This is a genomic window from Sulfitobacter sp. 1A13421 (genome assembly GCF_043557285.1).
In the GTDB taxonomy this organism is placed as follows: Bacteria; Pseudomonadota; Alphaproteobacteria; order Rhodobacterales; family Rhodobacteraceae; genus Sulfitobacter; species Sulfitobacter faviae.
The window spans coordinates 1-57,671 of sequence record NZ_JBIFFQ010000008.1; the positions used below are offsets into that span (position 1 = coordinate 1).

Consider the following 57,671-nt stretch of genomic DNA (forward strand, 5'->3'; position numbering starts at 1 on the left):
TGAGCTCATTCTGAGCACTCACGAAAGCGAAAACCCGACCGCAAGTAGATTCACAATGGGCCGCGGACGGCGCATACGTTCTTTCCCCTAGAGACCACGATGGCGGATGACCAGTCCTTTTCAGGTGATCTCAATACTTGGAACCTCGGTATCGTCGGTCTGTCGCAGATGCGTTGCGATGGCATTCTCTACAAAAGGCACAAGCGGCACTTTCTGGACGAAGTTGAAAGCAGTCTGCTGATTACCATTCCAAGATTGGGGACGGTCGGCTTTGACCAGAATGCCCGCCAGGCGAAATGTTCACCGGGCGAGTTTCTGGTAGAACGGGGCGATTTGCCCTACGAGTTCTGGCATGAACAGACGAACGAGCTGTTGGTGCTGAAGGTGTCTTCCGAAAGCGTGCGGGCCCGCATCGGCCCAACAGACCGTTTGGGCGCGCTGAGTTTTGATGGCACAGCCGGCGTGGCCAGTTATTTTCTGGATACCGTCAAGACAACGGCGCTGCACGTCGATTTGCTTGATGAGCAGGCGCGCGCGGCCGCTGGCAAGCACATCCTTGATCTGCTGTGCCTCTCAATCCGCAAAGATGACCGTGTGCTGGACAGCGAAACCTCGACAATCCGCGCAGCACATCTGCACCGCGCAGAACAGTTTATCCGCAACAACCTCTTCAATGAGAATCTCTCCTCAAGTCTTGTGGCAGAGGCCTGCAATGTGTCGCAGCGCTATCTGCAACAACTGTTCTCGGAGTCGGGCAGGTCGGTTTCCGGGTTCATCCGCGAAAAGCGTCTGGTGCGCGCGCGCGAGGACCTGAGCGTCGTAGGGCCCATCACAATTGCCGAGATAGCCCATCGGTGGGGGTTTTCGGATCAATCCCAGTTTAACAAAGCCTATCGTGCGCAGTTCGGCTGCACACCGACCGAAACGCGCAAAGCCGCGCAGCAAGGCCAGAAGACGGCCCCTCCGTAACCCTTAGCTAAAACCGAAAACCCCCAAGTAGGGTCGGCTTTCGCCGGCGCCTTCCTGATGCCCTGTTGTCTTTTGAAGGATGTAGACATGAAGAACACAAGAGTTGCCGTAGATGTGGGTGGGACGTTTACCGACGTCGTCATTATGGACGAAACAACGGGTGCGATCCGCATCGAAAAGACGTCATCGACACCGGATGACCCGATGGTTGCCATTCTCAACGGGATTGATCAGGGCGGCATCGACCTCAGCGAGGTGTCGATGTTTTCGCACGGGACAACCGTGGCAACAAACGCGCTGATCACACGTAATTTGGCGCGCTCTGCGATGATCTGCACCGAAGGGTTCCGCGACGTGGTCGAAATCCGCCGGGCCAACAAGGAGGATCTGTGGGACACCTACAAAGATGTGGCCAAGCCCTACATCCCGCGTCGGGACCGTCTGACCGTCCGTGAATGCGTCGACGCGAACGGCACGGTTCTGGAAAAGCTGGACGAAAAAGAAGCGCTGCGCATCGCGCATGTTTTGAAGAAGCGCAAAGTCGCCTCTGTTGCTGTCTGCTTTATGAACTCTTACACCAATGGGGCCAATGAAGAGCGGATGCGAGACATTCTGCTGAGTGTGATGCCGGATGTGCCGGTGTCGATCTCTTCACAGGTCCTGCCGGAGATTTTTGAGCACGAGCGTTTCTCGACAACGATGGCAAACGCGGTCGTGTCGCCTTCGGTCGTTGATTATGTAGCGCGCCTTGAGGGTAAGCTGGCTGACGGCGGCTACGAACGCGATCTGCTGTTGCTGCACACGGGCGGCGGCGTGATGACCCCGGCCAGCGTTAAAGACTTTGCCGCGCGTCTGGCAGGGTCGGGCATTGCCGCGGGCGCGATTGCCAGCCGCTTTATTGGCAACCTTTGCGGGTTTGACAATTCTATCGGTTTTGACATGGGCGGGACCAGCACGGACGTATCCTTGGTGTATGAAGGCAAGTCGCGTGTCACCAAAGACTGGTATATCGAATATGGCTATCCGATCCGGTTCCCGTCGATCGAAGTGCTGACCATTGGTGCGGGCGGCGGATCTCTGGCGTGGAAAGACGAAGGCGGGTCACTGCGCAACGGACCGCAATCTGCGGGCGCCTTCCCTGGGCCTGCCTGCTACAAGAACGGCAATGAAGTGGCCACAAACACGGACGCCAATGTTGTGCTGGGCCGCCTTGGCACATCGCTCGCGGGGGGCAAGATTACCCTTGATCCCGCCCTGGCCGAAGCGTCGGTCAGAGAGACTGTGGCCGAGCCTTTCGGAATGGAGCTGCACGAAGCCGCCGAAGCCGTGGTTGCGGTTGCAAACGCAAATATGGCCAATGCGGTGCGTTTGCTGTCGATTAGCCGAGGTTATGACCCACGGGACTTCGCGCTTGTGGCGTTTGGCGGAGCCGGGGCGTTGCATGGTGCGGCAATTGCCAAGGAGTTGTCGATCCCGACTGTCATTATCCCGCCCAATCCGGGTGTGACATCGGCTCTGGGTTGCCTGCTGGTCGATATCCAGCACGACTTCTCAGACAGCTTCATGGCTGCTGCGGCTGATACCAAGCCGGAGGATTTGGAGGCCGCCTTCGAGCGGCTGGAGGCCATGGCCGCTGATCGTTTGAAGCACGAAGGCGTAGCGCCCAAGGACATTGTCATGCAGCGCACGGTCGAGATGATGTATCAGGGCCAATGGCGTGCCTTGGCAGTATCTGCGCCGTCCAAGGTCACCGATATTGAGGCCTTGATCGACGGGTTCCACAGCGAACACCAGCGCGAATTCAACTTCCGCCGGGATGACGCACCGGTGTCGATCTTCCGTGTGGGGCTGACGGCGACGGGTATGGTTCCCAAGGCCGAGCTGCAAAAGCACGAGGTGAGGAAGAACAAGCCCAAGACCGACAAGACACGCGATGTCTGGTTTGACGGCAAGGCCCACACGGCGATGATTTTCGAGCGTGAAAACCTGACCGCCGGTGCGACCTTTGATGGCCCCGCCATTGTCGAGCAGTTCGATTCAACCACCGTAATTCCGCCGAACACGACTGCTGAAGTCGATCAATACATGAACATTCTCATCCGAGTGCAGGAGTAATACTATGAGTGATTCAAAAGCCCTAGATCCCGTCACGTTTGAAGTTCTCAAGAACTCCTTCATCACATCCGTTGACCAGATGGCCGAGCAGATGCTGCGCACCTGTTACTCCTTTGTGATCTACAACCGAGACTTTTCTAACGCGCTGCATGATGCCGAAGGCAATTCGGTTGCGCAGGGCAACGATGACATCGCGGTGCACGTCGGCACGCTGCACTTTACCTGCAAAGACGTTATTCGCGTCTTCAAGGGCGACATGATGCCCGGCGATGTCTACGCGATCAACGATCCTTACGCAGGTGGCACGCACTTCAGCGATGTCCGTCTGGTGCGGCCGATCTTTGATGAAGACGAGCTGATCGGGTTTTCGCAGTCAAACGGGCACTGGTCTGATCTGGGTGGCTCTGTGCCCGGTTCGTTTGATGTGACGGCGAAAGACATGTTCCGCGAGGCGGTTCGGATCACACCTGTCCGGCTATTCCGTGCCGGCGATTTTTGTTCCGACGTTGCCAACCTGATCGCAAACAACACACGCGACCCCGCGTCGATTATCGGTGACATCCACAGCCAGGCACAGGCCACGCAGGTGGCCGAACGTGAAATCCTGCGGCTGGTGCGAAAGTACGGGCGCGAGCAGGTCAAGCAGGGCATGAACGAGGTGCAGGACTACGTTGAACGCGCCGTGCGCCAGCGTATTGCGGCGCTGCCCGACGGCACATGGAAATCCGTCGACTACATCGACCGGGACCCGTCAGGTGGCGAGGGGATGATCCCGATCCACATCAAGATGACAATCAAGGGTGATCAGATTCACTACGATTTCGAAGGCAGCCACCCGACGATTGGTTCGATGTACAATTCCGCGCCGGGAGCCACATTCTCGGCTGTCGTCGCGGGGATGAAGACCTTCTTTCCTGACCTGCCGTTGAACTCCGGCTTCTATCGGATGCTCTCTGTCGCTGCGCCGGAAAATTCGGTGGTCAGTGCCCAGTGGCCCACGGCGGTCACCGGCTTCCTGATGCCGTTTGAAAAGATCATGAACTCGGTTTTCGAGATGTGGTCGGAGATCATGCCGGAGCGCGCCATCGCCTGTGCATTCAACCTTGAATACCTGTTGGCGGGGGGCACGGACAAGCGGCGCGAGGAGGACTCTACATTCTTGTTCTACGAATGGCTCCCCGGCGGTTGGGGCGGACGGCGCGGTAAGGATGGCAGCGACGTCACCACAGCCTGCTTCGGAACCGGGCTCATGTCTCAGCCCAACGAAGGCAACGAGCGGGTCAACCCGACCCGGACGCTTGAATTTCAGATCAAAAAAGACAGCGCAGGCCCGGGCAAATGGCGCGGAGGGACAGGGGTGCAGAAAACCTCCCTGCTTCTGGAAAGTGAAAAATCCGTCATGTCCTATGTCTGCGACCGCGAACGCGCCGTCGTCTGGGGTGTTGATGGCGGTTTGCCCTCCATGCCGCATGGTCTGACCATCAAACGCGCCGGCTCGGACACGCACGAATGGCTTGGGTCTGTCTTCTCTGACTTCCCGATGTATTCGGGAGATGAGTTTGCGCGCCCGACCGCGGGGGGCGGCGGCTTTGGCGACCCACTTGAACGCAAGACAGAGGCTGTTCTGACGGATGTGGTGGATGACTATGTCTCTATCAAACGAGCCGCGTTGGACTATGGCGTTGTGATCAAAGAGATTGATGCGGACTTGTGTGAATATGAGGTCGATGAGGCCGAGACCGAGAAACTGCGGGCGCATATTCGTGAAAACCGCGTGGCTTGGGCCCGCATTGATCCTGAAAAGGTTGCCGAGATGTATCGCAAAGGCGAGATCGACGCGATGGACGCCGTGAGACGCTATGCGGTGATCCTGGATTGGGAAACCGGCGAGCCGCTGCCCAAGACGATCGAACAGTTCCGCGAGAGTTTCGAGCGGCGCAGCGTGGCGCACTGGACCTAGTGAGCATCACCAGGACCCACAGCCGCCATCGGTTGGCGGCTGTGGCGCACAACGGTCGGAACAGGAACGCGAAGGATAAGATTTTGTCATTGGAACTGGAATCAATCAGCGTTGCGTTTGGTGGCTTCAAGGCTCTGGATGACGTGACGATTTCGCTAAAGAAGGCGGAAATTGTCGGGTTGATCGGCCCCAACGGAGCAGGCAAAACCACCTGCGTCAACATCATCACAGGCTTTCAGGACCCCACGTCAGGCACGGTCATGCTGGATGGGCAGGACATCAACGCCAAAGCGCCCTATGACATTCGCCGCCGGGGTCTTGCGCGCACGTTCCAGGCCGGGCGCTTGTTTTCCGGGCTGGATGTACTGGACAATCTTGCAGTGACCGGGGTGGGCCTTGGCCATTCGCGGCGCGCCTCCGAAGACGAAGCGCTGCGCGTGTTGTCCTGGATGGGGGCCGGGCATCTTGCCGAACTGCCCGCAGCCGGGCTGCCCTATACGGACGAGCGCAGGGTCGGCATTGCGCGTGCGCTGATGTTTGCCCCCGATTACCTGCTGCTGGACGAACCCGCCGCAGGCATGTCCGAAACCGAAGCGGATGATCTGGCACAAATCATCAGGCGGATCGCGGATGAGCTGAACTGCGGTGTCCTGTTGATCGAGCATAACGTCGGGCTTGTCCTGTCATTGTCAAACCACGTCTATGTTCTGGACGCGGGCAAGATCATCGAAGAGGGCGACAAGACCGAGATCCTGGCCAGCCAGGCGGTACGCGAAGCCTATCTGGGCGCAGAGCATGCGCCAGAAAACATGGAGCACGCGTGATGTCAAAGCTGGGTGTTTTCGATGTCGCGGTTCGGTATGGCAAAGTGCCTGCACTGTCGGATGTTTCCTTTACTGTTCAAGAGGGTGAGAGGCTGTTCATCTCCGGGCCGAATGGGGCGGGCAAGTCCTCTCTGCTCAAGGCGATTTGCGGAGCCGTTGCCACGACCCATGGCCGCATTGAGGTGGACGGCGATGTGCTGAATGGCCGCTCGCCCGAAGCGATAGCGCGTTTGGGTCTGACTATGGTTCCGGAAGGCCGCGAGGTTTTCGGAACGCTGACAGTCGAGGAAAACCTGCGTGTGGGCACGGGCATCCGGAAGGACAAGGCGGCGATTGAAACGGATATCGACGGGATCTACCAGAGCTTTCCTATCCTGGGTGAGCGGCGGCATGCCAATGCCGGAGCACTGTCCGGCGGACAGCAACAGATGTTGGCGATCGGGCGCGGTTTGATGACCAATCCCAAACTGATGATGGTGGATGAACCTTCGCTTGGGTTGGCTCCGAATATTGTCGATCAGGTCTATGAAACGCTCGTCAATCTGCAGGCCGAACGCGGCTTGACCCTGATCATCGTTGAACAGAGCTCGGCCCGCGCGGCCCGGGTTGGCGGGCGCATGGTGTTGCTGCGCGGGGGTCATGTTGCCGGCGATGGCGATGCGGCAGGCTTTGCGGAAAGCGATCTGCTTAAGGAAGCCTACTTTGGGCAAAACCAGTCGGAGGATGCGACATGAACGCCGTTCCACAGCTGCTCTTTGATGCGCTGAGCCTTGGGGGCATCTATGCCATGGCCGCACTTGGGATTGCTCTGATCTTCGGGGTGATGAAACTGGTGAATTTCGCCCACGGCGAATACATCGCCTTTTGCGTTTTTGCATTGATTGTGCCCTCGACGGACGCAGTTGCCGTCATGTTCTTGGGCAAAGCGCCGGCGATTTTGCTGATCCCGCTGCTGCTGCTGATCGGCGCTGCAATCGCCGTCGCCTCCGAGTTCTTTGTCTTCAGGCACATGCGCAATGCCACGCCTGTGGCGATGATGATTTCATCTTTTGCCTTGGGGTTCGTGATCCAGAATACACTGCTGTTGGTCTACGGGAAGGCAACCAGATCGGTGACGCCAACCGGGTAGTCGAGGCGGATGTTCAGAAGCGTTTCGTCGCTGTTGCGGCGCTTGTTTTCCCTTTATGCAGGGTTCTCAGAAACCTCTTCGCGTCTTCATCCATGCGGGATTGGATGTCCGCGATCAGGCGGTCGCGCGTTGAGATCAATTCCGCAAGGTCGACGGATTCCTTCGTCATGCCCTCGAATTCCCTGACATAGGGCTGATCCAGATCGATCAGGTTTGGGTTCAGCAATTCGTGCGGCGGGCGTGGTGAACTCGCGACGTAGATCAGAAAAGTGCGGAACAACTCGTCCGTGAAGCCTTCATTCTCGTAGAGCAGCTTGACGTCGTAAAGGTCTCGCGGATGCTGGCGATCAAGGGCCGCATGGAGCTTGCCGCCGAACAAATCCTCGAAGGAAACGATGTTCATCGTCGCATATCCGAACGCCTCCTCGACGGCTTCGGAGACTTCGCGTTGTTCCGGATCATGCACGACGCCCCGGGTAACGGGGGAGGTTTCGATTTTGATTTCGGCTGTGCCGAGGCGGGCGAGCGCACGCGTGGCGCCGCCGCCACCCCCGGAAATGCGCTGCGCTTTGGCGCCGGTGATTCCGCTTTCGATGGCGGCGGCAATCCGGTCCATCGCGTCGTTGATCTCGACGAGGCTTTCGGCGCGGTCCTTGACAGGCAGATAGGTCAGATCGATGTCGACCGAGAGGCGCGGAAGATCGCGATAGAAGAGGTTGATGGCCGTCCCACCCTTGAGCGCAAATATTTTCTCCTTTGCGACATACGGCAGTATCCGCACGAGCAGCGCCACTTGGGCGACATAGTCCTCATGCGCCATGACCACGTTCCTTTCCTACAAACTCTTCGGGCACCATGATCCTGTAGCGCGGATGTATCTTGCCGCCTTTGACCAATGCGCGATCCCCGCTGCCGAGGTCGAACTCTTCCGGATCGAGTCGCTTGCGCCAGGCATGGTCGTGGCGGTCGGCGAACACGAAGAACAGGCGTTTGACCTTGATCTTCTTGCAACTGCTGAGCAGTGCCGAGAGGGTTCTCGGGCGCAACGTCGTCAGGCTTTCGAACGCCATGTCGAGGTTGTGAAAACTCTCTTGATCCGGCAACTCGTCCAGCGCCTCAAACACCGCGCGTTCCGGCGAAGACATCACCAGTTTCCAGTCCCAGGGCAGGGACGATGCTGTCTCGTCGGGATTCCTTCGTGCGCCATCGACACCCAATTCAAGATCGGAGAACAGTGATACGCTGCGTGTGCGGAGTTCGGCGTTGAGCGGCAGTTTTTCGAGCCAGTTGGGGATTTTTGAGCCGTAGAGCCAGACTGTGCTCTTGTCGCCGAGGGAGAGATAGTGCGCATAGCCTTGCAGGCCCAATGCCGTCACCCCGCCGATATGGACAGGGTAGTGCATGATGTGCTGGAGCGAGAGCAGGCAGGTCTTCCAGTCGAGCGTGTTCGTGGTGGCGTTGCCTGGTGCCGGGCGGCGGAAGACGCCGCGGCCAAGGCGTTCTAGCCAGCCGCGTTGGACATAGGCGTAGGACGAACGCCGGCCTATCCCGTGGTGCTCAAGCCAGGCGGAGTCCACGAGGAACCCCGTGGGAACAGCCTCAAGAAGGCTCTTTAGTTTTTCGTGTTCTTGTCCACTCATGCGCGACACAATGATATATTTTTAAAGAGGAGGCCACATGTTTCTGTGAAAACCTGTGAGATAGTCCGTCAAGGATCGACAAATTCTGGAATTTTCAAAGAGACTGGTGGTTGTCAACTCTGAAGCTCACCAGCAAAGCAGGGCGTGGATGCCCTCGGAGGGCTGAGAAGACATCCGGCCATTCGGATCGAACAGTCGAAGCTATGTGCCCCTGTCGAAGCCGCTGCGCCAAACCAGAGTCAGGTTTCACTTTCGATTGTGGCGTTCTTTTGCCCATACAAACATCGCACCGACGGCAGCATTGGCTTGCTGCACGCTGAACACTTCCGGTTCGAACGCGCCCGCCCATTGCTTTGTATCGCGATGTTCCGGGTGGTGTTTGTCGGTCAGCGCGTCGAGAAATTCTTCGTAAGAATAGGGCCCGCCACTATCCTCTGGCGGGCACGCTCGCTCTCCGGCAACACAGGCGGGGAAGTCCAGATCTGGTCTTCCGGTTGGTTTGCTAATCTTCTCAACGGTGACGAGATGCCGCCAACCATCGCCGAAATCATAAGTATATGTGAACTGACTGCCTTTCTTGACCAGCTCTCCAAGAGCAAACTTCTTTTCGTCCTTCCGGCCATCGTTTGGGTCCCAGCTGTCGTCACTTTCGTCGCGGGCCTCGAACCTGTCTTCGCCAATCTCGAACTCATGCAGATGATAGTCTTGCCAAGGCATAGCGCCCTGGAGAACGGAATGCAGGATGTCCAAGCTGATGTCATTCGGCACGAGGATCCGGCGCCAGATCGGTGGTTTGATGCCAATAAGTTCGATTTTCAGCTCAATCAAAGTGTGTTCCGCCTGTCTCAATGGCCCTGCCGTTCAAGTAATTTTTGATTCTTAAGCTGAAGCATTCAAGGGGAACATTGGCCCCTCCTGCCCTTTGGTCAGGACCGCGCCCTACTCGGTCGGCTGCACGCAGCCGCCCTCCCCGAGCTGAAACGCCGCCTCTCCCTGCGACGTGCCGCTGGCAGTGCAGTCTCCTCCGGAGCCGGCCCAACCAGCCGTCGCATGGTCGTGGCAAGGCTCGATCTCGGCCGTTCCGGTTACGGTCACTGGGGCGGGGGTGTGCCCTTAACGGTGCGAACAGATGTATGTGGCCATCGGCCCAATCAAGCATAAAGCATGGGAAATGCTTCAACCATGACGTTAGTCGTTGCAAAGATGGCTGTGCAAAATAGTGTGGTTCGAAGAGGGTTCCGATAATGTCTTCAATAATCAAGTTTTTCCGAATTACATTCTTTCTCGTCCTATATTTTTTCTTATGCATGGTCGTGGTGACCACAATGCTTCAGGCTTGGCCGATTGGCGGCCAGATGTTGTTTGCATTTGGTGTTCCCGTCATTCTGGTCTGGTGGCAAGAAAAACGGAGATCGCGGAAAGTCGCTGCAAAGGCGCAAGCTGAGGGGAGTTCCGCAAACCTACCCTCCCGACCTGAGCCGGTGCCGCGCCCAAGTGCCTACGACAAGCGTATCGAGCGTGAGCGCGAACGAACCCGCGAAGCCAACGCGTCCAAACAGCCGGCTGCCGTGCAGGCTTACTCCCCACCAAAGCAGGACTACGCTGAAATCGTTCGGGCTGGAAAGTCTGCGGCGCCGGCACTTGCCGCGGCCGCAGAACGAAACCAGCCCTCGCGAGTGGCATCGAGCGCATCGGCCCGATCATCGAAAAGCGAGTGGGTCCCGTCTAATGAAACAGCTAGCGTGGCCGGCCGCGCCATCGGAGGGATGGTCTATGTTGGCACGCCTCCCTTGCTGAACACCTACGGGTATCGTGACAAGTGCCGAGCCTATATCGATCCATCCCTGTCTGTCGCGCGCTCTGGAGCCGACAAAGCTGGTGAAGGTATGCCCTACTGGCCCGGATACTCGGATATCTCACCTCAGTGCCGGGCGACCTACCTCGATTGGTTGGCCAGCGGGCGCAACGACGCCTCCTACAACCCCGGCTACATGTTCCTGTACTTCTACGGGCTGGAGCGTCGCTTCTTCGTCGATCAGTCCAACGAAGATGCCAAGGATATCGTCCAGGAAGTCCGGCGGCTGCAGTCACTTTACCCTGACAACCACTCCGTCAGGCGCTATTTGGGCGAGTTCCTCGACATTGCGATGCTTGCCGAAACCGACCTCGACGCTATCGAGCCGATTTTCGAGAGGCAGAGCTGGGAACTTCCGTTCTCACTCAAATACGCAATCGGAGCTCGGATCGACAAAGGCGAGAACCTGACAGCTGACTGGTTGCTGAGTTGGTTCATCTGCCATCCGGAAACAAACCTGAGAACTCCCGCGACGCGGTGTCGTGACGAGTTCGTCGCTCTTTTCCGTATGCGGTTTGATCGGCGTTTTCCTGATGGGCTCAAAGTTACAAAGCCCCGGAAATCTCTCACGGCATCCTATCGGGCCGCCTCCAGCGAGTTTCAGGGGTCCGCCAACCCAACCGTCGACGGCAAGCCGGTTCCCGATATTTCCGGCCTGCGCAAGCCGGTTGAGATTGCCCAGGAGTTGGCTGACGAGGTGATGACCGACCTCGACAAGCTCAGTCGCTTCCTGGGCCGAAACCCTGATGGCCGCGGAAGCGTTGAAGCTCATGCATTGCTGCCTTCTGAACTGTGGGATGCCTTCCCATCCGAGGAAATGGACCGCTTGAAATCTTGGGCAAGCACTATCGTCGATCGGGGGGGATTGGTGCCGCTTGAGGAGGTGATCGGACGTCTGGAGGGAGAAACGAGCGAGAAAATCGGGAAACGGCAGATGACAGGAGCGGCCGATGCGCTCGCCCGCCTCGGTTTCGGTCTGGCGCCCGACCCTCGGTTTGCGCTCCGGTCGCCCAAGGCGGAGGAGCCTGTTGTCCTGTTCAGCCTGGGCGAACCCATCGAAAGACTGGAGGAAGTTTCCGACAGCTATCGAAGCGCTCTGATTGAATTGGCACTTGGGTCGTTCGTTGCTCATGCGGATGGTCGCATCGCGGATCCTGAACGCAGGGCACTGGAGGATCAGGTTTCTGCCGCGTCCCTCAGCGATCAGGAACGCCGCAGGCTGCGTGCAAACCTTGAATGGTTCCTGGCCGTGCCACCGGACATGGCACTTCTGCGGCGGAAACTGAAGGAGGTGGGCCAAGACAGCCAGGCCGCTATGCGGGCAGCGCTGGTTGGTGCAGCACATGCTGATGGCATTATTCACTCCGACGAAGTTGCAAGCATCGAGAAAATCTACAAGGCTTTGGGTCTAGATCCTGCGCTTGCCTACTCAGACCTGCATGCTGGCGAAGTTGCGGATGGTCCTCGCACTGTTCGTGCCTCGAAACCGGGTCGTCCGGGCGAAGCGATACCCGATCTTGAGAAAGCCAGCGGACCCAAGCTCGACGCTACGCGGATCGCAGCAATCCGTTCGGACACCGAGCGCGTGTCGTCCGTCCTCGGTCAGATTTTCGATGTCGAAGAGGAAGAAAGCGGTGCCTCCACGCCTGACTACCAAAGCCAGGTGGCAGGGCTTGACCCGAAACACGGCGCACTTGTCCTCGAAGTACTTACCCGGGGGCATTGGTCTGAGACCGAGTTCGAGAAGATCTGCGCCTCGCATGGTTTGATGGTATCCGGGGCTTTGGAAGTCGTGAATGAATGGGCTTTTGAGACCTACGATGAAGCGCTGCTCGACGAGTATGATGGATATGACGTGTCTCCGGAGATTGCGGAGGCAGTAAAAGAAAAGATGAGTGCGGAGGGCAGGGATGTCGAAGTTGAAACCACGTGAACGCGATGCAATCGTACAGGCGCTTCGGGCCGGGGTCGTGCCCAAGCTCGGCCTGCGTCACATCCAGGTCGGCCGCGTCCGCGAGATTGAAGAGCTCGTCAAGGACATGGACCGGATATCCGACGGCGGATCGGCGATCCGGTTCATCATTGGAGAATACGGATCGGGAAAGACGTTCTTCATGAATCTGATCCGTCTTGTCGCGCTTGAAAAGGGTCTGGTGGTGATGTTCGCGGACCTGGCGCCCGACCGGCGCATTCACGCGACCGGTGGTCAAGCTCGAGGCCTCTATGCAGAGATGGCCCGAAACCTGTCGACACGGACAAAGCCAGATGGCGGGGCCTTGGCCAGCGTGGTGGAGCGTTTCGTCAGCCAGGCACACCGCGATGCTGAGGAACGCGATGCGCCCACGGGGTCTGTCATTCGTGAACGCCTTGGTCACTTCGAAGAGCTCACCGGGGGTTTTGAATTCGCAGAGGTGATCCGGCGATATTGGGAAGGCCATGAGACCGGCGACGACGAGTTGAAATCCGCTGCCTTGAGATGGCTGCGTGGTGAATTCGCCACACGCACCGACGCGCGCAAGGCGCTTGGTGTGCGAACGATCATCGACGACGCCAGTGTCTATGACCATCTGAAGCTGATGTCGGCATTCGTGTGCGAGGCCGGGTATAAAGGATTGCTGGTCGGCCTCGACGAGATGGTGAACCTCTACAAGCTCACTTCGTCGCAGGCCCGCAATGCAAACTACGAACAGATCCTCCGGATCCTGAACGATGTGCTGCAGGGTAGCGCCGAGAACCTCGGATTCCTTATGGGTGGAACCCCGGAGTTTCTGATGAACACCCGTCGAGGGCTCTATAGCTACGAAGCCCTTCAATCGCGTTTGGCCGAGAACACCTTCGCGCGAGACGGATTGGTCGACCTTTCAGGACCGGTTGTCCGGCTGGCCAGCCTGACCCCTGAAGATCTCTTCGTTCTTCTGGCCAATGTGCGGCGGATCATGCAGGACGATGCCGGTGCTCTGCCGGACGACGCGCTCGAGGCCTTCATGGCGCATTGTTCGGACCGGATCGGTGAAGCTTACTTCCGCACCCCGCGCAATACGGTGACGGCCTTCGTGAACCTGCTTTCCGTACTCGAGCAAAACCCCGGTGTCGAGTGGAGCGATCTGATCGAAAAGATCGAAGTCTCCGAAGACCTCGGCGAAGACATGACCGAGGTAGACGAGTCGACTGGTGCCCAAGACCTTGGTGACGATGATCTGATCAGCTTCAAGCTCTGACGCCGATGAGCAGTGCGTTCGACAAACTGGCGAGGCCTGTGCAGAAATGGATACGTCAGCAAGGATGGCGCGAGCTTCGCGACATCCAGGCGCGATCCATCCGGACGATCTGCGAAACCAATGACGATTTAATCATTGCAGCTACTACGGCGGGCGGAAAGACCGAGGCGGCGTTCCTGCCGTTGATTTCACAGGTGCTTGACGAGCCGTCGGGCGGCACCGGTTTCGACCTGCTCTACATCGGTCCGCTGAAAGCCTTGATCACGGACCAGGCCATGCGGCTGGAGGGCATCTGCCAGGAAGCAGAGATTCCGGTTGTTCCCTGGCACGGGGATGTCTCGCAATCGATCAAGACGCGCGCGTTGAAATCCCCAAAAGGGATCCTGCTGATAACCCCAGAGTCCCTTGAGGCGCTTTTCATTCGTCGCGGTTTGGAAATTGCACGCCTGTTTGGGGCCACGCGGGCAGTCGTGATCGACGAGCTGCACACGGTTTTGGATAGCGAACGCGGTGTCCAGCTCCGTTCACTGCTCACACGGCTAGAGCTCGCGATAAAGCGCCCAATCCGTCGGATAGGTCTGTCAGCTACGCTAGGCGACATGGACCTCGCCAAGGCCTATCTTCGCCCTGACGCCGCAAACGCTGTCCAGCTGATCGAAGCAGATGGCGGCGAGGCTGAATTGAGGCTTCAGCTTCGTGGTTACCTCTCAGGCGATGAAGATGAAAACAGCCCATCCGCAACCGAAGCGATATCAGCCCATCTGTTCAAGCATCTTCGAGGCAGCGAAAACCTGGTCTTCGCCGGAGCGCGCCAACGGGTCGAGATTTACGCAGATCGGTTGCGGGAGCTTTGCGAACGGGAGCACCTGCCGCAGGAATTCTATCCCCACCACGCGAGCCTTTCCCGAGAACACCGTGACTTCGTTGAGCGGCGCTTGAAGGACCCTGCGAAACCGACGACCGCCGTTTGCACGTCGACGCTCGAGCTTGGAATCGACATCGGTGACGTGACCTGCGTGGCTCAAATCGGTGCGCCATTCAGCGTCGCGGCGTTGCGACAACGGCTTGGCCGATCAGGCCGCCGTGAAGGACAGCCGGCCATTCTGAGGCAGTACGCTATCGAAGCCAAGTTGACGCCGGAGAGCAGTTTCGTGGATCGCCTTCGGCTCGGCCTGATCAGGTCCATCGCGATGATAGACCTCCTGCTTGAAGGCTGGTGCGAACCGCCAAAACCTCAGGCGCTTCATCTCTCGACACTCGTCCATCAGATACTGTCAGTCATAGCGCAGCGCGGCGGTGCGTCTGCAAGCGTGGTCTACAACGTGCTCTGCCGCGAAGGCCCCTTTCGGAAGGTCACAACCGAAGTCTTCGCAGATGTGTTGCGTGCAATCGGCCACCCAGTAACCGGCTTGATCGAACAGGCCGGCAGCGGGCTGCTACTTTTGGGACCCGCGGGCGAAAAGCTGGTTGAGCATTACAGCTTCTATGCGGTGTTCCAGACGCCTGAGGAGTTCCGGTTGGTCGCAGAGGGGCGGGATCTTGGAACCCTGCCGATCGACAATGTTCTTGCTCCTGGGATGCTGCTGATTTTTTCTGGGCGGCGTTGGATAGTTCAAGAAATCCATGATCGGGAAAAGGTCATCGTCGTGAAACCCGCTAAGGCTGGTGTGCCTCCAGTCTTCGGCGGCGATGCGGGGGACATTCATGACAAGGTGATCGACCGAATGTTCGCCGTGCTCGAGGGGGAATCCAGCCCAGCTTACATGGACACAGTCTCTTTGATGATGCTCGAGGAAGCGCGTGCTCACTATGAACAGCTGGGGTTTAGGGCCAATAACATGCACAGCATCGGCGAGCATACATCAGTCATTGCGACGCGGGTCGGTACGGTGAAGACATCAACCCTCGCGCTCGCACTCAGAAGTCAAGGGTTTTCGGTCGAACAGCATGACGGGTTTCTGATTGTAGAGGCCGGGGACGAAACGCCCGATCTTCGATCGGCGCTGGAAGATATTCGATCTGGCGCACCCGTCGATTTGTTCGCAGGCGCAGGCAATCTGATATCAGATAAGTTCCATCAATTTCTTACTATCGAACTTTTGGTTCGGGACGCTGAATCCTCAAAGCTTTCGACACAAGCACTTCCCGATTTGGTCAAAGCTATTCTTCAAAAAGGAACTTGAATATGTCCACGACGTGCCGGTCCACGCTTATTGTCTATGGACAACACGCAATGCGGGAGGCCCGCCTTGTGGCAGCCCGCAGCGGTCAACATGGCCTCCAGATCATGTCGTTCGAACAAGCCGCGGTGCGGCTCGCGGGCGGTTTCGCCCGCGCAATCGACGAAGAAAGCCTGCGCGCGGCGATCCAGACGGTCCTCCCTGAAACACCGATGGGCGAATTGGAAGATATCAAGATGCTGCCGGGCATGATCGGTGCGGCCGCCGACACACTGCACAAGGCGTGGCGGGCCGGTATCGATCTCGCTTCCCGTTTAGGTGATCATCCAAGGCTTGAAGCCATCGCTCGCCTGGAGGCCGCTGTCCTTGCCGAACTTCCGGGCGGAATGATGCGGCCGGTCGATATTGTCGCCGCAGCCATCAGCCGGATCACCTATGCGCCCGCCATATTCGGCTCGATGGAAATCGCCGGACTGACCGAACTGTCTCCCTGCTGGCGGCCTCTACTGAAGGCGCTCGCCGAGCACACCCCCATGCAATGGACGTCAGGTCCCCGCCCTGTCCCGGCCTGGCTCAAGGAAAGCGGCGTTCCTGTCGCTCGAGGCGATGCTGAGGCGCCGGCCATTCGATCCGTCAGTGCCGCGACCGCTTACCATGAGGCAGTCGAGACACTGCGTTGGGTCCGGTCGCTGCTCGCGTCGGGCGTACCGCCCGCCGACATTGCCATCGCCACCGCGTCGCCGGCCGACTACGACGATCATTTTCTCGCGTTGCGCGCCGATGCCAATATCGATCTGCATTTCGTTCATGGCGTCCCGGCCGTCACCACACGTGACGGACAAGCGGCAGCGGCACTCGCCGACATCATCGTGCGCGGCCTTTCGCAGTCGCGCTTGCGCCGTCTCGCCGCCCTGTGCGGCGATTCTGCACCTATGGCTTCCCTTCCCGATGACTGGATGCGCGTCCTTCCAAGCGATGCACCCTTGTCAACACCGTCCGCCTGGAACCAACTGCTGGCGCGCCTCGCGCCAGACGACTGGCCCGACGGCATGGATCACGCCCCGGTGCTGCGTGCTGCGGTCGATCTGCTGGCAAAGGGACCGGACGCGGCACAGGAAATCGGCGAAGCCTTCCTCAAGGGCCGGGCATTGTCCATCTGGCGCAAAGCCCTTCTGGCAGGGCCCGCCGGCGCGATCGACAGCACGCTGGAAACACTGAAACAGGATGACGGGCTCGAGGCCTCCGTCTCCGTGGCCTGGATGCCGGCCAGCGCGCTCGCCGCGTCGCCGCGACGCTTCGCTCGGCTGATCGGTCTCAATTCCTCCCGCTGGCCACGCGGGATCGCCGAAGATCGGCTGATCCCGGACCACATTATTCCAACGGGCGAGCTCGACCCGCTTCCCGTCAATCTGGCAGATCGCCGTGACTTTGATACGATCCTCGCCACTACGGGCAACGACGTCGTCCTCTCCCGCGCCCGACGCGACAGCGACGGCAGATTGCTGGGTCGCAGCCCCGTCCTCGCCACCTATGACGAGGATGCCTATCTGCGGCGCAACGCCGTTCCCGCCCATGCCTTCAGTGAAACCGACCGGCTGATGGCGCGGCCGCAGGAATTCGCTGCCGATCCCCAGGCATTGAGTGCGCGTTCCTGCTGGCGCGATTGGCGCATGGCCGATGTGACAGCTCATGATGGCCTGGTCAGGTCCGATCATCCTTTGGTTCTCGCGATCCTCGGGCGGACTCAGTCGGCTAGCTCGCTCAAAACACTGCTGCGCAGCCCCCTCAATTTCCTCTGGCGCTATGCTCTCGGTTGGAAATCCCCGCAAAGCAGTGCCGAGCCGCTCGTGCTTGACGCCCTGCAAACCGGCGACCTCATCCATCTGGTGCTCGACCGCGCCCTGCGAAACCTCGAAGCGACGGGCGGCCTGGCGTCGGCCGACGTGGCTGCCATTCAGGCTGCGGTGGACCAAGCCGCTGGTGCGGTGGCGGCCGAGTGGGAAAGCGAGCGGCCCGTTCCACCCGCTGTTATCTGGGGCCGCACGCTCGGGGATGCGCGCGCTCTTGCCGGACAGGCGCTTGCCTATGGCAATGATCATTTGCCGGGCAGCCGATCCTTTGGCGAGGTCCCGTTCGGCGGGTCCGAGCCCAAGTCGGAGGCGGCATTGCCCTGGGACGCCAGTGTGCCGGTGATCATCCCCGACACCGGATTTCACATTGCCGGCTATATCGACCGGCTCGACATCGCTGATGACGGCAGCCGGGCACTCGTGCGCGACTACAAGACCGGCAAGCCGCCCAAAGGCGACATCCGTGTAAACGGCGGCCGCGAGCTTCAGCGTTGCCTTTATGCCTTCGCCGTCAAGGCGCTCCTGGGCGACCACATCGCGATCAGCGCCTCGCTGCTCTATCCGCGTGAACCGCTCGATCTCCAGCTCGACGAGCCGGACATCGTCCTGGCGGAGATCAAGGCATATCTGCGGGCGGCGAGAACCGCATTGGCCAGCGGCGCGGCACTGCCCGGGCCGGATACCGGAGGCGACTACGACGATCTCGCTTTTGCCCTGCCGGCAAACGCAGGCGCCACCTACTGCAAACGCAAACAAGCCGCCTCGACCGAGCGGCTCAGTGAGGTCGCGCCGATCTGGGAGGCGGAATGATGAGCAGCGTGAAAGTTCTGAATGATGATGGCGCCCGGCATGACGCGATCAGCCGTCATGACCGATCCATTCTGGTTGAGGCCGGCGCGGGATCGGGCAAGACCGCCGTGATGGCCGGCAGGATCGCTGTCATGCTGGCGCAGGGTGTCGCGCCAAGTTCCATCGCGGCAGTCACGTTTACCGAACTGGCGGCCAGCGAGCTCCTCCTGCGGGTTCGGGATTTCGTCGAAGATCTCGCCGCCGGCCATATCGCACCGGAGCTCCGCGCCGGCTTGCCGGAGGGACTGTCTGCGGCACAGCGCGAGAATCTGATGTCGGCCAGCACGGCGATCGACGAAATCACCTGCTCGACCATCCACGGCTTCTGCCAGCGATTGATCAAGCCCTACCCGGCGGAAGCGGATATCGATCCGGGCGCAGCGGTCATCGACCGCAACCAGGCCGATCTCAACTTCCTCGAAATCGTCGAAGGCTGGCTGCGCGAGCGATTGTCTGGCGATCAGGGCGGCGTCCTCGCCGAGATGGTGCTGCATAACCCGGGAGAGACCGTCGCTCTGATGCACAAGATCGCCGAAGCCCTCCGGCGGTCGAGGAAACTGGTCGCACCGCAGGCGATGCCCTTTGCAGGTCACCTGCAAGCCTTCCAGCAGGCGGCCGACGAACTTTCGGCCTTTGTGCAAGGCGCCGGCGTTGATGAGCCGGAAACGGAGGTCTTCGCCGTGCGCTTTTCTGAAATGGCGGCCGCCCTTCCATCGGTTACAGATGGTTCCACGCCCGCCGGGCTCGTCGGGTTGCTGGTTGCACGCCCGCATCCCGACCTTACGACCGGGACGGGCAGCTTTTACGCCTACCGCAAGAAGGGCAAATGGGCGGCAGCGGCAAAGCAGGCAGGGCTGTCCAAGGCAGACGGCGACAGGCTGAACGATACGGCCAGCGGTTTGTACGAAGCGTGCTGTGCCGCATGGGCCGCACTACTCCAGGTGGTTTCCGGCCAGGTCCTCACGACATTGATCGACGAAGCAGGCACAATCCTTGCGCGCTATCGTGAGCACAAGCGCGCCAGCGCCCAGCTCGATTTTGACGATCTCATCTACGCCGCGCGCGACCTGTTGCGCGACCATGAAACTGTGCGACAGGCGCTCGGCCAGAGGTATTCAAAGGTCTTGGTCGACGAGTTTCAGGACACCGACCCGCTTCAGGCCGAAATCTTCTGGCGTCTATGCGGTGATCCCGGTGATGATCCGCAGGACTGGACGCGTTTCCGGATTCGGCCGGGCGCACTCTTCTTGGTTGGCGACCCCAAGCAGGCAATCTATCGCTTCCGCGGCGCGGATGTCGGCGCTTACGTCCAGGCTCGCACGGCCTTCTCGACACACGACGCGGACGGCCTCGTCTCGATCTCGACCAATTTCCGTTCCTGTGCCTCGATCCTCACCTTCGTCAACGAACGGTTCGAGACTGTCCTGTCGGCTGATGGCCAGCCCGGCTTCACAGCGCTTGATCCCTTCCACGACGATCCGGAAGACGGCGTCTGCGTCTCGGCGATCGATATCGCGGTCGCTGACGAGAACGGCAAGGCCAGTGCCGAGCAACGACGCGACGCCGAAGCCGAAGCGGTGGCTGAACTTTGCGCACGCTTGATCGGCAGCCATCCGGTCCAGGATCGCAAAGCCGGTGCACAACGCCCCTGCCAGCCGGGCGACATCGCCTTGCTCGCCCCGACCGGCGCGGAACTCTGGCGCTATGAAGAAGCCCTTGAGCTCCGGGGCATCCCGGTCGCAACCCAGGCCGGCAAAGGTCTGTTTCGCCGGCAGGAAGTGCAGGACCTTATCGCGATCACGCGAGTTCTCGCCGATCGTCGTGATACGCTGGCGCTCGGCGCATTGCTGCGCGGCCCGCTTGTCGGGCTCAGCGAAGAGGAGCTTCTGGACATCGTCTGGGCGCTTCCGCGTTCGGAAGAAGAACCCGTCCGGATCCCACGGCTCGACCTCGGCGTCGACCTCGCGGCAATAGTGCATCCGCTGGCGCGCGATGTGATCGAGCGGCTGCAAGGGCTCCAGAAACGCGCCAAAAGCACGACACCACACGATCTTCTTTCGCAGGCCGTCGACGTCCTTCGGGTACGCCCGGTTCTTCTGGAGCGGCATCGCGGTCAGGCAGAACGAGCACTTGCCAATGTCGATCTCTATCTCAGCCTCGCCGTCAGCTATGCGGTACGGGGTCTGCGGGCCTTTTCCGAGGCAATGACGGCGGCATGGGCGGATGAGGCCCGCGCGGTGGAAGGCCGGCCCGATGCGCAGGAAGAAGCCGTCGCCCTCTACACGATGCATGCCGCGAAAGGTCTTGAATGGCCGGTCGTCATCCCCATCAACACTATGACAGGGGTAATGGCGCCCGACAGCGCTGTGACCGATCGCCAGACTGATACCTTCTACTGCCCGGTTCTGGGTGTCCCTCCGTCCGGCTATGACGCGGCGCGGCAGGCAGAGAAGGATGAACTGGACTGCGAGCGGGTCCGGCTCTGGTATGTCGCAGCAACCCGCGCCCGGGAACTCTTGGTCTTGCCGCGGCTCGACGTAACGCCTTCGAAATCAGCCTGGATCGGCCTGGTGGACCTGTCCCTGACAGATCTCCCTCACCTTGACGTGTCGCATCTGCCGCTCGACACGATCGCGGCGACAGCCGCTACAGAAAACGGTCAGACACGGGAGAGTTTCGCCACTGAGGCTGGTGCGATTGTCGAAAGGCAGATGCATCTGACCTGGCTTGCGCCGAGCCGCGACGAGACGACAACAGGTTCAGTGCTTCAGGAAGAAGAACCGGACATCTGGGCCGGTTCGGCTGATGCTCAGGTGCCGGACGCCGACGCGCTCGCCTCCATCCGGGGCGGACGCGAACGTGGCTTGATCCTTCACAAGCTCATGGAAGAAGTCCTGACAGGGGAATGCAACGAGGCCGACGAGGCGCTCACCGCGCGTGCTGGAGACCTCATTTCTGCGCTCGGCAAGGAGCCTTCCTCCGATCCGGCGGACGGGCTTTCGCCTGAGGAACTGGCCGGTTGCGTGACGCGAACGCTGGCCTTGTCGGAGGTGGCGGCATTGCGTCCCTCATTGCTCGCTGAGTTTCCGGTCTATGCCTTTCAGCAAGAGGAGGCCGAACTGGTTGCGACGGCGGGCATCGCGGACGCGATTTCGGTTAATCCGGAAGGTCGGCCAGCCGTCGTGATCGACTGGAAGAGCGACGTGAATCCCGCCCAGGAGACGCTTGATCACTATCGGGCTCAGGTGCGTGCCTATCTCGATATGACCGGAGCCGAACGGGGCCTGATCGTTCTGATGACGAACGGGACGGTGATCACCGTCCCGCCTTCTCCCCAGACGATTGCGGCATAGCCGAGGACGCGACCATGGCCTCCCGCAAGCGCACCGAGCCCGTCCAAGATGATCTCTTCAATCCCGAAGTCGAACTGCTGCTGCCTGCTCGGCTTGCGATAGAGGGCAAGGCCCTGGGAAGCCCTATACGCCAATTGGCGGCTCCGCCGCAGCGCGTACGGTGCCGTCTGCGTCCCTTTTCAATCCGCCGTGTGACTGGTCATGAAACCACGCTGCCGTCTGGCGAGATACTGAAGATCATCAACGCGAAGACCGCTACGTCGCTGGAGGCGGAGCTCATTCTTCTGGTCCCCGGCGCGAGTGAGCCGGCGCAGATCGTAGAAGCACTCGACGCCGGCGAAGGCCGGTGGATGGCCCCGTTGCCCATCCGCATCGACACGTTGAGTCGCCAAGCGCGGGTCGAACGGCTGGCCGCGGTTTCGGCATCTTGGTCGGGCGCCTTTCATCTCCGCGAGGGACGAGCAGCCGAAAACGAGCGGCCAGCCCAGCTCGGTCTGCGACGTCCTCAAATCGGCGCACTGCACGCGGCTTTGGCCCATGCGACGCGATCGATCGATCCGGCCACCATCGTCATGCCGACGGGCACCGGCAAGACGGAAACCATGCTCGCGCTCAACGTCCACCAGCGCTTCGAGAGGCTACTGGTCGTAGTGCCGACGGACGCCCTTCGAGAGCAGATCGCGGGCAAGTTCGAGACCTTCGGCGTGCTGAGGCAACAGCAATGCCTGGAAGACAAGGCAGCATTTCCAGTGGTGATGCGCCTTTCGCACATTCCGACGAGGCTAGCCGACGTGGATGAGATCTTCGACAGTGCCAATGTCATCGTCACAACGATGCAGATCGCCGGTCGCGCCGAAGCGGCGGTCCAGGAGCGGATGGCGGCACGCGCCTCGGCGCTGTTTATCGACGAGGCTCATCACATCGGCGCCCCGACATGGGCGCGCTTTCGGGGCCTATTCGCGGACCGTGAGCCACCGCTCCCGATCGTCCAGTTCACCGCCACACCATTCCGTGAGGACGGCCGGCGCGTCGACGGCGAGTTCATCTACACCTATCCGCTCAAGAAGGCGCAGGCCGAAGGCTATTTCAAGCCGATTCGCTTCGAGGCGGTCTTCGGGCTCGATCAGGCAGACGCCGATCTCGCGATCGCGGGAAAGCTCGGCGAAGTCCTCCAGGGTGATCTGGACGTCAGCCTCAACCATCTCGCCATGGCGCGTTGCCAAACTATCGACCGCGCCAGAGCCCTCCACCAGCTTTACAGCGAGATGTACCCAGAACTTCGTCCGGTCATCGTCCATAGCCAGCAGTCGATCCGTGAACGCCGTGCAAACCTTGCCGCTCTGCGGCGCTTCGAGAGCCGGATCATTGTCTGCGTGGACATGCTCGGCGAAGGTTTCGATCTGCCGGAACTGAAGATCGCCGCCCTGCACGACCCGCACAAGAGCATCGCCGTTACCATCCAGTTTGTCGGCCGCTTCACCCGCCAGGATCCACGCCTCGGCGACGCCACGGTCATCGCCAACACCGGCATTGACGACATTGATCGTTCGCTGGCCAAGCTCTATGCGGAGGATGCCGACTGGAATGCGCTGGTCGAGGCACTCAGCACCGCGAAGATCGACCGGCAAGTCCGCCGTGCCGAGATGTTCAAGGGCTTTGTCGGCGACTTGAGCGACATTCCCCTGCAGACGCTCGAACCGAAGATGAACGCCGTCGTCTATCGCACCAACTGCGACGGTTGGGAGCCTTTGCGGGCCGAGGACTTATATAGTCCCGGCGTATATCTCGGCATGAAGGTCAACCCACACCAGCGTGTCGCCATCTTCGTCACCCGCTCCGAAGAGCAGGCCGGCTGGACCACGGCCCAGCACGCGACCAATGTCACCTGGGACCTGCACATGATGCATTGGGATCCCGATAGTCAGCTCCTATATATCAGCAGCTCGATCAAGGGACCGTATGACCGATTGGCCAAGGCGGTCTGCGGTGAGGCAGCGCGCCGGGTCGAGGGCGAGGAGGTCTTCCGCAGCCTGCATGGGTTCAATCGCCTGATCCTGCGCAATCTTGGCCTGACGCACCATCAGGGACGCGGTGTCCGCTATTCCATGTATATGGGTGTCGATGTCGCCGACGGACTCGACACTGCGAAGTCCCAGTCGCGCATCAAGAACAACGTGTTCGCAACCGGTTTCCTCGACGGTGTTCCCGCCTCTCGTGGCTGTTCGGCCAAAGGCAAGTTCTGGTCGATTTCGCGGGTTCGCGATCTGACTGATTGGGTCGATTGGTGCGCGGATATCGGCAAAGCCGTCAAAGATCCAGGGATCACCACCGATGGCGTCTTCAAGAGTGCGATGCGACCTCGCCAGATCAGCGAACGCCCGCAGGTGCCTCCGGTCGCGATCCACTGGCCGGAATCGCTGTTGACGCAAATCGAGGACCGGATCGAAATCAGTTTCGGCGACAAACCCGTAGCCTTCGCTGAATGCGACATCGAGCTTCTGGATCATGAACGCACGGGTCCATTGCGCTTCACGGTGCGCAGCGATAACCACATCGCCGAATTCGAAATCGTTTTTGCTGAAGGGGGTGCCAGCTATCCGCAGCGCTATGGGCCGAAAACAACCGTCAAGGTCAGCGGCAAGACGAAGTCGCTCTCGGAATCCTTCGGCGAGGATTCCCCACAGATCGACTTTGGGGATGGTTCACTGCTGATCTACAGTCACCTTTATGCTCTGCCTGAAGGCGTCTTGGTGGAACCGTATTCCGCTGATCGGATCGAGGTTTGGGATTGGTCGGAGACCAATATACGTGCCGAGGCGCAGGGTCCTGAAAAGCGGACTGACTCAGTGCAACGGCGCGTAATCGAGACATTGCTCGCAGAAGGCGACGCCTTTGACATCATCTTCGACGATGATGGGGCTGGAGAGATCGCGGACGTCGTCACCCTTCGAGTGACTGAAGGTCTCGTCCAAGTGACGCTTCACCATTGCAAATACTCCAGTTCCGACACGCCCGGCGCGCGAGTGAAGGATCTCTATGAAGTTTGCGGGCAAGCGCAGAAATCCGCACGCTGGCGTGATCGGCCCAACAGAATGCTCATACATATGTTGAAGCGGGAGAAGATACGGCTGGAGAAGGGCCAGACTTCCCGCTTCGAACAGGGAACAGCCGCATTCCTCAAAAAGCTGAAAGCGAATTGGCAGGACTATCGCTACGAATTCGATGTGCGCATCGTTCAGCCTGGCCTGTCGCGATCGGCTGTCACAGAGGAGGGACTGCATCTACTGGCCAGCGTGGAGACTTATCTCCTTGAAACGCGCGCCATGCGGCTGAAGGTTATCGCAAGCAGCTAGAAAGCCAACCTCCAGATAATGGCCCAACCCAATTGCAGTGGAGCGAACGAAATGTTCGGCGTCTTTCTCGTTGAGAGTTGTCCTAGCTTTCCATCTTTTGGTGCGGAGAGGCTCCGGATACTTTGTGTGCAACAGTCGTCCGGATTTGATGATCTTGGCCCCTCCTGCCCTTTGGTCAGGACCGCGCCCTACTCGGTCGGCTGCACGCAGCCGCCCTCCCCGAGCTGAAACGCCGCCTCTCCCTGCGACGTGCCGCTGGCCGTGCCGTCTCCTCCGGAGCCAGCTCGACCAGCCGTCGCATGGTCGTGGCAACGCTTCATCTCGGCCATTCGGTTACGGTCGCTGGGGCGGGCGCGTGACATCAGTGATCTCGTACGTCGCGTCTCGGCCGCTGTTGTTCCGTGCTTTGCCGGACATGCTGTGCCGCCCTGTCATCATGGGTCGCAAACGATTTCCGGCGACCGCCGGATTGCATTGGCCGCAGCTGGCAGAAGGTCGGTGATGGTCGTGATGCGCGGATCGCAGGCTATCGGGCTGCCGTAGAGGGTCCGTTCGAAATTCGAGTGATCCGGACACGTTGTCGAAGCTTCGACGGTCTCCATGCTGTTCGTCCAGAAAACACATCGCGTTGCCACGGAAACCAGCCGTCGCGGCACGTGAGGCAGGGTCAGCAAAGCTCCGACTGGTCGGGATGCGGCTCGGAGCGAGAGGACAGAAATATCGCCACCACAGGCATTTCTCTCCCTCGGCTGTTCACCCAGTTTCCTTCGCGGCCCCGCACTTCTCCCTTTGTCTGAGTTGCATGACATGCTGGTCGCAGCTGTCGTCCCGTCCACAAAGGTTGTCGCCGATCTTTTTCCCCTGCCCCTGCGGGCCATTCCGCGCGGAGCAAAAAGATCGGCGCCTGCCCCTCTCCGCTGTGCTTCGCCTTCGGTGTGGCCGGGCCTTGGCCAGCTGCATGACCGCACTTCGTGCTGCAACGCAAACAAGGAGAAGAGCAATGACCACGAACTGCATCAAATTCACCAGCGCCGACATCGAAACCGCCAAGGGCGTCGGCTCCATCTCGACCCTGACCTTCGACCTCGACATCACGGTCGAGCCCGTCGCAAGCACGAACCCGATGGCCCCCACGCACCGCGTCCTCGGCCGCTCCCCGCGCGGCAAGCTGGTCGAGTGCGGCGGCATCTGGAAGAAGCAAAACAAGGAGACCGGCGCCGACTACTACACGCTGACCATCCGCGACCACGGCTTCAACGCCAACCTCGGCAAGGCCGCGAACCAGGACGATCTGTCCCTGCAGGCCGTCATCCCCTGGGGTCCGAAAGACGCAGCCTGAGCCAGGGGCCAGACCGCCTCGGCGGTCTGGCACTTTCTCGTTCCGGGGGAACTTGTCCCGGGCGGGCGCAAGATTGGTGTCCGAAAGACGCCGCATATTTCGGACGCGGACGCCGAGGCGGATAGTCAGATTGGATAGGTCGCTGACGCGGCTCCGATCCTTTTGTTCAGCTACAACGTGCATCGCGCGAACCCAAGTCGGAACCGAATGTCCGCAGGGAGAGCTGGCAGCCCGCTGAGAGAGGCCAAGCGCACCCCTTCTCTCAGTTGAGCAACCCGCGCCACGGTCGTCTAGGCGAAGCGCCAAGGGGCGGCAAACTCACCCTTTGCCGCAGGCAACGAAATCGCAAATCATCGTCGTGCATCCCGGGGGGCAGCGTCTCACTTCAGGGCCACCGCCGCGCGCCTTTCCGTCGACCTGTTGGCCTTTCAGATCGCTAGCCCGGGGTCGAGCGGTCGGCAACGCCGGGGACAGGTTTCTGGACGGCTGCGCCTTGAGCGCTGCGAGGCACCGCTCACAACAAACCTGCCCTCGGCGTGCTCCATTTCATTCCGCCCCGTGCCGGGTGCAGCCCGCTCTCATGCCCCCGGTCTTTTCCACGATCCGTCCAACGACGATCAACGGAAAGGATCACACCATGACACTCGAACAATCCATCGACCTCGCCGAACTGCAAGCCGACATTGCCTTCGAAGCCTACCTCGCCGCCTTCGAAGAAGACGCCCATCCCGAGACCCTCGACAGCCTCGAGACCGAAGCGCTGATCGCACGCAGCCGCTACGACGACCTGCGCTCTCAGGGACTGGGTCACTGACCCAGACACCCCTGCGGGTCTTCGGGTCCGCAGGGGTTTGACGTCGTCTCTCAGAAGCTTCGTGACGCCTTCAGAGGGTGCGACCCGCGCCATCCCGCGCGGGCCGTATTCGTGTTCCTGGTGGCCGATCCGTGACCGGCTCGGGCGCTCGGACTGCTCGTCGTTGCGTGCTGCTTGAGCGCAAGTTTCGGAAGCCTACTCGACCTGGTTGTCCTGCATCGATGAGGGCGGGACCCGTTCCATGTCGCGCCGCAACGCGGGGTCTTGATGGTGTCCAATGCCCGCAAAAAAACACATCATGCAAAACGTAATATTGCACAATGTGATGTATTGAAGTATAAGCGAAGGAGAGAAGGAAGACGTTGGCAGGATATGGCCAATGTTTGCACATTTTGTCCGAGGGGTCTGACCCGTGCCGAGGCCAGCGAGAAACCTGAAGCTTGAAGAGCGCATCGAAGTGGCGCGGCGCTTCGCGGCGGGCGAGACCGCGAAGGACCTGGCGGCGGCGTTCGGCATCTCTCCGCGTCATGTGAACCGGCTCGCGAACGAGGAGGCGGGCGAGGGCATCGCGGTGCGCGATCCGAGCGAGACAGTGGCCTTTCGGGCGAGCCAGTCCGAGCTTGCAGCGTTTGATGCGGAGTGGCGCGCGCGGGGCTTTGCCAATCGTTCGCAGGCGCTCAATGCGGTGCTGCGCGGACGCTGCGGTTTCCTCGATGTACCCCGTGATCTGGTCGCGGAATTCTGCGCCGCGTGGCGGCAGGCGAAGGATGTAAGCGACGCCGGTCTGGTCCTCGCCAAGGCGGTGCATCGCGGCCGACTGGAGGTCTCAGAGGCGGACCGCGCGGTGCTGATCGAACTCGTTGATCTGGCGCAGTCGATGAGCCGTGAGATGGGCCGGATGAAAGATGCGGCGCAGGCGTTGCGTCATCAGGAGTGGCCGCAAAAGGAAGAAGGGCAGGGGACGGAGAGCGCGGTTCTGGAGGATGACCCGCGCGCGATCGGGAGCGGTCTGAGGCTGGTGCGTGAGAGTTCCGGTTCAGAATTGCATCGCCCTTCGCTGCCTCTCGGCAAGCCGCGAACGCGAACGGCGATAGCCGATGATTTTCTGAAGAACCGGAACTCTCGAAATGGCTGATCCCCTCGCCCTCTATGCCTCGGTCATGGGGCGGCTTTGGGAGGATGAGCGCATCCGGGGTCAGGCCGCGGCGCAGATCGACGCGCGTCTGGCGGGGCGTCGGCAGGGGCGCAGTTTCGCGCGCGTCGGATCCATGTCGGCGCGCAACGCGCTGAAGGCTGCGTCGGGCCAGAGCCGCGCGGCGGTCTTCAAGCGGATCCGGGCAGGGGGCTGCAAAACGCGTGCTTCGCTTGAGGCGCAAATCTCCTACATCAACGACAAGGCGGTCTACACTTACTCGACGATGACCAACGCGCTGACCGATGCGGCGGTGCTTTCTGAGGAGCAGAAAGAAGACATCATCGAGGATTGGGCCGGGACCTGGCGCGGCTCGACCAAGCTCGGCTTCACCTCGCACATGCTGCTGTCCTTCCCGACCGACGTAACCGTCGATCAGGTGCGCGACATCGCCATGGACTGGACGGAGCATTTTTTCGAGAGCGGCGAATACGGCGACCAGTGGGACTATGTCCTCGCGGTTCATGATGACCGGGCGCACAAGCACGCCCACGTCATCCTGAACAATCGCGGCGTCGAGAAGGGCACCTGGTTCTCGTGCTGGGCCGAGGGCGTGATGTCGCCGCAGCTCATGCGCGAGAAGCAGGCTGAAATCGCGGAACGCTACGGCGTGATGCTCGACGCCACCACCCGGCTCGAGCGCGGCATCTTCGAGAAGCCTGCCGGGATCGAGGAGATCTACCGTGCCAAGGAAGAGGCCCGCCTGCCGCGCGAGATCGTCATGACGGCCCAGGAATCCGCCATCGCGCAGGCGCAGGTGGTGGGCTTCGCCAAGGACTACAAGAACCTCGCCGACCTGCTGGACCGGATGGACCAGCGCCACATGGCGCGCGCCGTACGCGGCATGGCGGACGGGCTTGGCTCCGGCACGCCGTGGAACTTCACCGAAGGAGAGATAGACATGAAGGACATCAAGACCGTCGGTGACGCGATCGACTATTCCGAGCGCACGATCGAGGCGCTGAGGCTTAAGGCCGAGGAACTGGACCCGGCCGAGCGCGCCGCTTTTGAAGCCAAGGCCGCACCGATCATCGCGGACCTCTCGCAGATGGTGCCGGACCCGGAGTTGCGCGCGCGGTTTGGCAAGCATCTCGAAGAACCCTATCCGCCGGGGGCGGGCAGCGATGTGCTGATCGACGCGCTGCGGTCCGGCAAGGATGAGGGGCTGCGCGATGTGCTCGAGCGCGCCGAGGAGGCGGGCATGGACAGCGAGGAGCTGGTGGCCCGGATCGCGGCGGGCGGCACGCGCAACTACGGTATGGCGCAGGACTGGGTCGAGCGGGACATGAACGCGGTGCTGGCTAAAGACGGTCTCAGCGTTGAGACCGCGAGTGACGACCAGCTAGATGCCGCGCTCGAGAAGGTCGACGGGGTGATGGACGCGCTGATGGAGCGGGCGAAGGAACTGGGCGTCGAGATCGGGCGAACCCTCGCGGACGAGGAGGAGGCGACATTGCCCCTCATCGACGAAGACGACCGGACGCCCAATCCCTACCTGCAGGACCTCGCCGACATGCTGCGGGACGGCAAGCTCACCGAGGCACAGGAGGAGACCATCGAGCGAACCCTGCAATCCGAGCTCTTCAAGGAGTTGGGCGAAGAAGGTTTGGCCGAGCTGCGCCGCGGCAACTACGAGGTGCTGGATGCGGCCCTGCCGAGCAAGCTCGATCAGATCACGGTCACGCAGGAGTTCCTCGAAATGACCTTCGAGGAGACCGGCGACCAGGTCTTTACCGACCGCGCTGCCGTGTTGCAGCAGGACAAGGCGACCGAGGTCGCGCGGATGCGCGGCCAGCAAGAGGCGCAGGAAATGGGGCGCGATCTCGGTCGGGACCGCGGTCTCGATGACGAGATGGAATTCTGAGGGGGATGACCACTATGACCAAGACACTTCCCCTCTGGGCTGCGCTTCTTTTCGGTGTGATCTGCGGCGCCGTCATCGGCACCATCGTTGCCGCCTTCTACCTGACCCTGGCCCTGAAAACCGGGTTTCAGAGTTTCGACATGTTGGCGCTCTGGAAGGCGAGCGCCGGCACCCGCGCGGCGCACCCAGAGGCCTTCAAGGTCGGGTTTGGCGCCGTTGGCTTTGGGTCTATCGGTCTCGGTGCGCTGGCGCTTGCCTGGACCTGGAAGAAGGAGCGGGACGATTACGGATCGGCACACTGGCAGACGAAGGCCGAACTGAAGAAGAACGACATGCTGCAGGCCCCGGGCAAAGGCTTCGTCTGTGGCAAGCTTGGTGCGCCGAGTTCCAAGGCAGAGTTCATCTCCTCGACCACCATCCCCCATGTGATGATGGTGGCGCCGACCCGTGCCGGTAAGGGCGTCGGCTTCGTGATCCCGAACCTCCTGAGCTTCGCGGGCTCGGTCGTGGTGCTCGACGTGAAGGGCGAGAACTTCGAGAAGACTGCACGGCTGCGGGCGCTCAACGGCGACGAGGTCTATCGCTTCAGCCCGTTTGATTGGGCCAATGCCACGCATCGCTACAATCCTCTGGCCCGGATCGCCAAGGCTCCGAGCTTCGCGCAGCGCTTCACCGAGGTCTCGATCCTGGCCGACCTCTTCCTCGACAAGGACAACAAGACGCTCGACACTTTCTCTGAGGCCGGCAAGTCGATCTTTGTCGCGGCCGGCCTGCTGGCGATCCAGCGCGGCACGCCGAACCTCGGCGAGGTGAACAAGATCGTCGCCGGGGGTGAATATAAGAACGCGCAATACAAGACCTATGCAGACGAGGCGGAAGAAGACATCCTGCGCGAGCTCTGGACCAACGCCGCTTCGGCCTCCTCGCGGCTGCTGACATCGAACATCCAGGCGCTGATGACCGCGGGTCTCAAACAATGGGACAACCCGGCGGTGCGCTCGGCCACTGAGGCGAGCGACTTCGATTTTTCGACCTTCCGAAAGACCCCGCAATCGCTCTACATCGCCGTCTCCGAGGATCACATCGCGACGCTGGCGCCGCTCCTGCGTCTGATGTTCGCCGATCTCATCGCGTCGATCCGGCTGAACGAGCCCGGTCCGGATGAGCACTGGCCGGTCATGATGATGATCGACGAATTCCAGCAGATGGGGGCGATGCCCTATCTGGAACGCGCGATCCATTCGCTGGCAAGTTACGGCGGCCGCGTCGCGATGATCGCGCAGTCGCTGGCTTCGCTCGACCGGATCTACGGGCCCGAGGGCCGCGAAAGTCTCGAAAACGGGGCAGGGCTTAAGCTCTATATCACTCCCCGCGATCAGCGGACCGTGAAGGAGGTATCCGCCGCAGTAGGCAGCACGACCCGCGAGGCCGTGACCCGGATGTATGGCCGGAACAAGGGCTTCCTTGGCGCGACGTCAACATCAGCGCGGCTGGAGGAACGGCCGCTGCTTTCCGAGACCGAAGCGCGCCTGATGGACCCCGACGAGGTCATCATCCTCGCCTCGCCGCAGCATCCGATCAAGGCAAGCCGGATCAAGTATTACGACGATCCGTTCTTCAAGGACATGTTGGCACGACAGGAGGGCAAGCCCTTCCCCTATCCGCCGAGCGTGCAGGGTGTGGGGCCTTGGGGTAGCGACGGTGGTGACGAGGCAAGTTCTGACGAGCTGGTGAAACCAGTCGAACGCGCGCCTGTGCGGGATCGATCACAGCGCCGCGAAGCGCGCGCGATGAGCGTGAGGACGATGGATGCCAGGCGCGGGCAACCTGTGCCCGAGACGCTCGAGCGGGAAGCGGCGCTGCCGAAGGAATGGGAGGCGGCGCTCGATCGGCAGGAGGATTTCATCGCGGAGTTGTTGGGAGGGTAATGACCGAAATGTGTTTCAGTGCTAGTCAGAGAACTGGCGGTTTCGCTCCCGTGGTTGTCGGTCACTCCATCACAAGCTGACCTGCAAATGTCTGAAGATCCAGTGCGATACACGGTTGAAAAAACTGTCGCAAACAAGGATTGTGGGTGTTCATTCAACCCCGCAATCTCCCTCAAGCAGAGCTCTTCCATTCGGCCGAAAGTTCGATGGTGATCGCACAACGGAGCCCTGGGGGCAAAAACAGAAAAAAGGCAGGCTTGCAGTGTCTGAGAGATACCGAGCGGAACTACGCAGCGCTGAGAACGCGTATCAGTCAGCCATGAAGGCAGATATCTCCGAACTCTGTCGAGTCGTGGACGGTTGGCGAGAGAGCCCCATGATGATGGTTGGCTCTGGAGGATCTTACTCTGTGGCTAGCTTCGCGGCTCAGATGCATGAATTGATGGAAGGCGAAACCGCCAAAGCTGTCACACCGCTCGAAATCATTTCCGGCCCGACTACGAATGCCGGTATTGCATGCTTTTCGGCAAGTGGACGAAACCGAGATATTGGTGTGGCTTTCAAGGCCGCAGCTCAACGGGAGTTCTTGCCGCTTTCCGCGCTGGTCTTAAAAGATGAGAGCCCACTTCACGCTTTGGGGCGAAGGTTTCAGTACGCAGATATTGTCGATTTTCAGTCTGAAAGCTTTAAAGACGGTTTCTTGGCAGTCGCATCTTTGGTTGCGTCTTCCGTCCTGATTTTGCGAGCGTACCAAGCGTCGGGATTTGATAGCGAGGAGTTGCCTTCGTCGCTTGAGGAACTAATGCACCAAATCATTTGCGGATGGAGCGCGGAGGACATCGCCAGTCAAGCAAAAGATCTGTGCTTGAATCGGACTGTTAGCCTATTGTTCACGAACTCCTTGCGAGCAACGTCTGTCGATCTTGAGTCTCGTTTCGTTGAAGCTGGTCTGGGGAACCTACATGCTGCGGACTTGCGAAATTTTGGGCACGGAAGACATTTCTGGATGCATAAACATAAGGCGTCCACGGGTATCGTTTGTTTGGTGGGCGACGGAATGGAGCAGCTCGCAACCAAGACCCTTGAGGCTTTACCGCGAGAAATTCCGCGACTGAGAATAGATTTTCGCGGACCCAGACACCTACAGGCTATTGCAGGAATCGTAGCAGGTTTACATCTGAGCCTTGGAGCTGGCGAGGCCTCAAAAATAGACCCCGCCAAGCCAGGAGTGCCGGAATTCGGAAGGCGGCTCTATCGGATCGGTCCGATGCTTCCTGCAGAATCTCAGAAGGAGTTGAACCTGAATGCTGCGCTCGCACGGAAGGGAGTTAATCTCTCAGGGGCAGACAAGGAGACTTGGTTTGAGCATTATTCTAGCGCAATTAATTTTGTCAGAGATGCTTCCATTCAGGGTTTGGTGATGGATTATGACGGGACGCTCTCTGATGACCGCGACCGGTTCAAAGTTGGCCTTCGGCCCAAGGTAGCCGAAGAACTGAATAGGCTCCTTGAAGGCGGGCTGCCCATAGGTATTGCAACGGGTCGGGGACCAAGTGCGGGCGTGTCTCTAAGGTCGAGCATAAAGCGAGAGCTCTGGGGGCGAGTACTTGTGGGGTACTATAATGGCGCAGTAATTAGTTCTTTGAGCGACGATCGTGATCCCCTGTTAGACGAATTGGATGCGGTTGATCCAATGCTCGAGGAACTGCGTAAGGGTACATTTCTGTCTTCTTGCGAAATTCGAGCGAACACGAAACAGATTTCAATAAAATTTCGGAGAAGACGAGACGTATCTCGGGCGGTCTCAGAAATTCGTGAGGCGTTGAGATTAGGTGGACTTGATAAGCAAGTTGTAATTTCGAGCCACTCGGTCGATGTCCTAATCGGGGGGCAAAGCAAGCTTAAGCTGGTCGAAGAGCTGTGCAACTATGCAAAAATAGACAGTGGCGCGGTCTTACGCATTGGTGACCGCGCCGATCCAGTCGGGAACGATTTTCAGCTTTTGGATCATCCACTTGGTCTGAGTGTCGATCGGGCGAGCGAAGATCCGAAAACAGGTTGGGCATTGGCTCCCGCAGGTATCCGTGGTGTACAAGCGACGGTCTTCTACCTTGAGAGGCTGGCAAAGCTTGAAGAGGCTTGGGCTATGGCGATTAAGCCCTCCGACCGAGGTCTGACAAATTGAAGAAAGAACTCGCTGAAACACTTCTTACCAAGATAATGGGGTGGTCCGATGCCGAGAAGGCAGAGGAAAGAGCTTTGCTGGAAAGCTTTGCGTCCTACAAATACGACGAGTATCAGCAGTTCGCTCCTGGGCGCCGCTTTCTGGAGAGCCTAGCGCTGTGGTTGCAGCAGTTTGAAACCAAGGGTGAACGAGATATTGCCTATTCCTTCGTCAAGGAACGGTTAATATTTGTTTCAAATGCGGAAATTAACAGTCTTGTTGGGTTGGCTTTTCCAACCTTTGTTCGCCCAAAGTTGATTGCTGATACCGCGGAGAGCCATTCGGCTTTGGAAGCCCATCGGGTAAAATCGATAGTTAAATCCAAGGAATATCGCGCAAGATTACGAAAGACACTGTTTCTTGGATTGAGCGACGGTGCCCGTACTGACCAGTTTCGAAGGGCGCATCCACAAGACATCACCCATGAGCAAGTGTTCCACGCATATGATATGTCTTCGCCAAAGGCCAAAGGGTTCACGGAAAAGTTACAAAAGGATCTCTCAACGATCTCTGGCGCGGAAGTACCGGAAGATCAAGCTAAGTTCGAGTATGTAGTATTGCTGGATGACTTTACAGCGAGTGGGACCAGCTACCTTCGAGAGGGAAAGAACGGAGACTGGGACGGAAAAATTGCAAAAATTATCCGCGAACTCGATAGCGATGAGCTTTTAGGTAGTCTCGTGGCTCAATCCGGAGTTTCGGTGCTCGTCGTGATCTACATCGCGGCTGATCAGGCGATAGAACACATCGAGCAGCGTTTGGAACAGCTGCCATTTTCGAAAGGATCAATCGAGTTCAAGGTTGTTCATCGCCTCAACTGCGGCGTGAAGCTGGTGCCGCCGACGGACGATGGAATTTTGTCTCTTGCCAACCAAGACCGCTACTTTGACCCCGATGCAGACGATGAACATTCGAAGGTTGGTGGCACGTCCAAACGTTTCGGTTATGCAGGGTGTAAGTTGCCGGTAGTTCTGGCACACAATACACCCAACAACTCCATCTTCCTTTTGTGGGCAGAAGATGTGCACAGGGTACGCGGTTTGTTCCCTCGTGTCAGTCGCCATAGAAAGTTTGAGTAGCTGTGAGAAACCCATTCCGCATAAGAGCATCCCAGCGTTCGGTGAGTGATGAACAGTTCGTCAGACTGTTCGGGCCTGGAGCTTTGGATGTCGTCGACGACAAAGAAGATCCGTTTTCCGGACTAGTCTTCTTTCGAAGCGCTCCTGGGGGCGGAAAGACAACCTTGCTGCGAATGATGCTGCCGCGCCCGCTCGAGCTCGTTGTGTCGTTGCGGGAAGATCAGCAGGTCAAGCCAACGTTCGATGTCTTGAGTAATCTCGGTGCCGTAGATGAAAACGGAGCCAAGTTGCTTGGTGCCATGATTTCGTTCTCGACAGAGTATCAAGATTTGGCGCAGATCGATCGCGGCAATGGGTTATTCAGATCGCTTCTGGATTCTAGAATCGTCATCGCGACGCTCCGATCACTCCTTGATCAAAGTGGACGACTATATCCGGATGATCTGAAAACATTGCGAGTCACTTGGGAACCAGAGTCTGGAGCAACTGTGCCTGCATCCGCGAGTGGAACAGAGCTGTTCGAATGGGCTTCTGAGATCGAACGCAATTTTTATGACACGATGGATGATCTAGGGGAGCCAGATGCACTCCAAGGTGGCCATACAAGGCTCGACAGTCTCAAGTGGTTTGCCCGGGCGAGAATGTTCGATGGGCGCGGAGAGGTTCGGTCCCGACGAATTCTCCTTTTCGACGAACTTCAATTCTTGGACAATGCGCAACGCAAAAGTCTGATAAACCTTGTAACCAATGCACGGGAGCCCTGCGGTATTTGGATTGCCGAGCGCCTCGATGCGATGAGCCACCAAGACTTGTTGACCGAAGGTGCCTTGGAGAAACGCGATTACGACTCCGTCATCCAGCTTGAAACACAGTGGTCCGGAAAGCGGTCATCTGGTTTCACGCGATTTGCCGAGCAAATTGCCAATCTCAGGGCATCCAAGGCGGACGGTTTTGAAGGGAGAGAGTTCTTCCCTTTGGTAGCAAACGAGGAAGAGCTGGCGCAAGGTGAGAATAGATACGGCGAGAAGTCATCCGAGATCGAGACGCGACTTGTCGAGAAGACCGCCGGTGATAGCCGCTATGAAGAATGGATTTCTGCCGCTCGAGAAGATCGCAGAGATGCGATTTCATCAGCTATTAAGTGGCGGTCCACAGAGATCCTGATCGAGCGGGACCTAAGGCGGAGCCAGGCGTCATTCGCATTCGACGTTCTGCCGGCTGATGAACTCGATGAAAAGGAAAAGGCCGTTTCGAGGGCCGCTGAGCATTTCCTAAGAACCGAAATGGAAACTCCGCTGTACTTTGGAAAAGACACGCTAGCGGCAGTGGCGAGTTCGAACATCGATCAGTATCTTGAGGTAGCTGGAGCGTTGTTCGAAGAGATTTCTGCAAAGATCACCGGTCCAAGGAGCATTCCGCGTTCGTTGTCAGCAGAACGACAGGATGCGATAATTCGTGAAGTCGCCGAGTTAAGATGGGAAGGCTTGGTCCGGCGCCTGCCCCAGGGCTACGATGCAAAGAGATTTCTGGAAGCTCTTGGCAAATACTGCCGTGATCAGACCTTTCGCCCAACCGCTCCCTATATGCCGGGAGTCACCGGGTTTGCGATATCCATGCAGGATCGAAATACGCTGGCAAATGAAGATGAAAAAAAGATCAAGCATCTTCTTCAATTGCGAAATGTCGTCACTTCCCTAGTTGCGCATAACTTGATTACCCCGCATTTGGATCGGAAGGCGAAGGGAAAATCCTACATGGTTTTCTATCTGAACAGATTGCTATGTGTGAAATTTGGCCTGCCGCTTGGATATGGGGGCTGGCGTGAGCAATCGCTTGGAACACTTCATCGCTGGATGGAGCTCGGCGACATAGGGGAGCAGTCGGACAGGGAGCCGAGGCTTGTCTAGCGAGGTCACTATCATGCGTTGGGACCCCTATATCTTCCGTCAGGGTGAGGATTTTGATGCCTTTTGGCAGAAATACGCAAATGAACCTTCCAAGCGTTTCTTGTTTGTGCTTGGGCGTGGGTACGACCCGAGGGCTCTATCTGTTTTGGATAAGATCGTGGAGTTTGGTGGGGAAGTCGATGTTTGGTTGCTTGCCTTCGACAACGGCTTCCAAGACAGCGAATTAAGAATCCAGCTCACTCTCGAAAACGTTAAAAAACTCGAAGCTTTGGTCGGCGCATCGAAGATTCGCGAGATTGAGGTCTCACTCGGACGCTCCGGGAAAGGTAACGCCACTTCTAGGAACGTGCGGCAGGCATTGCGCGCCGCGGGTTCTTTGGGCGTGTATACTGACGTTGTGGTGGACATTAGCGCTATGCCCAGGATGGTGGCGCTAACGGCGGTCGCATCTCTGCTCCACGAGCTTGACAAAATGAGTGTAGATGGACCGGACGTAAATCTCCATGTGACGACCGCCGAGAGCGTGTCGGCTGACATCGGCGCCGCGCGAGGTACGCTCCGTGATGACGTCACCAACGTGATCGGTTTTGGCGGGCAGCTTGATAGTGAATCGACCGATCAGATTCCTCGGGTATGGTTTCCGGTGCTCGGCGAACAGCAAGGAATTAGGCTGTCGCGCATCCGAGACAAATTGAACCCTGACGAGATTTGCCCCGTGATCCCTTTTCCAACTAGAGAACCACGACGCGGAGACGAGATCATTCGGGAGCATCGGCAACTCTTGTTCGAAGAGTTCCAAGTCGAACCAGGCAACATTCTAAGAGCATCAGAGTATAATCCGTTCGAAGCTTACAAGCAGATATTTGCCGCCATGGACCGGTTGACGTCCGACATCTAAATTGCGCTTTTGCGACAAAAAGCGCATTTTTAAAATGCGGTCAGAAGACAACTGGAAGTCCGGCACTCAAAGAACAAAGGGCGGTGCAAATGCACCGCCCTTCTTGTTTCTAGGGTTTCTGTGAGGTCATACCTCGAGATCGATCACGTCCTCCCTCAAGTAGAGGTAGCCGTAATCTACCCCATCCGGCGAAAACGGAGTAATCTTGGCCTGTCGAAGCCGGGCTGACAGCTTTTGCCATGTCGTGCCCCTGGCCTTTGCCAAAGTCCGGAGGGTCACGAACTTTGCGTGAAACGCCTTTGCATCCGCGTCGGTGATGTATCGCTGGAGCGCTTTTGTTTTCCGGTTTTGGATTTGTGTCGTTGGCGTGTGGCCATTCTTGACCAGGCGGTTCAGGAAAACGGGCTGGCCAAGACCGATTGCCTTGGTGAAGACCTGCAGAGACATAGCCGTCGGCTCATCGCTCCCCAATGCTTGCGCGACCTCTTCGTGATAGACGTGAATCGATTGGTATCCCTCAAACTGAACATTCCGCGCAACGCGTCGGACGCGGCCATCGGCGAGGGCTCGAATAATGTCGCCGGGTTCGCATTTTAGCCGCATGGCACACTTAGCGATGTGTTCCCAGCCATGTTGTGCCTGGTGAAGTGTCTCGGCACCATTCAAGATTTTATCGAGGAACTTTTGGCCATCACGTGGATCCCAGACATGTTTTGTATTGGCGTTTTCCAAGGCGGGCGCGAGCATCCCGTCTTTCACGAGTAAATCGAACTGATACCGAGGCAGCTCAATTGATGCCGCAAAGTCTTTTGCCGTCATAAAGGCAACCAACGGCTCTAAAAGTTGATCCGCCCGTTGCGCATCAAAGACAGCCCATGCATCTGGCATGTTGCGATCAATCATATCTTTGGCTTCGAGCATTTTGCGCAGTCGACGACTGTCGATACCAGTCGCTGCTGATGCGGTTGCCACAGAATGTAGGCGCCTCTCTGTGACAGGCTCCCCCATAAGTTCATCGCCGGGACCCAAAGGCCACGTCTGGGTCAAATGCGTAGCCAAGAGAGAGCGGAACTTCGCGTAATCCGGGTCATCAGCATAGTCGTGGGTCAATCGATCATAGAGGATCGGGAATACGGCCTTCGGCCCCATCCTTGGCTCCGCCGTCCGGTTCAGTTTTTGTAAGGCGTCGAGAATGGGCTGTTCGCCAAGAGATGCGACCTCAAAGCCCATTTGAGAACAAGCCCAATCAGATCCATCAGCGACCTTCTGCGGAGTAATCCCTTCAAGTCGCAGTAACGCAAACCCAAAGAGGCGGCAGAAATTTGCTGCGGCATGCAGAGGAAATTGGTCAAGCCAGTTCGAGACGGCTTTTGTACCGGTCAGTCGATCATTGAGCCAGAGGTCGAACTCTGTTGGTTCCCGGTCTTCTCCCCCTGCACAATCTTTCAACTGATTGGCGGAGATATCGCGAAAGCGCGCCGCGGTGTCATAGCGGATGGTCGGTTTCGGTTCCTTCCAGAGTGCAACAAGCGCCTGCTTATGTTTTAGGCATATGGAGACCTGCGGAACGAGCCAATCAGCTCGGTAGGTCATGGCGCGATGTGGCGGAAGCTGGGATTGTGCAATGTCTTCCTTCAAGCAAGACAGACAGCCACGCACCTCTGATGTCAGTAGGTGCCGACTAGGAAAAAGGTGCCCTGCAAGCTTGCGTTTTGTCCTGGAAACTTTTGAGGGTTGCCATGCTTCAAGTTCGTCGGCCTGCGTCCCTGCCAAGTTGGCCAGCAAGTGAATTGCCTCAGAAGCACCATCCAAAATCTTTTGAAATGGCACTCCGATATCCTGCCCAAAATCGATGGCAGGGGTGCCGCCGACGGCGGCGACACGAGACATGAACGCGAAGGCTGGTTCCCGCTCAGCGGGGGTGAGGTGTAGCGGTGATCGCGCATGATTGATCATTGCTTAGGACTGGGCCTTTTTCTGTCCGGTGACGAGACAAATGGCCTGTCCCCTCAACTGAAATACTTGTCTGCTTCCCCGACACCAAAGTTTTCCAGAGCTGCTCTGTCAATACCATGCCCCTCGGGACGGGTCAGAATAGTCGGAATGAATGGCCCTCGGTAGTCCATCATAAAGTTGCCTTCATGGCTCCTCAGCTCGCCATTCACCTCCTGCGCCAACAGTAGGAAATCAACCAGATATTGAACACCATTGAATAGGGCGCTTCGCTCCTGTTCTGAAAGGTCTACGATGGATTTCAGGTCGATCACTTGGTTCATCAAAGCGGCGAATTCCTGTTCTGTGAAATCTGCAGGGAGATGCTTTGCAAAATCGATAAGGTTCATGGTGGTCTCCGTTTCTATTGGGGTGGGGAAAAGCTGTAAACATCTTGCGCCCGGCTGAATTATCCAATGGTGTGAAAGTCACTGCGAGTGAGGGCTTTCATGGACGGCAAATCATATATCCTCTTTTGATTACCTTGTCGGGATCTCAATCGACCGTGTCTGCGGGTCTAAAACCTCGTCGAGGATCAACTCGCCCATAAAGCTGCGATTGTATGTCCCGAGCCGATAAAACCGGCTCCAACTGCGTGCCCAGCTATTTTGGGGATCTAGGCGAAGATATGGCGATGTAAAAATCCTGGCACCGTCAGACAGCCTTGGATGGTTTGCCACGCGGCCATATAGACGGGCGCAGCCGTCAACCTCGACGCCGGGGGACCAGTCCTCCAACAACGGCGCGTTTGCGAGGACTTCTGCCGTCGGCGTCGTCTGGCTGAGCCCCTCCACTTTGTTTAGGATATCAAGCAAAGTCGGGGGCTCTGCCCGGTCGCGTTGCGCGTCAAGCCTGTACTCATTGACGATGAAACGCAGGCATCGGCTGAGCCTGATTCCTGGGTTGCCGTCGGGCCCCTCAGCTGCCCCAAGCAGACTGCGGATTAGATTGATTTCATCTTGAAAAGGCCAAAGGGGATCGAAGGGTTGCTCGTCAATAGTCATGCTTATGCCTAGGAGAAATCAACCTAAAACGCAAGAAAAAATATCGCTTAACATATTGAAATATAACGGTTTAGTTTTTTTCGCAAATCTAAAAGCCGTCAATATTCGGCACCAAACCCTTTACCCGTAGAGCGGACGCCTCCGAGGCTGAGAATTTTTCGCAACCCCGAAAATCGTGCATTTTGAGCACCACCCCCTCCGATACGCGAAGCGGATGCTCGCGAGGCTAAGAATTTTTCGCAAAAGCTAAAGCCCCCTTGACATCGGTAAATTATTGCCACCCATCGGATACGATTCAAGTTGGGCTTTTGCTTCACGCTTTTGGTGATGTGATGCCCGCAAAACAACCAAAGGGCGCGTTTTCGACGAATCGTGGCGCTCAGAGGAACAAAGCCATGCAGCCAATTTCCGGTTAAGGTGGCGTTTGAGAACAATGCGGCCATCTACCATGCCATAATCATCTGCAATCACCGCCTTCTGACTATCTGAAAAATCCGGATGGGGGCCAATGACCATTTCAAAATAGCTGTGCCAGTCGGCATCCTCAGCACTCTTGACTGCAGCCGGATGCGTGCCGCTAATGTCGCAGATCCCCGAAAACAGAAAGTCTTTGAAGACGTTATCGATTTCGCACCAAGCGCCGACATGCCAGCGAAATCCGTCATACCCGATCGCATGCGGTGCGATCCGCCGCCAAACGGGGTCAGGACGGGACAGAGACTGATAGCTGATCTCGATTGAAGTCTCGCTGCGGATGGCACGCAAAACGTTCTGCAAGACCGCTACTGGCACGCCACGCATCGGAATAGGAAAGGACCCAAAATCCGGAAACAGGCCGATCCAAGAGTTTTCGCGCGCGACAATGCCTTCGGAGACGGACCGAAGTTGGGTAAATAAGACGTGGTATCTTGCTCCAAAAATTGCGGAGAAAAACGGTCAGTGGGTTCGTATGTCTTGCTGAGCCGGTTGTATTCCATGTTGCCGGGCGCCTGTGTCAGATACTGCCCAAGGTCGAGTGCTGCCTGGTTTTTGGATATACTGAACTAAGGGTCTGTGGACATTCAGGATTCCCAAGCTGGCTGAAATCTGATTCAAGCTTCCAAAATGGAGGTTTGAATGAACGAAGAGCGGTTTGTGTTGACAGATGAGGTCTGGGTCCGCCTTGCGCCCCACTTGCCTGGCAAGCAAGGCGATGCGGGTGCGACGGGCAAGGATAATCGTCTGTTTCTGGAAGCCGTTCTGTGGCGTGTGCGGACTGGGTTACCGTGGCGCGATCTGCCTTCTGATTTCGGCAACTGGAACAGCGTGTTCCGACGGTTCCGCAGATGGGCTGAGGGCGGCGTTTTCGAGCGAATTTTCGAGGAAATCAGCGGCACTCCCGATTTCGAATACGCAATGATCGATGGCACGATTGTTCAGGCTCACCAGAAGGCGAGCGGCGCAAAAGGGGGACACAGCATCAAGCCATTGGACGCTCGCGCGGCGGATTGACCACTAAGATCGTTGCTTTGGTCGATGCGCTCGGAAACCTGGCCAACTTCGTTCTCCTGCCCGGTCAGGCTCACGACATGAAGGGCGTCGAACCGCTCATCGATGGCGTTGCCTTCGATGCTCTATTGGCCGACAAGGCGTTCGATGCCGATTGGCTTCTCACCGAACTCGATGCGCGCGGAGCCACCGCGATCATCCCACCGAAAGCGAACCGCAAGTTCCTGCGCGATTACGATAAGCACGCCTATAAGTGGCGGCACTTGATCGAGAATTTCTTCGCAAAGATCAAGGAATTCAGAGCCATAGCGACCCGCTACGAAAAGACAACGTCCAGCTACGCCGCCAATTGGCATCTCGCGGCTGCCATCATCGCCTCACGATGAATGTCCACAGACCCTAACGCATAAGATCACTGCGGTTCACACGCCCTTCCCACAGCAGGCGAAACTCGATGAACGTCAACCTTTGCTCAATTGACCACTTGATTGGGCTATTGCCGTCGTTCACCCTGCCTCCTATGCGCACAGATTCAATATGCAACCAGATTATGGTCTCACTGTATCAGTCCGAGACTGGCCGACAAGTCATGGAATCCATACTGACACTTATGAGTGGAACGCTTATCGATAGAGATGTGCTGCGGACGCGCAACGGACGGGCACACCCATGGACTTCTATCTTGAGTCGAATAGGGTCGACCTTCAAGACAGATGTGAGTGACAGCCTTTGAAAACAGACCAAATGCTCAATGGGATCGACTGTATCTGCTTCGATCTGTTCGGCACCTTAATCGAGATCACGGATCGTCGGCGCCCCTTCGCGTCGATGCTGCGCCGCATGCCGCGCCAGAAGGTCGATAGGTTTCGTCGGCTTACGATGACCACCGGGTTGTCGCTTGCGGAAATCAACGAGGAAATCGAGGGCGGCGCAACGATCGCTCATCTTTTAGAAGCTCAGTTTGCGATCGCCCGTGAAGTGATATCGGCACGGCTAAGACCAGGGGTGTTGGCGGCTCTTCGTGAGCTGCCGATCCCTTATGGCATATGCAGCAACCTCAGCCCCGAATACGCGCGCCAGTCGCGGGCGGGGGCGACGGTGCCATAGCCGCTGACACGCGCGATAATCTCGGATCGTTCGACGGTTATCACGCGCACAAGGGCAGGTGGCCGTGATACATCAGAGCCCTGTGGCAGGGTTTTCAGATTTCCCGAATATAGGATGGCGACCAAACCAAGGGCGGAAGGAACGGCGATCATCAACGCGCGCCCGAAAATCTTGCTGAAACTAGCCATCTGGGAATCCATACATTCAAAAAACTGATTGTAGTATGAAAGAGGAAGCCCGAGATGGCTACAAGGAATTCAGCGGGCGATCACAGATAAGGCGGTGTGCAGGCCGATATCACGATGGCAGGCCTGTCCCCGATATTCCTGAAGCGGTGCGGGTCTTGTGAGTTGAACAAATAGGCGTCGCCAGGCTTCAAAATGCGGGTGGCTTCGCCGACGGTTACTTCAAGTTCTCCGGCGATGACCACGCCGCCTTCGTTTCCGAAGTGTTCAAGCATGGTCTCGCCTGTATCTGCACCGGGTTCATAGGTTTCGTGCAAGATTTGCAGATTGTTCGAGCGCGCATCCCCGACCTGTTTCAGGGTAACCCGCCCGGAAATGGTGTCATGTTCACGGTAAATGCGCGATGTCAGATCGCGAAACGTATTCGGTGTAAAGAAGACATCACCGTCGTTCGGGGCATCCGGCTCAAAAAACTCGGACATACCTATGCCTAATCCGCCCAGAATCTTGCGCAAAGAGGCGACAGAGGGGCTGCTTTTGTTCGTTTCGATCATCGAAATTTGCCCGTGGGGTACGCCTGCGGCATCGGCAAGCTGCCTTTGGGAAAGGTTGCTCGCGATCCTGAGCTCTTTTAAACGATTGCCGACGTCAAATTCCGACATATTGCCCCGCTTCTCACTGTGTATCGCAGATTTTCAGGCTTTTTGCGCAAGGTCAACAAAATCTATTGCTCAAATAATTGAGCAAATGTAACGTGAATGTACAGAATCAGGAGAGATCGACATGACCGTTGCTGCAAAACTTAAGGAACGTAGGGATCAGGCGGTGGCGCAGGGTGTTGCCACGCGGGGTATTTATGCGGCGCGCGCTGCGAATGCAGAATTGTGGGACGTGGATGGCAAGCGCTATATCGATTTTGCAGCAGGAATTGCGGTCAACAACACAGGGCACCGGCATCCCCGGCTCATGCAGGCCGTAGCCGAGCAGTCCGAGGCCTTCACCCACACCTGTTTTCACGTTGCGCCTTACGAAGGGTATGTGCGCTTGGCCGAGCGGCTGAACCTTGCGACCCCGGGTGACTTCGAAAAGAAAACGATGCTGGTTACGACCGGTGCCGAAGCGGTTGAAAACGCCGTGAAAATGGCGCGGGCCCATACCGGACGTTCTGGCGTGATCGCTTTTAGTGGCGCATTTCATGGTCGGACGTTGATGGGCATGGCGCTGTGTGGAAAGGTCGTTCCCTACAAAAAAGGGTTCGGTGCTATGCCGCCCGAGGTGTATCACGCACCGTTCCCGAACGCATATCATGGCGTCACACCAGAACAGAGCATTGCCGCTTTGGAAGGGTTGTTTAAATCCACCATTGATCCGTCGCGCGTCGCGGCTTTCATCATCGAGCCGGTTCAGGGCGAGGGCGGTTTCAATATTGCCGATGCAGGTTTCCTGCGCCAACTGCGCCAGATCGCCGATGCGCATGGCATCGTTCTGATCGCCGACGAGGTGCAGGCTGGCATGGCGCGCACGGGCAAGATGTTCGCGTTTGAACATGCCGGTGTTGCCGCCGATCTGGTGACGATGGCAAAAGGACTGGCTGGCGGGTTCCCCTTGTCGGCCGTGACCGGTCGGGCCGAAATCGTGGATGCTGCCCCGATTGGCGGGATCGGCGGTACCTACGCCGGTAATCCCTTGGCTGTTGCTGCGGCAAATGCTGTTCTGGACGTGATCGAAGAAGAAGGCCTGTGTGCCCGCGCCACATGGTTGGGCGATACGATCAAATCACGTCTGCAAATCATTGCCGACCGTCAGGGCATGGAAATGATCGGTGATGTGCGCGGCTTGGGGGCGATGGTCGCGTTCGAGCTGGTCACAGACCGGGATAGCAAGACGCCGGATGCGGCTATGACAAACGCGATTGTGGCCGAAGCGGAAAAGCGCGGCCTGATTATCCTGCCCTGCGGCACCTACGGAAATGTCATCCGTTTGTTGCCGCCATTGACCACCCCCGAGGCCCATGTGGCCGAGGCGCTGGACCTGCTGGAGGCCTCGATCGAGGCCGCCGCAGCCCGGCCAGTTGCGGCTTGACCGGTGGGGGACGGCATGCACCAGAATTATATCAACGGGCAGTGGGTTGGCTGCGAAGAAAGCCTTGAAAACCGGAACCCGTCCGATTTGACCGATCTTATCGGTCAATATGCCAGCGGGTCGGCCGCTGATCTGGATCAGGCCGCGCAGGCGGCGGCTCAGGCTGTTCCTGCGTGGGGGCTGTCGAACCCGCAGGTGCGTGCGGATGCTTTGGAACGGATCGGCGCAGCGATCCTGTCGCGTAAGGGCGAGTTTGGGCACATGCTGGCACGGGAAGAAGGTAAAACCCTGCCTGAAGCTATCGGCGAAACCGTTCGCGCGGCTCAGATATTCAAGTTCTTTGCGCAAGAAACCCTGCGGATCGCTGGCGATGCCATCGACTCTGTAAGGCCTGACGTCGATGTCATGGTTACTCGCGAACCGGTTGGTGTCGTCGGTGTGATTACGCCCTGGAATTTCCCGATCGCGATACCTGCGTGGAAAATTGCTCCGGCACTGTGTTACGGCAATTGCGTTGTTTTCAAGCCGGCTGAATTGACACCGGGGACGGCCCATCTGCTGGCGCAGATCATTGCCGAAGCAGAGTTGCCTGTGGGTGTCTTTAATCTGGTCATGGGGGCAGGGTCTGTTGTTGGGCAGGCGATGGTCGAACATCCTCTGATCGATGCGATTTCCTTTACCGGATCCGTGCCTGTCGGTCGGGCCTTGGCCGTCGAGGCCGCGCGAGGCCTGAAAAAGGTCCAGCTTGAGATGGGGGGCAAAAACCCCATGGTCGTGATGGACGATGCAGATATGCCCCTTGCGATCGAAGCCTGCCTGAATGGTGCATTCTATTCCACGGGACAACGTTGTACCGCCTCGTCGCGCCTGATTGTGCATCGTGCAGTGTATGATGATTTCTGTGACCGGCTGGTCACCGCCGCTGCGGCGCTAAAGGTCGGGCATGCGTTGGGCGCGGGCACTCAGATCGGGCCGGTGGTCTCTGAAAAACAGCTCCGTTCTAATCTGGCCTATGTCGATCTTGCGCGCGAAGAAGGCGCCGAGGTGTTTGGAGGCGAGCAGATCAACGCCCCGACCGAAGGATTTTTCCAGCGTCCGGCCATTTTCCGGAACGCGCAAAACTCTATGCGGATCAGCCAAGAGGAAATCTTTGGTCCTTGCGCAAGTGTGATTGCAGCGGATGATTTCGATCATGCGCTGGCCTTGGCGAACGACACAGCGTTTGGCCTGTCATCAGGGATATGCACCGGAAGCTTGAAATATGCCCGCGAATTCCGTCGCAAATCCACTGCGGGAATGGTGATGGTAAACCTGCCAACGGCCGGTGTTGATTACCATGTGCCCTTCGGCGGGCGCAGGGGCTCTTCTTTGGGGTCTCGTGAACAGGGCCGGTATGCGGCAGAGTTCTATACAAGCGTGAAAACATCCTACGTATTTGCGGGCTAGGGCGATGAAAAACGCAATTCTGGCCATTAACCCCGGTACGACCACAACGCGTTGTGCGCTTTTCGAATGGTCGAACGGAACGTTGTCGGTGATTGCCGAGGCAACGCTGGATCATGATGAAACCCAGATGGCGCGGTTCCAAACGATCCCCGAGCAGTTGCATTTTCGTGCCCGTTGTGTCGCGCAATTCCTGTCCGATATTCCCGTTCCGATCAGGCTGGTCGCCTGTGCAGGGCGGGGCGGGATGCTGACCCCTGTGCCTGCGGGGGTGATCCGTGTTGATCGCGATCTGGTGAATTTTGCCCTGTATTCTCCGTTGCATCAACATGCCAGCAATCTGGGTGCGCCACTGGCTGATGCCATAGCCCACGCACACGGGGTGCCCGCCTTTGTCGTTGACCCTGTCAGCGTGGACCAGTTCAGCGATGTGGCACGTATTTCGGGTGTGCCTGAATTGCCGCGTTTCAGTTTCGGCCATGCGTTGAACATTCGCGCATGTGGCCGCCGGTTGGCGGCGGACCTGAACAAACCCTTTGGTGATCTACGCGCAGTGGTGGCGCATCTGGGGGCGGGGTTTTCGATCGCGGCCCTTGATGGGGGGCGGATCGTGGATAATACAAACCGCATGGAAGCCTCTCCTTTTACACCGGAAAGGTCAGGCGGAGTGCCGCCGCTTGCGTTGATTGATCTGTGTTATTCGGGCCGGTTTACCAAGGATGATTTGAAGAAAAAGCTTTATGGCAATGGTGGTTTGCAGGCGCTTTTGGGAACCAAGGACGTGCGTCGTGTCGAAGCGATGATTGCCGAAGGCGACAGCAATGCCGCGCTTGTGTTCGAGGCTATGATCTATCAGATCGCCAAGGCGATCGGGGCAATGAGCAGTGTGTTGAATTTCGATCTGGATGGGATCATTTTGACCGGTGGCTTGGCCAACAGTTCGCGTGTACGTGACATGCTGCAGGCAAAAGTGGGCCGGATCGCAAATCTGGTGCCCTATCCCGGCAGCGATGAATGTCTCGCCCTTGCAGAGGGCGCAGCGCGGGTGCTGTCCGGTCAGGAAATACCTATGTCCTGGGCGCAATTGGCACCAAGCCAGCGGGCTGCACAATGAACAGGGTGCAGAGTTTTGATGACCTTTTGGTGCAGGCTGCGCATCAGGGGCCGGTTCAAATCGCCGTCGCGGGCGGGGCCGATGAACAAGTCGCGATCGCATTGGCCAAGGCCTTCGAAATGGGGCTGGTGCTGCATGCCACGGTCACCGGTGATCCGGAGCAGGTCATGGCGTTGTTGCCAAGTTCCGCCCAGCATTGTGTGACGGTTCTGGCCGCGCAAACACCGGCTGATATGGCAAGGCTGGCCGTGTCTGAAATACGCGAGGGACGAGCGGATATCCTGATCAAGGGGGCCGTGGACAGCGGTGCCTATCTAAAAGCAGTGGTGAACCGCGATACGGGGATCGCCGTCTCGCGGGTTTTGTCCAATATCTCCATCGCCGAGCTTCCGGGGTTCGGGCGATTGATCGGGGCGACGGATAACGGCATCCTTCCTGCCCCGACCTGCGAACAAAAACGGGCGATCATCCAAAACAGCGCCGCCTTGTGGCGTGGTCTGGGGGTCGTAAATCCCAAAGTGGCGCTGGTCGCGGCGACCGAAAAGGTTACCCCAGCGATGCCTGCTACAATCGATGCTGCCACATTGGTACGACAGGGTGCCAACGGGTTCCTTCTGGCGGGGCCGATGGGCTATGATATGGCGATCAGCCCACGGGCTGCTGCGATCAAGGGCGCGGCTGCCGACGGTGTATCCGGTTGCGCCGACATGTTGGTTTTTCCGAACATCGAAGCTGCGAATGCCGTGGTAAAATCGTGGAAATTCCACGCCAATGCACAGACCGGATCAATTGTTTTGGGGGGCAGGGTTCCGATCCTGCTCAATTCCCGTTCCGACGGGGCGCAGGCGCGCTTGAATGGATTGCTGCTGGCCATCGCCATGTTACGAGGGCAGCAATAGCCTTGCGTTCCGCTGCCCGTTCAACCTTGGCGAAGCGTTGCGCGATACCCTGACGGGGTTTCCCCGAACGCTGCCTTGAACAGGCGTGAGAACTGCGCCTGTTCCGAAAATCCGAAAGAATAGGCGATTTCCGCAATGGATTTCTGCGGCTGGGCCTCCATCATGTCCTTTGCCGCCAGCAAGCGACGGTCGCGGATACGCTGGGATACGGTGCCATTCACATCTTTGAACAACTCGTGCAGGTACCGCTTTGAAATCCCGCAAAGGTCGGCAATCATGTCCGGTGACAGGTTCGGGTTCGTCAGGTTGTCACGAATGACCTGTTCGACCCGCCGTAAATGGGCTGTCCGGACCGACGATCCCGCACCGGGATCTTCGGCCCCGACTTCTTCCAGCGATAGGGCCAGAAGTTCCAGCAGATGCCGTGTCAGCACCGAACTGCTTCGGTAATCTGTCGACATTTCCTGATCGTGTACCCCTTGTACCATCGACGAAAATAGTGCCCCCATGCCGGAATACCCGTTCAGCACCTTGGCGCAAAAGCGGTCAGGATCATGGATACGATCCGCAAGGGCCTGACGCCCGACCTTCATGACATATAGATCGGCGCAGCTTTCATATGAAAACCGGTAGGGCTCGTCGCCGCGTTCCAGAATAAATCCGCCCGGATCGCAGCGGACCTCTTTGCCCAGCTGCCGGAACACGACGGGGCTCTTGAGGGGAATCGTGACCAGATACTCTTCTTCCGTGGCGGACTTGATATGGTGGGGACGACGCTCGAACTGCAGGGGTTCTGTTGACAGGCGAGAGACCGAGATTTGCCCCATCTCGCGGCGTGATAACCGGCCCCGAAACGTTTCCGGCGAGCGGAAGCTCAAGTGCAAAGGGAAATAGGTTTCGGCAATGATCGAACTCCACGCTGCGGCACGATGTGGCGCTGCTGCGTTGTCCGTAGAATATTGCTCCAACGTCATGACCAACCTCCCCTGTTTGCCTTGACTATAAGGAAGGCTAGGGAAGGAAGGCTAGGGGCCGAAACCCCATGTGTCAAGCGTTTTCACGGGCTTTGACGCCCAAGTGCACGGATTCGCAAATCATTGCGCACCCATCGTCAAGACGAAGCGCGATTCCGCAGGCAGGCTGCATCCAACAACAACGATAATGCCGTTTCGGGCGGCGCGCTGACAGGGAGATTCCCCCGGATTCCGGGGCCTCTACAGCTTTGTCCGGACGGTGTGTAACAGCCTCGGAGGACCTTATGGCTACACCTACCGTCGACCCCATCACGCTGTCCGTGGTGCGTGGTGTTCTGGAAACCACGCAGCGCGAAATGACGCTGGCTCTGGAAAAAACCGCGCGCAGTTCCGTGTTCAATCTGGCGCATGACTATTCCACGGCCCTGTTCAACCACACGCCGGAAATGATCCTGCAAGGGCAGGATATTCCGATCCACCTTGGTTCGCTTATTCCGGCGATGAAGGCCGTCGCTGGTTTCTTTGAAGGCGACATCAACGAAGGCGATCTGATCCTGCATAACGACCCCGATTATGCGGGTAGCCACATCATTGATACCTGCATGTACTACCCCGTTTTCTATCAGGGCGAGCTGGTGTTCTGGACCGTGTGCAAGGGCCACCTGACCGACATTGGTGGTCCGGTGCCCGCAGGTTATAACCCCGAAGCCAAAGAGATTTTTGCCGAAGGTCTGCGCATTCCCCCCGTGAAAATCTGGGACAAGGGCAAGCCGCGTCACGACGTGCTGAACATGCTGCTGACCAACATGCGCGCGCGCCGCGACCAAGAGGGGGATTTCAACGCCCTGATCGGCGCCTGTCAGGTCGGCGCCCGCAATCTGGTCGCGCTGATGGACAAATACGGCAAGGATACCGTTCAGGATTGCATCGAAGTGCTGTTGAGCATGGCCAACAAGCACATGGACAAACTGATTTCGCAGGTTCCGGATGGCACCTATACCGGAACGGCCGTTCTTGAGGATGCGGGCCACGGATTCGGTGATTTCGACATCACCGCGACCGTCACGATCAAGGGCGAAACCTGCCATATCGAGATCGCAAGCCCGCCACAGATCCCGTATTTCATCAACTCCTACGAGGGCAACAGCTACTCGGGTGTTTACCTCGGCCTGATGATGTTTGCGCAATTGCCGCCACCCTATAACGAGGGGCTGTATCGCAACGTGACGGTGAACATGGGGCCCAAAGGGACGCTGTGTAACGCGAAATCCCCCGCACCGCACATGAACTGTACCACCACGCCGATGGAAACCCTGACCGATGCTGTTCGTCTGGCATTCGAACAGGCCGCACCGGACAAGGTTTCGGCCAGTTGGGGACATGCCAACGGCTGTAACATCGCCGGTTGGGACGACCGTCACGACGAAGAATACGTGACCATGGTTCTGGCCTCGGTCATTTCGGGGGCAGGGGCTACGGCCACGCAGGACGGCTGGCACGTGCGCGGACCGCTGTGCTGTTTCGGGGCCCTGACCTCGGGCGATATCGAGATGCTGGAACACAGCTATCCGATCATCATCCACCGCTATTCGATGATCGAGGATTCGGGCGGAGCGGGCAAATTCCGCGGCGGGTCCGGTGCTTGCTGGGAAGTCGAGCCGTTGGACAAGCCTATGACGCTGGTCACCTTTGGCGAAGGGCGTCGCATCCCCGCGATGGGCGCGGCGGGCGCGGAATCCAAGTTGATCGAGAAAAAGGTCGGTCGTCTGGAAATCACCCGTAACGGCAAGACCGAAGTTATCACCGACAACGTGATCGAAACCATCAATCCGGGTGAACGCGCGGCGAATATCAACCCTGGCGGCGGCGGATTTGGCCCTGCCTTTGAACGCAGCCCTGCCCATGTGGTCGAGGACGTGCGCAACGGTCTGGTCAGCATCGAGGCCGCCCGCATCGAATACGGCGTCGTCTTTGCCGACGCGGAATCCCTGCAAATCGACGAGGCCGAAACCGCCCGTTTGCGCGCCAGCGCCTGAGATCCGATCAAGGAGAAATACCATGCAAACCAAATATCGTCTTGGCATTGATGCAGGCGGCACTTTCACCGACGTCGTTCTGGCCGACGCAACTGGTCAGGTCCGGATTTTCAAGGCTCTGTCCACCCCGTCCGATCCGACCCAAGCCATCCGCAACGGTCTGGCGCTGATCGAGGAAGAAACCGGTATCACCCCGCAGGAAATCGTTTCGAATACCGACCTTTGCATCAACGGCACCACCGTGGGCCTGAATGCACTGATCACCCACAACGGGGCGCGGACCGGTCTGATTGCCTCCTCGGGCCACGAGGACAGCATCGAAATCCGTCTGGGCCACAAGGAAGACGGGTATCGTTATGACCCCGACTATCCGCCCGCGACCATGCTGGTGCCGCGTTATCTGCGGCGGGGCGTGTCTGAACGGGTATTGTCGGATGGCACAGTGCGCACTGCGCTGGACGAGGAACAGGTGCGTGAGGCCTGCCGCCACTTCATCCGCGAAAAGGTGGAATCTGTTGCGATTTCGTTTGTTTGGTCCGTTTTGCACCCCGAACACGAGATGCGCGCAGCCGAGATCGTGCGGGAAATGATGCCGGATGTGCATCTGACGATCGGGGCCCAACTGTATCCGCAGGTGCGTGAATACACCCGAACCTCGACCGCGATCGTAAACGCCTATCTGGCGCCGATCCTGCAACGCTATGTCAGCGCGGTGGATGCCTACTTTGCCTCGCTAGGCGCCAAGAACCCCGTGCGCTATTTCCAGTCCAACGGCGGGCTGGCACGCGGTGAAATCGTGACCGACCAATCGGTCTATGCGATCAACTCGGGTCCGGCATCTGCCCCGCAAGCGGCGCTGAACGTGGCCGAGCCATGGGGCGAGAAAAACCTGATCACGGTCGATATGGGGGGCACGTCCTTCGACATCACCCTGACCAAGGACGGTCAGGCCAATGTCAGCAAGAACATCGACTTCCTGCGGTATCGCATCGGTATCCCCATGATTCAGGTGGAAACGCTGGGTGCTGGCGGCGGTTCGATCGGATGGATCGACGAAATGGGGCTGTTGCAAATGGGGCCGCAATCGGCGGGATCCGAACCGGGGCCGGCCTGTTATGGCCAAGGTGGCGAAAACCCCACTACGACGGATGCAAACCTGACCCTTGGCTATCTGAATGGCGACGGTCTGGTAGGTGGGCGCCTGCCGCTGGATGTGGCCAAGGCCCGCGACGCGATCAAGGCGAAACTGGCCGATCCGCTGGGGATCTCGGTGGAAAAAGCCGCCTATGGCATGTTCACCATCGTCAACAACAACATGGTCAACGGTATCCGCCGCGTGACCGTGGAACGGGGCTATGATCCGCGCGATTTCGTGCTTATGGGCGCAGGTGGCGCCACCGGTTCGCACATCACCGCATTGGCGCGCGAGATCGGGATCAAGAAGGTTCTGATTTCGAAACTGGCCTCGGGTCTGTGTGCCTATGGTCAGATCATTTCGGACGTGAAGTACAACTACATGGCGCCCGCGCCGGTGCGTCTGGAAGGGGCTGATGCGGCCGCGAAACTGGACGATCTGTTCAACGGGCTAGAGGCGCGTGGCGTATCCGATCTGGAAGCGGATGATTTCACGCGTGACCGCATTTCGATCCGCCGGTCGCTGGACATGCGCTATGTCGGTCAGGTGCACGAGTGCACGGTCGAGGTCGACCCGTTCCAGATCACCGAAGAGTCGCTGGAAAAGCTCAAGGCCGCGTTCCATGCACGTCACAAAGAGCTTTACACCTATGACGAACCTGCCAGCGCGATCGAGGTTGTGAACGTCGAAAGCACGATTTGCGGTCACGTGGAAAAACCCGCCCAGATGCGTATTCCTGCAGGACAGGGATCGGACAAGGCGCTCAAGGGGACCCGCCCGATGGTGTTCGATGCCTCCGGGGCGACGGTTGAAACCAATGTCTACGAGGGGGCGAAACTGGGTGCAGGGGATGTGCTACATGGCCCTGCCGTGATTGAGGAAGTCACCACGACCCTTGTGATCGAACCCGGTTGGACGGCTGACCTGCACGAAAGCGGTGTCTACGTGGTCACCTATGACCCGGAACGTGACACCCGCACTGCAAAACCCGCAAAAGAATTGGCCGAGGCGTGATCGCGATGCCGGTATCGTTTTCCGATAATGCCAAGCTGGAAACCCGGGGCGTGTCTGTCACCTTCGGTGGGTTCAACGCCCTGACGGATGTCTCGATGTCGTTGTCCGCGGGGTCTGTCGTCGGGTTGATCGGGCCAAACGGTGCCGGCAAGACCACGCTGGTCAATGTCCTGACGGGCTTCCAGTCTCCCTCATCAGGGGAAGTTCTGCTCGGGACAGAGGCGGTAGGGGCGCACTCCCCCTTTGCGCTGCGCCGCCTCGGGATTGCACGGACGTTTCAGGCCGGTCGGTTGTTCACCGGTCTGGACGTTCTGGATAACCTTGCTGTGACCGGGACTGGTCTTGGTCACAGCCGCCGCGCCGCCGAGGAAGAGGCCCGCAGTGTTCTGGACTGGATGGATATCCGTCATCTGTCCGATCTACCTGCCTCTGGCCTGCCTTACACGGATGAACGTCGTGTCGGGATCGCACGGGCGCTGATGTACAGGCCTGATTTCCTGCTGCTGGATGAACCCGCCGCAGGAATGTCTGAAATCGAAGCCGAAGAGCTGTCGCAACTGATTGCGCGGATTGCATCGGAACTGGGCATCGGGGTGCTTTTGATCGAACACAATGTCGGTCTGGTGCTGGGTGTTTGCGAACAGGTGTACGTTCTGGACGCGGGCCAGATCATCGAACAGGGCGACCGCGCGACGATCCTCGCCTCTCAGGCGGTGCGTGATGCCTATCTCGGGGCCAGCCACGAGGAGGCAGCGTAATGACCAAGCTAGCTATCAACGATCTGACGGTACGCTATGGCAAGCTGACCGCGCTGGACGACTTGTCATTCGCGGTCGAGGAAGGCGCACGAGTGTTTATTTCCGGCCCGAACGGGGCGGGGAAATCCTCGTTGCTTAAGGCCATTGCCGGAGTTGCCCCGACTGCCCATGGCCGGATCGAAATGGATGGCGACATCCTGAATGGTGCCAGCCCCGAATCCATCGCACGCAAGGGCCTGTCGATGGTGCCCGAAGGCCGCGAGGTTTTCGGACAGCTGACCATCGAGGAAAACCTGATGATCGGAACCGGTATCCGGCGGGATCGTTCCGCCGTGGCCGAAGACCTTTGGGAAATTTACAACGCCTTCCCCATTCTGGGCGAGCGGCGTCACGCAAATGCAGGGGCCTTGTCTGGCGGTCAGCAGCAAATGCTGGTGATCGGCCGCGCCCTGATGACCAACCCCAAACTGATGATGATTGACGAACCTTCCTTGGGTCTGGCGCCCAAGATTGTCGATCAGGTTTATGACACGCTGCTGGAGCTTCAGGCGCTGAAAGGTCTGACACTATTGATCGTCGAGCAAAGCTCGGCCCGTGCTGCCCGTGTCGGTGGGCGGATGATCCTGATGCGGGGCGGGCGGATCGTGGGTGACGGGGACGCTGCCGAACTCGGTGCCGAGGACAGCCTGCGAGACGCCTATTTCGGCCAATCCAAACCAGTGAAGGAGGCCTCGTGATGACCTCGCTTTCTCAACTTTTCTTTGATGCAGCGTCGCTGGGTGGCATTTATGCACTGGCCGCGCTGGGCATCGCATTGATTTTCGGGGTGATGAACCTCGTGAACTTTGCCCATGGGGAATACATCACCTTCTGTGTGTTTGCCCTGATCGTGCCTAGTACGGATGCCGCAGCTCATTTGTTTTTGGGTAAGGCGCCGGCAATCGTGCTGGTCCCTGTGATGCTGATGATTGGTGGCGGGCTGGCGGTGCTATCCGAGGCGCTGATATTCCGTCGCCTGCGCAATGCAACGCCTGTCACCATGATGATCGCATCTTTCGCGCTGGGGTTCGTGCTGCAATATGCCCTTTTGGCCGCTTATGGCGGTCGTCCCAAGGCGGTATCCCTTTGGCCCGGACTGAATACGCCGGTGGAGTTGCTGGGGGCTAGCGTTCCCCTGCTGCAATTACTGGTTATCGGGGTGACGGTCGCGATCTTGGTGATCCTGTTCCTGTTGCTGCGTCACACGCGGTTAGGTCTGGAAATGCGCGCCGCAGCCGAGAATTTCACCATGGCAAGAATGCTGGGGGTGAAGGCGAACAGGGTTATTACCGGAGCCTTTGCGATTTCCGGTGCGCTTGCGGCTGCCGTTGCCCTGATCCTTGTCACACAGACCGGTGTCGCCGACGTCCGTATGGGTGGGCCAGTCATGCTGGTTGCCTTTATCGCAACGGTGATCGGTGGCATGGGCAGTCTGCCCGGTGCGGTCGCGGCGGGGTTCCTGTTGGGGGCGGCCTCGGTGATGCTGCAAGCTTTCCTTCCGCTGGATGCCCGTCCGTTCCGCGATGCCTTCCTTTATTCGCTGGTGATCGGCTGCCTGTTGTTGCGGCCGCAGGGGCTGTTTGCCTCGGCCAGCGCCAAACCAAGGGTTTAAGATCATGCACCATCACACTTTGATGCGACTTCGGTCCTATTCCACTCCGGTCCTTCTGTCCTTGGCGCTGTTGGCGTTGACCGTTCTGGCGGTAGGTCTGGGCGACAAGGCACTCGGGCGGGCCATGGCGGAACTGTTGATCCGCGTGACGCTGGTCGTTGGACTGTGGATCTTCGTTGGCAACTCCGGCGTCATCAGCTTTGGTCACGCCGGATATATGTGCATCGGCGCCTATATGTCCGCGTGGCT

The 57,671-nt window shown here is 58.6% G+C and carries 41 protein-coding genes and 1 pseudogene (1 of these 42 running past the window's edge); 33 read left to right on the forward strand and 9 right to left on the reverse strand.

The genetic code is table 11. From position 1 onward, the window contains the following. Window positions 1-48: 48 nt before the first annotated feature. From ACGYLI_RS13860 to ACGYLI_RS13885, 6 genes are all read left to right on the forward strand, one after another. Window positions 49-969, forward strand: coding sequence for a helix-turn-helix domain-containing protein (locus tag ACGYLI_RS13860; protein WP_394419658.1), 921 nt, complete (start codon window positions 49-51; stop codon window positions 967-969). An 87-nt stretch (window positions 970-1,056) separates the two neighbouring features. Next, window positions 1,057-3,084: a hydantoinase/oxoprolinase family protein gene (locus tag ACGYLI_RS13865; RefSeq protein ID WP_007120579.1), complete on the forward strand. Its 2,028-nt coding sequence runs from the start codon at window positions 1,057-1,059 to the stop codon at window positions 3,082-3,084. 4 nt (window positions 3,085-3,088) lie between these two features. After that, window positions 3,089-5,044, forward strand: coding sequence for a hydantoinase B/oxoprolinase family protein (locus ACGYLI_RS13870; protein ID WP_394419631.1), 1,956 nt, complete (start codon window positions 3,089-3,091; stop codon window positions 5,042-5,044). A gap of 83 nt (window positions 5,045-5,127) precedes the next feature. After that, entirely contained in the window at window positions 5,128-5,868 is a 741-nt protein-coding gene (locus ACGYLI_RS13875) for an ABC transporter ATP-binding protein (RefSeq protein ID WP_007120581.1), read from the forward strand. Further along, window positions 5,868-6,602: an ABC transporter ATP-binding protein gene (locus ACGYLI_RS13880; RefSeq protein ID WP_007120582.1), complete on the forward strand. Its 735-nt coding sequence runs from the start codon at window positions 5,868-5,870 to the stop codon at window positions 6,600-6,602. The genes ACGYLI_RS13875 and ACGYLI_RS13880 overlap by 1 nt, the downstream gene beginning before the upstream one ends. After that, a complete protein-coding gene (locus ACGYLI_RS13885; RefSeq protein WP_227511481.1) occupies window positions 6,599-6,997 on the forward strand; it encodes a hypothetical protein in 399 nt (132 codons plus the stop codon). Before ACGYLI_RS13880 ends, ACGYLI_RS13885 begins: the two co-directional genes overlap by 4 nt. A 13-nt stretch (window positions 6,998-7,010) precedes the next feature. Here the strand turns inward: ACGYLI_RS13885 and ACGYLI_RS13890 are convergent, their stop codons facing one another. The 3 genes from ACGYLI_RS13890 to ACGYLI_RS13900 form a co-directional block, all read right to left on the reverse strand. Continuing rightward, on the reverse strand, window positions 7,011-7,817 hold the full coding sequence (locus ACGYLI_RS13890) for a nucleotidyl transferase AbiEii/AbiGii toxin family protein (RefSeq protein ID WP_227511480.1): 807 nt from the start codon (window positions 7,815-7,817) through the stop codon (window positions 7,011-7,013). Further along, a complete protein-coding gene (locus tag ACGYLI_RS13895) occupies window positions 7,807-8,637 on the reverse strand; it encodes a type IV toxin-antitoxin system AbiEi family antitoxin domain-containing protein (RefSeq protein ID WP_065331078.1) in 831 nt (276 codons plus the stop codon). Before ACGYLI_RS13895 ends, ACGYLI_RS13890 begins: the two co-directional genes overlap by 11 nt. A gap of 246 nt (window positions 8,638-8,883) precedes the next feature. Beyond that, the gene (locus tag ACGYLI_RS13900; RefSeq protein ID WP_227511479.1) at window positions 8,884-9,465 is read right to left on the reverse strand and encodes a plasmid pRiA4b ORF-3 family protein; all 582 of its coding nucleotides are present in this window, start codon (window positions 9,463-9,465) and stop codon (window positions 8,884-8,886) included. Between the two features lie 416 nt (window positions 9,466-9,881). Between ACGYLI_RS13900 and ACGYLI_RS13905 the strand changes: the two genes are divergently transcribed. From ACGYLI_RS13905 to ACGYLI_RS13975, 15 genes are all read left to right on the forward strand, one after another. Continuing rightward, window positions 9,882-12,425: a TerB N-terminal domain-containing protein gene (locus tag ACGYLI_RS13905; RefSeq protein ID WP_081285331.1), complete on the forward strand. Its 2,544-nt coding sequence runs from the start codon at window positions 9,882-9,884 to the stop codon at window positions 12,423-12,425. Next, a complete protein-coding gene (locus ACGYLI_RS13910; RefSeq protein WP_065331076.1) occupies window positions 12,403-13,710 on the forward strand; it encodes an ATP-binding protein in 1,308 nt (435 codons plus the stop codon). The genes ACGYLI_RS13905 and ACGYLI_RS13910 overlap by 23 nt, the downstream gene beginning before the upstream one ends. Window positions 13,711-13,715: 5 nt before the next feature. Further along, window positions 13,716-15,893 carry a DEAD/DEAH box helicase gene (locus ACGYLI_RS13915; RefSeq protein ID WP_065331075.1) on the forward strand — a complete coding sequence of 726 codons (2,178 nt, stop codon included), beginning with the start codon at window positions 13,716-13,718 and terminating at the stop codon, window positions 15,891-15,893. Window positions 15,894-15,895: 2 nt separating this feature from the next. Next, window positions 15,896-18,550, forward strand: a complete 2,655-nt coding sequence (locus tag ACGYLI_RS13920) for a PD-(D/E)XK nuclease family protein (RefSeq protein WP_065331074.1) — start codon at window positions 15,896-15,898, stop codon at window positions 18,548-18,550. Further along, on the forward strand, window positions 18,550-21,942 hold the full coding sequence (locus ACGYLI_RS13925; RefSeq protein ID WP_209058342.1) for an exodeoxyribonuclease V subunit beta: 3,393 nt from the start codon (window positions 18,550-18,552) through the stop codon (window positions 21,940-21,942). Before ACGYLI_RS13920 ends, ACGYLI_RS13925 begins: the two co-directional genes overlap by 1 nt. A 14-nt stretch (window positions 21,943-21,956) precedes the next feature. Further along, on the forward strand, window positions 21,957-25,295 hold the full coding sequence (locus ACGYLI_RS13930) for a DEAD/DEAH box helicase (RefSeq protein WP_120352554.1): 3,339 nt from the start codon (window positions 21,957-21,959) through the stop codon (window positions 25,293-25,295). Window positions 25,296-26,295: 1,000 nt separating this feature from the next. Further along, a complete protein-coding gene (locus ACGYLI_RS13935; RefSeq protein ID WP_017470241.1) occupies window positions 26,296-26,634 on the forward strand; it encodes a DUF736 family protein in 339 nt (112 codons plus the stop codon). Between the two features lie 637 nt (window positions 26,635-27,271). Beyond that, window positions 27,272-27,448 carry a hypothetical protein gene (locus ACGYLI_RS13940; RefSeq protein ID WP_394419632.1) on the forward strand — a complete coding sequence of 59 codons (177 nt, stop codon included), beginning with the start codon at window positions 27,272-27,274 and terminating at the stop codon, window positions 27,446-27,448. A gap of 412 nt (window positions 27,449-27,860) precedes the next feature. Then, window positions 27,861-28,583, forward strand: coding sequence for a helix-turn-helix domain-containing protein (locus ACGYLI_RS13945; RefSeq protein ID WP_071974411.1), 723 nt, complete (start codon window positions 27,861-27,863; stop codon window positions 28,581-28,583). Then, window positions 28,576-30,504, forward strand: coding sequence for a relaxase/mobilization nuclease domain-containing protein (locus ACGYLI_RS13950; protein ID WP_071974410.1), 1,929 nt, complete (start codon window positions 28,576-28,578; stop codon window positions 30,502-30,504). Before ACGYLI_RS13945 ends, ACGYLI_RS13950 begins: the two co-directional genes overlap by 8 nt. Window positions 30,505-30,518: 14 nt before the next feature. Then, on the forward strand, window positions 30,519-32,432 hold the full coding sequence (locus tag ACGYLI_RS13955) for a type IV secretory system conjugative DNA transfer family protein (protein ID WP_394419633.1): 1,914 nt from the start codon (window positions 30,519-30,521) through the stop codon (window positions 32,430-32,432). A gap of 409 nt (window positions 32,433-32,841) precedes the next feature. Beyond that, window positions 32,842-34,617 (forward strand): HAD hydrolase family protein, encoded by a 1,776-nt coding sequence (locus tag ACGYLI_RS13960; RefSeq protein WP_172720911.1) that lies wholly within the window; start codon window positions 32,842-32,844, stop codon window positions 34,615-34,617. After that, on the forward strand, window positions 34,614-35,735 hold the full coding sequence (locus tag ACGYLI_RS13965; protein WP_100161457.1) for a hypothetical protein: 1,122 nt from the start codon (window positions 34,614-34,616) through the stop codon (window positions 35,733-35,735). Before ACGYLI_RS13960 ends, ACGYLI_RS13965 begins: the two co-directional genes overlap by 4 nt. 41 nt (window positions 35,736-35,776) lie before the next feature. Further along, window positions 35,777-37,642 (forward strand): hypothetical protein, encoded by a 1,866-nt coding sequence (locus tag ACGYLI_RS13970; protein WP_133119789.1) that lies wholly within the window; start codon window positions 35,777-35,779, stop codon window positions 37,640-37,642. 13 nt (window positions 37,643-37,655) lie between these two features. Continuing rightward, window positions 37,656-38,540 carry a hypothetical protein gene (locus tag ACGYLI_RS13975; RefSeq protein ID WP_394419634.1) on the forward strand — a complete coding sequence of 295 codons (885 nt, stop codon included), beginning with the start codon at window positions 37,656-37,658 and terminating at the stop codon, window positions 38,538-38,540. A 126-nt stretch (window positions 38,541-38,666) separates the two neighbouring features. Here ACGYLI_RS13975 and ACGYLI_RS13980 read toward each other — a convergent pair whose 3' ends face one another. The 4 genes from ACGYLI_RS13980 to ACGYLI_RS13995 all read right to left on the reverse strand — a co-directional run bounded on the left by ACGYLI_RS13980 (window position 38,667) and on the right by ACGYLI_RS13995 (window position 42,337). Next, entirely contained in the window at window positions 38,667-40,496 is a 1,830-nt protein-coding gene (locus tag ACGYLI_RS13980; protein WP_394419635.1) for a TniQ family protein, read from the reverse strand. A gap of 53 nt (window positions 40,497-40,549) precedes the next feature. Then, entirely contained in the window at window positions 40,550-40,882 is a 333-nt protein-coding gene (locus ACGYLI_RS13985) for a hypothetical protein (RefSeq protein ID WP_394419636.1), read from the reverse strand. A 129-nt stretch (window positions 40,883-41,011) separates the two neighbouring features. Then, on the reverse strand, window positions 41,012-41,536 hold the full coding sequence (locus ACGYLI_RS13990; protein ID WP_394419637.1) for a DUF6634 family protein: 525 nt from the start codon (window positions 41,534-41,536) through the stop codon (window positions 41,012-41,014). A gap of 246 nt (window positions 41,537-41,782) precedes the next feature. Next, complete coding sequence (locus tag ACGYLI_RS13995; RefSeq protein WP_394419638.1) at window positions 41,783-42,337, reverse strand: WYL domain-containing protein; 555 nt, start codon at window positions 42,335-42,337, stop codon at window positions 41,783-41,785. A gap of 315 nt (window positions 42,338-42,652) precedes the next feature. Here ACGYLI_RS13995 and ACGYLI_RS14000 point away from each other — a divergent pair. Continuing rightward, a pseudogene (locus tag ACGYLI_RS14000) lies at window positions 42,653-43,410 on the forward strand (IS5 family transposase). 358 nt (window positions 43,411-43,768) lie between these two features. Beyond that, a complete protein-coding gene (locus ACGYLI_RS14005; protein WP_394419639.1) occupies window positions 43,769-44,131 on the forward strand; it encodes a hypothetical protein in 363 nt (120 codons plus the stop codon). A 268-nt stretch (window positions 44,132-44,399) separates the two neighbouring features. On the opposite strand, the gene ACGYLI_RS14010 is transcribed toward ACGYLI_RS14005, so the two are convergent. Beyond that, on the reverse strand, window positions 44,400-44,978 hold the full coding sequence (locus ACGYLI_RS14010) for a cupin domain-containing protein (RefSeq protein ID WP_394419640.1): 579 nt from the start codon (window positions 44,976-44,978) through the stop codon (window positions 44,400-44,402). A gap of 121 nt (window positions 44,979-45,099) precedes the next feature. Between ACGYLI_RS14010 and gabT the strand changes: the two genes are divergently transcribed. From gabT to ACGYLI_RS14030, 4 genes are read left to right on the forward strand one after another with little or no spacing between them, the layout of a single operon-like run. After that, complete coding sequence (gene gabT, locus ACGYLI_RS14015) at window positions 45,100-46,398, forward strand: 4-aminobutyrate--2-oxoglutarate transaminase (protein WP_394419641.1); 1,299 nt, start codon at window positions 45,100-45,102, stop codon at window positions 46,396-46,398. A 15-nt stretch (window positions 46,399-46,413) separates the two neighbouring features. Then, on the forward strand, window positions 46,414-47,844 hold the full coding sequence (locus ACGYLI_RS14020) for an aldehyde dehydrogenase family protein (RefSeq protein ID WP_394419642.1): 1,431 nt from the start codon (window positions 46,414-46,416) through the stop codon (window positions 47,842-47,844). A 4-nt stretch (window positions 47,845-47,848) separates the two neighbouring features. Beyond that, a complete protein-coding gene (gene buk, locus ACGYLI_RS14025) occupies window positions 47,849-48,955 on the forward strand; it encodes a butyrate kinase (protein ID WP_394419643.1) in 1,107 nt (368 codons plus the stop codon). 29 nt (window positions 48,956-48,984) lie between these two features. Then, window positions 48,985-49,854 (forward strand): phosphate acyltransferase, encoded by an 870-nt coding sequence (locus tag ACGYLI_RS14030; protein WP_394419644.1) that lies wholly within the window; start codon window positions 48,985-48,987, stop codon window positions 49,852-49,854. A 20-nt stretch (window positions 49,855-49,874) separates the two neighbouring features. Here the strand turns inward: ACGYLI_RS14030 and ACGYLI_RS14035 are convergent, their stop codons facing one another. Further along, window positions 49,875-50,828, reverse strand: coding sequence for a helix-turn-helix domain-containing protein (locus ACGYLI_RS14035; protein ID WP_067268411.1), 954 nt, complete (start codon window positions 50,826-50,828; stop codon window positions 49,875-49,877). Window positions 50,829-51,112: 284 nt separating this feature from the next. Here ACGYLI_RS14035 and ACGYLI_RS14040 point away from each other — a divergent pair, with 284 nt between their 5' ends. The 6 genes in view from ACGYLI_RS14040 to ACGYLI_RS14065 are tightly spaced (at most 22 nt apart) and all read left to right on the forward strand, a layout consistent with a single transcriptional unit that may run on beyond the window. Then, entirely contained in the window at window positions 51,113-52,864 is a 1,752-nt protein-coding gene (locus tag ACGYLI_RS14040) for a hydantoinase B/oxoprolinase family protein (RefSeq protein WP_067268413.1), read from the forward strand. Between the two features lie 22 nt (window positions 52,865-52,886). Next, window positions 52,887-55,013, forward strand: a complete 2,127-nt coding sequence (locus ACGYLI_RS14045; RefSeq protein ID WP_394419645.1) for a hydantoinase/oxoprolinase family protein — start codon at window positions 52,887-52,889, stop codon at window positions 55,011-55,013. Between the two features lie 5 nt (window positions 55,014-55,018). Further along, a complete protein-coding gene (locus ACGYLI_RS14050; RefSeq protein ID WP_067268442.1) occupies window positions 55,019-55,771 on the forward strand; it encodes an ABC transporter ATP-binding protein in 753 nt (250 codons plus the stop codon). Further along, on the forward strand, window positions 55,771-56,508 hold the full coding sequence (locus tag ACGYLI_RS14055; RefSeq protein WP_067268417.1) for an ABC transporter ATP-binding protein: 738 nt from the start codon (window positions 55,771-55,773) through the stop codon (window positions 56,506-56,508). The genes ACGYLI_RS14050 and ACGYLI_RS14055 overlap by 1 nt, the downstream gene beginning before the upstream one ends. Next, window positions 56,508-57,422, forward strand: coding sequence for a branched-chain amino acid ABC transporter permease (locus tag ACGYLI_RS14060; RefSeq protein WP_067268419.1), 915 nt, complete (start codon window positions 56,508-56,510; stop codon window positions 57,420-57,422). The genes ACGYLI_RS14055 and ACGYLI_RS14060 overlap by 1 nt, the downstream gene beginning before the upstream one ends. A 22-nt stretch (window positions 57,423-57,444) precedes the next feature. Next, window positions 57,445-57,671: the 5' end (the start) of a branched-chain amino acid ABC transporter permease gene (locus tag ACGYLI_RS14065; protein WP_394419646.1), read on the forward strand. The gene runs 808 nt beyond the window's last position; the window shows 227 of its 1,035 coding nt (coding positions 1-227); its start codon is at window positions 57,445-57,447; the stop codon falls past the right edge of the window.

Excerpts from the sequence above, each read along its gene's own strand:
- ACGYLI_RS13865 (WP_007120579.1), top strand. The coding sequence starts at position 1,057 with ATGAAGAACACAAGAGTTGCCGTAGATGTGGGTGGGACGTTTACCGAC.
- ACGYLI_RS13870 (WP_394419631.1), top strand. The coding sequence starts at position 3,089 with ATGAGTGATTCAAAAGCCCTAGATCCCGTCACGTTTGAAGTTCTCAAG.
- ACGYLI_RS13880 (WP_007120582.1), top strand. The coding sequence starts at position 5,868 with ATGTCAAAGCTGGGTGTTTTCGATGTCGCGGTTCGGTATGGCAAAGTG.
- ACGYLI_RS13885 (WP_227511481.1), top strand. The coding sequence starts at position 6,599 with ATGAACGCCGTTCCACAGCTGCTCTTTGATGCGCTGAGCCTTGGGGGC.
- ACGYLI_RS13890 (WP_227511480.1), bottom strand. The coding sequence starts at position 7,817 with ATGGCGCATGAGGACTATGTCGCCCAAGTGGCGCTGCTCGTGCGGATA.
- ACGYLI_RS13895 (WP_065331078.1), bottom strand. The coding sequence starts at position 8,637 with ATGAGTGGACAAGAACACGAAAAACTAAAGAGCCTTCTTGAGGCTGTT.
- ACGYLI_RS13905 (WP_081285331.1), top strand. The coding sequence starts at position 9,882 with ATGTCTTCAATAATCAAGTTTTTCCGAATTACATTCTTTCTCGTCCTA.
- ACGYLI_RS13910 (WP_065331076.1), top strand. The coding sequence starts at position 12,403 with ATGTCGAAGTTGAAACCACGTGAACGCGATGCAATCGTACAGGCGCTT.
- ACGYLI_RS13915 (WP_065331075.1), top strand. The coding sequence starts at position 13,716 with ATGAGCAGTGCGTTCGACAAACTGGCGAGGCCTGTGCAGAAATGGATA.
- ACGYLI_RS13920 (WP_065331074.1), top strand. The coding sequence starts at position 15,896 with ATGTCCACGACGTGCCGGTCCACGCTTATTGTCTATGGACAACACGCA.
- ACGYLI_RS13925 (WP_209058342.1), top strand. The coding sequence starts at position 18,550 with ATGAGCAGCGTGAAAGTTCTGAATGATGATGGCGCCCGGCATGACGCG.
- ACGYLI_RS13930 (WP_120352554.1), top strand. The coding sequence starts at position 21,957 with ATGGCCTCCCGCAAGCGCACCGAGCCCGTCCAAGATGATCTCTTCAAT.
- ACGYLI_RS13935 (WP_017470241.1), top strand. The coding sequence starts at position 26,296 with ATGACCACGAACTGCATCAAATTCACCAGCGCCGACATCGAAACCGCC.
- ACGYLI_RS13940 (WP_394419632.1), top strand. The coding sequence starts at position 27,272 with ATGACACTCGAACAATCCATCGACCTCGCCGAACTGCAAGCCGACATT.
- ACGYLI_RS13950 (WP_071974410.1), top strand. The coding sequence starts at position 28,576 with ATGGCTGATCCCCTCGCCCTCTATGCCTCGGTCATGGGGCGGCTTTGG.
- ACGYLI_RS13955 (WP_394419633.1), top strand. The coding sequence starts at position 30,519 with ATGACCAAGACACTTCCCCTCTGGGCTGCGCTTCTTTTCGGTGTGATC.
- ACGYLI_RS13975 (WP_394419634.1), top strand. The coding sequence starts at position 37,656 with ATGCGTTGGGACCCCTATATCTTCCGTCAGGGTGAGGATTTTGATGCC.
- ACGYLI_RS13980 (WP_394419635.1), bottom strand. The coding sequence starts at position 40,496 with ATGATCAATCATGCGCGATCACCGCTACACCTCACCCCCGCTGAGCGG.
- ACGYLI_RS13985 (WP_394419636.1), bottom strand. The coding sequence starts at position 40,882 with ATGAACCTTATCGATTTTGCAAAGCATCTCCCTGCAGATTTCACAGAA.
- ACGYLI_RS13990 (WP_394419637.1), bottom strand. The coding sequence starts at position 41,536 with ATGACTATTGACGAGCAACCCTTCGATCCCCTTTGGCCTTTTCAAGAT.
- ACGYLI_RS13995 (WP_394419638.1), bottom strand. The coding sequence starts at position 42,337 with ATGCGTGGCGTGCCAGTAGCGGTCTTGCAGAACGTTTTGCGTGCCATC.
- ACGYLI_RS14005 (WP_394419639.1), top strand. The coding sequence starts at position 43,769 with ATGCTCAATGGGATCGACTGTATCTGCTTCGATCTGTTCGGCACCTTA.
- ACGYLI_RS14010 (WP_394419640.1), bottom strand. The coding sequence starts at position 44,978 with ATGTCGGAATTTGACGTCGGCAATCGTTTAAAAGAGCTCAGGATCGCG.
- gabT (WP_394419641.1), top strand. The coding sequence starts at position 45,100 with ATGACCGTTGCTGCAAAACTTAAGGAACGTAGGGATCAGGCGGTGGCG.
- ACGYLI_RS14020 (WP_394419642.1), top strand. The coding sequence starts at position 46,414 with ATGCACCAGAATTATATCAACGGGCAGTGGGTTGGCTGCGAAGAAAGC.
- buk (WP_394419643.1), top strand. The coding sequence starts at position 47,849 with ATGAAAAACGCAATTCTGGCCATTAACCCCGGTACGACCACAACGCGT.
- ACGYLI_RS14035 (WP_067268411.1), bottom strand. The coding sequence starts at position 50,828 with ATGACGTTGGAGCAATATTCTACGGACAACGCAGCAGCGCCACATCGT.
- ACGYLI_RS14040 (WP_067268413.1), top strand. The coding sequence starts at position 51,113 with ATGGCTACACCTACCGTCGACCCCATCACGCTGTCCGTGGTGCGTGGT.
- ACGYLI_RS14045 (WP_394419645.1), top strand. The coding sequence starts at position 52,887 with ATGCAAACCAAATATCGTCTTGGCATTGATGCAGGCGGCACTTTCACC.
- ACGYLI_RS14050 (WP_067268442.1), top strand. The coding sequence starts at position 55,019 with ATGCCGGTATCGTTTTCCGATAATGCCAAGCTGGAAACCCGGGGCGTG.
- ACGYLI_RS14055 (WP_067268417.1), top strand. The coding sequence starts at position 55,771 with ATGACCAAGCTAGCTATCAACGATCTGACGGTACGCTATGGCAAGCTG.
- ACGYLI_RS14060 (WP_067268419.1), top strand. The coding sequence starts at position 56,508 with ATGACCTCGCTTTCTCAACTTTTCTTTGATGCAGCGTCGCTGGGTGGC.